At 72.9% G+C, this 57,213-nt stretch carries 47 protein-coding genes and 2 pseudogenes (1 of these 49 only partly in view); 34 read left to right on the top strand and 15 right to left on the bottom strand.

Going from position 1 to position 57,213, the window contains the following annotated elements:
* The 8 genes from ACWC5O_RS25125 to ACWC5O_RS25090 form a co-directional block, all read left to right on the top strand.
* Positions 1–1,509, top strand: partial view of a hypothetical protein gene (locus tag ACWC5O_RS25125; protein ID WP_450582917.1) — the 3' portion only. Its footprint begins 273 nt before the window's first position; the window shows 1,509 of its 1,782 coding nt (coding positions 274–1,782); its start codon lies beyond the left edge, outside the window; the stop codon is at positions 1,507–1,509.
* Between the two features lie 157 nt (positions 1,510–1,666).
* Positions 1,667–2,509 (top strand): nitrilase-related carbon-nitrogen hydrolase, encoded by an 843-nt coding sequence (locus ACWC5O_RS25120; protein ID WP_450582919.1) that lies wholly within the window; start codon positions 1,667–1,669, stop codon positions 2,507–2,509.
* On the top strand, positions 2,506–3,789 hold the full coding sequence (locus ACWC5O_RS25115) for an aspartate aminotransferase family protein (protein WP_450582921.1): 1,284 nt from the start codon (positions 2,506–2,508) through the stop codon (positions 3,787–3,789). Before ACWC5O_RS25120 ends, ACWC5O_RS25115 begins: the two co-directional genes overlap by 4 nt.
* 17 nt (positions 3,790–3,806) lie before the next feature.
* Positions 3,807–5,384, top strand: coding sequence for a PucR family transcriptional regulator (locus ACWC5O_RS25110; RefSeq protein WP_450582922.1), 1,578 nt, complete (start codon positions 3,807–3,809; stop codon positions 5,382–5,384).
* Positions 5,385–5,538: 154 nt separating this feature from the next.
* On the top strand, positions 5,539–6,381 hold the full coding sequence (locus ACWC5O_RS25105; protein ID WP_450582923.1) for a nitrilase-related carbon-nitrogen hydrolase: 843 nt from the start codon (positions 5,539–5,541) through the stop codon (positions 6,379–6,381).
* A 40-nt stretch (positions 6,382–6,421) separates the two neighbouring features.
* Positions 6,422–7,825: a dihydropyrimidinase gene (hydA, locus tag ACWC5O_RS25100; RefSeq protein WP_450582925.1), complete on the top strand. Its 1,404-nt coding sequence runs from the start codon at positions 6,422–6,424 to the stop codon at positions 7,823–7,825.
* Between the two features lie 12 nt (positions 7,826–7,837).
* Positions 7,838–8,857: a TIGR03842 family LLM class F420-dependent oxidoreductase gene (locus ACWC5O_RS25095; RefSeq protein WP_450582927.1), complete on the top strand. Its 1,020-nt coding sequence runs from the start codon at positions 7,838–7,840 to the stop codon at positions 8,855–8,857.
* 205 nt (positions 8,858–9,062) lie between these two features.
* Positions 9,063–10,598, top strand: coding sequence for an NCS1 family nucleobase:cation symporter-1 (locus ACWC5O_RS25090; protein WP_450582928.1), 1,536 nt, complete (start codon positions 9,063–9,065; stop codon positions 10,596–10,598).
* Positions 10,599–10,955: 357 nt separating this feature from the next.
* Here ACWC5O_RS25090 and ACWC5O_RS25085 read toward each other — a convergent pair whose 3' ends face one another.
* Positions 10,956–11,612 carry a hypothetical protein gene (locus tag ACWC5O_RS25085; RefSeq protein WP_450582929.1) on the bottom strand — a complete coding sequence of 219 codons (657 nt, stop codon included), beginning with the start codon at positions 11,610–11,612 and terminating at the stop codon, positions 10,956–10,958.
* On the bottom strand, positions 11,609–11,926 hold the full coding sequence (locus tag ACWC5O_RS25080) for a hypothetical protein (RefSeq protein WP_450582930.1): 318 nt from the start codon (positions 11,924–11,926) through the stop codon (positions 11,609–11,611). The genes ACWC5O_RS25085 and ACWC5O_RS25080 overlap by 4 nt, the downstream gene beginning before the upstream one ends.
* Before the next feature lie 291 nt (positions 11,927–12,217).
* On the opposite strand from ACWC5O_RS25080, the gene ACWC5O_RS25075 reads away from it, so the two are divergent.
* Genes ACWC5O_RS25075 through ACWC5O_RS25065 form a run of 3 tightly spaced genes read left to right on the top strand, consistent with a single transcriptional unit; the run spans position 12,218 to position 17,249 of the window.
* Positions 12,218–15,934 carry a CHAT domain-containing protein gene (locus ACWC5O_RS25075; protein ID WP_450582931.1) on the top strand — a complete coding sequence of 1,239 codons (3,717 nt, stop codon included), beginning with the start codon at positions 12,218–12,220 and terminating at the stop codon, positions 15,932–15,934.
* Positions 15,931–16,596, top strand: a complete 666-nt coding sequence (locus ACWC5O_RS25070; protein ID WP_450582932.1) for a hypothetical protein — start codon at positions 15,931–15,933, stop codon at positions 16,594–16,596. The genes ACWC5O_RS25075 and ACWC5O_RS25070 overlap by 4 nt, the downstream gene beginning before the upstream one ends.
* On the top strand, positions 16,596–17,249 hold the full coding sequence (locus ACWC5O_RS25065; RefSeq protein WP_450582934.1) for an RES family NAD+ phosphorylase: 654 nt from the start codon (positions 16,596–16,598) through the stop codon (positions 17,247–17,249). Before ACWC5O_RS25070 ends, ACWC5O_RS25065 begins: the two co-directional genes overlap by 1 nt.
* A gap of 105 nt (positions 17,250–17,354) precedes the next feature.
* Here the strand turns inward: ACWC5O_RS25065 and ACWC5O_RS25060 are convergent, their stop codons facing one another.
* The 3 genes from ACWC5O_RS25060 to ACWC5O_RS25050 are packed head-to-tail and all read right to left on the bottom strand — an operon-like array spanning position 17,355 to position 20,465.
* Positions 17,355–18,983 (bottom strand): hypothetical protein, encoded by a 1,629-nt coding sequence (locus tag ACWC5O_RS25060; protein WP_450582936.1) that lies wholly within the window; start codon positions 18,981–18,983, stop codon positions 17,355–17,357.
* Positions 18,958–19,722, bottom strand: coding sequence for a hypothetical protein (locus ACWC5O_RS25055; protein WP_450582937.1), 765 nt, complete (start codon positions 19,720–19,722; stop codon positions 18,958–18,960). Before ACWC5O_RS25055 ends, ACWC5O_RS25060 begins: the two co-directional genes overlap by 26 nt.
* Before the next feature lie 41 nt (positions 19,723–19,763).
* Entirely contained in the window at positions 19,764–20,465 is a 702-nt protein-coding gene (locus tag ACWC5O_RS25050) for a hypothetical protein (protein ID WP_450582939.1), read from the bottom strand.
* A 245-nt stretch (positions 20,466–20,710) separates the two neighbouring features.
* Here ACWC5O_RS25050 and ACWC5O_RS25045 point away from each other — a divergent pair, with 245 nt between their 5' ends.
* Entirely contained in the window at positions 20,711–21,382 is a 672-nt protein-coding gene (locus ACWC5O_RS25045) for a 4Fe-4S single cluster domain-containing protein (protein WP_450582940.1), read from the top strand.
* Here the strand turns inward: ACWC5O_RS25045 and ACWC5O_RS25040 are convergent.
* On the bottom strand, positions 21,357–22,556 hold the full coding sequence (locus tag ACWC5O_RS25040; protein ID WP_450582942.1) for a macro domain-containing protein: 1,200 nt from the start codon (positions 22,554–22,556) through the stop codon (positions 21,357–21,359). The two genes, ACWC5O_RS25045 and ACWC5O_RS25040, sit on opposite strands and share 26 nt — an antisense overlap.
* Positions 22,557–22,726: 170 nt before the next feature.
* On the opposite strand from ACWC5O_RS25040, the gene ACWC5O_RS25035 reads away from it, so the two are divergent.
* Genes ACWC5O_RS25035 through ACWC5O_RS25020 form a run of 4 tightly spaced genes read left to right on the top strand, consistent with a single transcriptional unit; the run spans position 22,727 to position 29,503 of the window.
* Positions 22,727–25,291, top strand: coding sequence for a protein kinase domain-containing protein (locus ACWC5O_RS25035; RefSeq protein ID WP_450582944.1), 2,565 nt, complete (start codon positions 22,727–22,729; stop codon positions 25,289–25,291).
* The gene (locus tag ACWC5O_RS25030; RefSeq protein WP_450582945.1) at positions 25,288–26,898 is read left to right on the top strand and encodes a hypothetical protein; all 1,611 of its coding nucleotides are present in this window, start codon (positions 25,288–25,290) and stop codon (positions 26,896–26,898) included. Before ACWC5O_RS25035 ends, ACWC5O_RS25030 begins: the two co-directional genes overlap by 4 nt.
* A gap of 60 nt (positions 26,899–26,958) precedes the next feature.
* The gene (locus ACWC5O_RS25025) at positions 26,959–28,959 is read left to right on the top strand and encodes an AAA family ATPase (RefSeq protein ID WP_450582947.1); all 2,001 of its coding nucleotides are present in this window, start codon (positions 26,959–26,961) and stop codon (positions 28,957–28,959) included.
* Positions 28,943–29,503, top strand: coding sequence for an FHA domain-containing protein (locus tag ACWC5O_RS25020; protein ID WP_450582949.1), 561 nt, complete (start codon positions 28,943–28,945; stop codon positions 29,501–29,503). The genes ACWC5O_RS25025 and ACWC5O_RS25020 overlap by 17 nt, the downstream gene beginning before the upstream one ends.
* Before the next feature lie 99 nt (positions 29,504–29,602).
* Here ACWC5O_RS25020 and ACWC5O_RS25015 read toward each other — a convergent pair whose 3' ends face one another.
* A complete protein-coding gene (locus tag ACWC5O_RS25015) occupies positions 29,603–30,088 on the bottom strand; it encodes a DUF3515 family protein (protein ID WP_450582951.1) in 486 nt (161 codons plus the stop codon).
* A 115-nt stretch (positions 30,089–30,203) separates the two neighbouring features.
* Between ACWC5O_RS25015 and ACWC5O_RS25010 the strand changes: the two genes are divergently transcribed.
* Positions 30,204–30,746 (top strand): TlpA family protein disulfide reductase, encoded by a 543-nt coding sequence (locus ACWC5O_RS25010; protein WP_450582952.1) that lies wholly within the window; start codon positions 30,204–30,206, stop codon positions 30,744–30,746.
* A gap of 21 nt (positions 30,747–30,767) precedes the next feature.
* Here the strand turns inward: ACWC5O_RS25010 and ACWC5O_RS25005 are convergent, their stop codons facing one another.
* From ACWC5O_RS25005 to ACWC5O_RS24990, 4 genes and pseudogenes are all read right to left on the bottom strand, one after another.
* Positions 30,768–31,433, bottom strand: a complete 666-nt coding sequence (locus tag ACWC5O_RS25005; protein WP_450582953.1) for a hypothetical protein — start codon at positions 31,431–31,433, stop codon at positions 30,768–30,770.
* A gap of 198 nt (positions 31,434–31,631) precedes the next feature.
* Positions 31,632–31,757 (bottom strand): annotated as a pseudogene (locus ACWC5O_RS25000) (lipoate--protein ligase family protein); the annotation flags it as partial.
* 106 nt (positions 31,758–31,863) lie between these two features.
* A complete protein-coding gene (locus tag ACWC5O_RS24995; protein ID WP_450582955.1) occupies positions 31,864–32,523 on the bottom strand; it encodes a response regulator in 660 nt (219 codons plus the stop codon).
* On the bottom strand, positions 32,520–34,862 hold the full coding sequence (locus ACWC5O_RS24990; RefSeq protein WP_450582957.1) for a histidine kinase: 2,343 nt from the start codon (positions 34,860–34,862) through the stop codon (positions 32,520–32,522). Before ACWC5O_RS24990 ends, ACWC5O_RS24995 begins: the two co-directional genes overlap by 4 nt.
* Before the next feature lie 138 nt (positions 34,863–35,000).
* On the opposite strand from ACWC5O_RS24990, the gene ACWC5O_RS24985 reads away from it, so the two are divergent.
* From ACWC5O_RS24985 to ACWC5O_RS24965, 5 genes are all read left to right on the top strand, one after another.
* Complete coding sequence (locus ACWC5O_RS24985) at positions 35,001–36,077, top strand: CPBP family intramembrane glutamic endopeptidase (RefSeq protein WP_450582958.1); 1,077 nt, start codon at positions 35,001–35,003, stop codon at positions 36,075–36,077.
* An 82-nt stretch (positions 36,078–36,159) separates the two neighbouring features.
* Positions 36,160–37,926 carry a gamma-glutamyltransferase family protein gene (locus tag ACWC5O_RS24980; RefSeq protein WP_450583200.1) on the top strand — a complete coding sequence of 589 codons (1,767 nt, stop codon included), beginning with the start codon at positions 36,160–36,162 and terminating at the stop codon, positions 37,924–37,926.
* Positions 37,927–38,016: 90 nt separating this feature from the next.
* A complete protein-coding gene (locus ACWC5O_RS24975) occupies positions 38,017–38,862 on the top strand; it encodes an inositol monophosphatase family protein (protein WP_450582960.1) in 846 nt (281 codons plus the stop codon).
* 87 nt (positions 38,863–38,949) lie between these two features.
* Positions 38,950–40,359, top strand: a complete 1,410-nt coding sequence (locus ACWC5O_RS24970; protein WP_450582961.1) for a phytoene desaturase family protein — start codon at positions 38,950–38,952, stop codon at positions 40,357–40,359.
* Positions 40,356–40,865: an O-acetyl-ADP-ribose deacetylase gene (locus ACWC5O_RS24965; RefSeq protein WP_450582963.1), complete on the top strand. Its 510-nt coding sequence runs from the start codon at positions 40,356–40,358 to the stop codon at positions 40,863–40,865. Before ACWC5O_RS24970 ends, ACWC5O_RS24965 begins: the two co-directional genes overlap by 4 nt.
* A gap of 177 nt (positions 40,866–41,042) precedes the next feature.
* On the opposite strand, the gene ACWC5O_RS24960 is transcribed toward ACWC5O_RS24965, so the two are convergent.
* On the bottom strand, positions 41,043–41,519 hold the full coding sequence (locus ACWC5O_RS24960) for an SRPBCC family protein (RefSeq protein WP_450582964.1): 477 nt from the start codon (positions 41,517–41,519) through the stop codon (positions 41,043–41,045).
* Positions 41,520–41,781: 262 nt separating this feature from the next.
* Here ACWC5O_RS24960 and ACWC5O_RS24955 point away from each other — a divergent pair, with 262 nt between their 5' ends.
* Entirely contained in the window at positions 41,782–42,195 is a 414-nt protein-coding gene (locus ACWC5O_RS24955) for a CBS domain-containing protein (protein WP_450582965.1), read from the top strand.
* A 12-nt stretch (positions 42,196–42,207) separates the two neighbouring features.
* Here the strand turns inward: ACWC5O_RS24955 and ACWC5O_RS24950 are convergent, their stop codons facing one another.
* Positions 42,208–42,528, bottom strand: a complete 321-nt coding sequence (locus tag ACWC5O_RS24950; RefSeq protein ID WP_450582966.1) for an SHOCT domain-containing protein — start codon at positions 42,526–42,528, stop codon at positions 42,208–42,210.
* A gap of 87 nt (positions 42,529–42,615) precedes the next feature.
* Complete coding sequence (locus ACWC5O_RS24945; RefSeq protein WP_450582967.1) at positions 42,616–43,074, bottom strand: DUF6325 family protein; 459 nt, start codon at positions 43,072–43,074, stop codon at positions 42,616–42,618.
* Between the two features lie 378 nt (positions 43,075–43,452).
* On the opposite strand from ACWC5O_RS24945, the gene ACWC5O_RS24940 reads away from it, so the two are divergent.
* From ACWC5O_RS24940 to ACWC5O_RS24915, 6 genes are all read left to right on the top strand, one after another.
* Positions 43,453–44,292 (top strand): YhjD/YihY/BrkB family envelope integrity protein, encoded by an 840-nt coding sequence (locus ACWC5O_RS24940; RefSeq protein ID WP_450582968.1) that lies wholly within the window; start codon positions 43,453–43,455, stop codon positions 44,290–44,292.
* Between the two features lie 90 nt (positions 44,293–44,382).
* Positions 44,383–45,723: a hypothetical protein gene (locus ACWC5O_RS24935; protein ID WP_450582970.1), complete on the top strand. Its 1,341-nt coding sequence runs from the start codon at positions 44,383–44,385 to the stop codon at positions 45,721–45,723.
* A gap of 112 nt (positions 45,724–45,835) precedes the next feature.
* A complete protein-coding gene (locus ACWC5O_RS24930; protein ID WP_450582972.1) occupies positions 45,836–48,493 on the top strand; it encodes a LuxR C-terminal-related transcriptional regulator in 2,658 nt (885 codons plus the stop codon).
* A 35-nt stretch (positions 48,494–48,528) separates the two neighbouring features.
* A complete protein-coding gene (locus ACWC5O_RS24925; RefSeq protein WP_450583202.1) occupies positions 48,529–50,136 on the top strand; it encodes an MFS transporter in 1,608 nt (535 codons plus the stop codon).
* An 18-nt stretch (positions 50,137–50,154) separates the two neighbouring features.
* Positions 50,155–50,673 (top strand): hypothetical protein, encoded by a 519-nt coding sequence (locus ACWC5O_RS24920; RefSeq protein WP_450582974.1) that lies wholly within the window; start codon positions 50,155–50,157, stop codon positions 50,671–50,673.
* A gap of 99 nt (positions 50,674–50,772) precedes the next feature.
* The gene (locus tag ACWC5O_RS24915; RefSeq protein ID WP_386576123.1) at positions 50,773–50,970 is read left to right on the top strand and encodes a hypothetical protein; all 198 of its coding nucleotides are present in this window, start codon (positions 50,773–50,775) and stop codon (positions 50,968–50,970) included.
* A gap of 9 nt (positions 50,971–50,979) precedes the next feature.
* On the opposite strand, the gene ACWC5O_RS24910 is transcribed toward ACWC5O_RS24915, so the two are convergent.
* Positions 50,980–52,389: a DUF2252 domain-containing protein gene (locus ACWC5O_RS24910; protein ID WP_450582976.1), complete on the bottom strand. Its 1,410-nt coding sequence runs from the start codon at positions 52,387–52,389 to the stop codon at positions 50,980–50,982.
* Positions 52,390–52,635: 246 nt separating this feature from the next.
* Here ACWC5O_RS24910 and ACWC5O_RS24905 point away from each other — a divergent pair, with 246 nt between their 5' ends.
* The 5 genes and pseudogenes from ACWC5O_RS24905 to ACWC5O_RS24885 all read left to right on the top strand — a co-directional run.
* Positions 52,636–53,280 carry an HdeD family acid-resistance protein gene (locus ACWC5O_RS24905; protein WP_450582978.1) on the top strand — a complete coding sequence of 215 codons (645 nt, stop codon included), beginning with the start codon at positions 52,636–52,638 and terminating at the stop codon, positions 53,278–53,280.
* A gap of 159 nt (positions 53,281–53,439) precedes the next feature.
* A complete protein-coding gene (locus ACWC5O_RS24900; protein WP_450582980.1) occupies positions 53,440–53,910 on the top strand; it encodes an SHOCT domain-containing protein in 471 nt (156 codons plus the stop codon).
* Between the two features lie 33 nt (positions 53,911–53,943).
* Positions 53,944–54,396: a DUF7144 family membrane protein gene (locus ACWC5O_RS24895; RefSeq protein ID WP_450582982.1), complete on the top strand. Its 453-nt coding sequence runs from the start codon at positions 53,944–53,946 to the stop codon at positions 54,394–54,396.
* A gap of 611 nt (positions 54,397–55,007) precedes the next feature.
* Positions 55,008–55,883: a methylenetetrahydrofolate reductase gene (locus tag ACWC5O_RS24890; protein WP_450582984.1), complete on the top strand. Its 876-nt coding sequence runs from the start codon at positions 55,008–55,010 to the stop codon at positions 55,881–55,883.
* A gap of 273 nt (positions 55,884–56,156) precedes the next feature.
* Positions 56,157–57,213: pseudogene (locus ACWC5O_RS24885) on the top strand (hypothetical protein); the annotation flags it as partial.

The following is a 57,213-nucleotide window of genomic DNA, read 5'->3' as shown; positions in this document are numbered from 1 at the left end:
GACGCCCGGCCCGGCGCCCGGAACGCCCTCGGCGACCGACTCGACGTGATGCTCCGCGAACAGAGGTACGCCGCGGAACGCCAGGCCGAACTGAGCCGCCTGCTCACCGAGGCGCCCTCCAGCGAGGAGGCGGACGCCCTCCGCCTGGACCTTGCCTGGGCCCAGGACGACCACGAACGAGCCGCCGCCCGCTGCGCCGAACTCCGGGCCCGGCTGGCGAAGCTGGACCGCAGGGCGGTGGAAGTGCCGCTCCGGGGCGCGTCGGAAGCCCGGGGTGAAGGCGCAGGGGGAGTGCCGGGTCCAGAAGGCGTACCGGCGACCACGGAGGGCCATGGGGCTGCCGCCGGGGCCTTCGACGGCGCCACGGGGACGGATGACGGCGGTCGGTCGCGGGGGCCGCGTGCGGAGGACTTGCGTGGTGGCGGGGCCGTGGGTGGCGCCGGTGGATCGCGGGCGTCGGGCGGGGAGGGCTTCGGCGGTGCCGTACGGGCGGTGGGCGATGGTGGGCCGGGCGTGTCCGGTGCGGAGGGCTTCGGCGGTGCCGCGGTAGTCGGGGGCGGCGGGGTTGCCGCGCCCGGCGAAGCCGGGGCTCCGGGCGCCGCCTGGCATGGTGCCGGGTCAGCCCCGTTCCGCCCGCACGATGCCCGGGTCGCCGACCACGACGGGCGGCTCGCCGCGTTTGCCGGCGACGGCCGGGACCCCTGGGCATCCCGCACCCACGAGGTCGCACCTGGGCCCGCCCCTGCGGCACCCACCCCTGAGGCGCCCACCCCCGCCAAGCCCCGCAAGCGGCGCCGCGGCAGTGCCCGGTTCGCCGGGATGGTCGAGGACGCGGGCGCCCCGGTTGTCGTACCGCAGGCCCCCGTTGCGGCCGTGCCGGAGGTGGCCGGCGGGCGGCGTAGCCCGCGTGGGGCGCGGTTTGCCGGGGCCGCCGAGGGGGGTGAGGTGGTCGAGGGGCCCGTGGAAGCGGTGGTGGATGCCGAGGCGGGGGCTGTCGTCGTGGGGGTCGTGGAACAGCTGGTGCGGCTACGGGCCGAGGGGCGTACCGGTGAGGCGCATGTGCTGTTGGTCGACATCGCGCGGTGGCCCGCCGCTCGGTTCCCGCTGCTCGCGGACCGGCTGCAGCGTGCCGGGCTCGCTGCCGACTGGGCCACGCTGCTGTGGGAGGCCGCCTCGCTGCCCGCCGAGCGGCTGGTCGCCGCCGCCGACGCGCTGGAGGCGGCCGGGCGGCCCGCGGACGGGCAGCAGATGCTGCGGCAGGGCGTGGCCAGGCCGGCCGAGGAGATAGGTGCCGCCGTGCTGGGGCTGGACACGGAGGGGCGCGGGCGCGAGGTGCGGGCCCTGCTGGACGCCTACGTGCGCGTCCGGACGCCGGAGGAGGCGGCCCGCAGCGCCGGAGCCGACCCGCGCCGCCTCGTCCCGCTGCTGCTGGAGGCCGCCCGGGGTGTCTCGGAGGAGCGCCACTGGGACCTGGTGCATGCCCTGCGGGTCGCCGGATTCACCGCCTGAGCATCCTTCCGCTCACCCTATGGAGTGTGAAACGTGATCGACTCAGCGGGTTAACGACGATGGTCTTGGCAAGGACTTCCCCGAGGCTTACTTTCGTCCCTCTACGGCCCGTTTCTACGGGCGTAGAGGCTCGGACGTCGCGTCGAAGGAGCAGCTCATGGCCAACGTCGTACGTGCCGCACTGGTCCAGGCCACCTGGACCGGCGACACCGAGTCCATGGTGGCGAAACACGAGGAGCACGCCCGCGAGGCGGCCCGTCTGGGCGCGAAGATCATCGGGTTCCAGGAAGTCTTCAACGCCCCCTACTTCTGCCAGGTCCAGGAGCCGGAGCACTACCGCTGGGCCGAGCCGGTCCCCGACGGGCCCACCGTGCGGCGCATGCGGGAGCTGGCCCGCGAGACCGGCATGGTGATCGTCGTCCCCGTCTTCGAGGTCGAGCAGTCCGGCTTCTACTACAACACCGCCGCCGTGATCGACGCCGACGGCACCTGCCTCGGCAAGTACCGCAAGCACCACATCCCCCAGGTCAAGGGCTTCTGGGAGAAGTACTACTTCAAACCCGGCAACCTCGGATGGCCGGTCTTCGAGACGGCCGTCGGCAAGGTGGGTGTCTATATCTGCTACGACCGCCACTTCCCGGAGGGCTGGCGGCAACTGGGACTGAACGGCGCACAGTTGGTCTACAACCCGTCCGCAACGCATCGAGGTCTGTCCTCGTACCTGTGGCAGCTGGAACAGCCCGCCGCGGCCGTCGCCAACGAGTACTTCGTCGCCGCCATCAACCGGGTGGGGCAGGAGGAGTACGGGGACAACGACTTCTACGGGACGTCGTACTTCGTCGACCCGCGCGGCCAGTTCGTCGGCGACGTCGCCAGCGACAAGGACGAGGAACTCCTCGTCCGGGACCTGGACTTCGACCTCATCGACGAAGTACGGCAGCAGTGGGCCTTCTACCGCGACCGCCGTCCCGACGCCTACGAAGGGCTGGTGCAGCCGTGAACGACCTCTACTCCCGCCACCGGGGTGTCCTGCCCGACTGGCTGGCCCTCTACTACGACGAGCCGCTGGAACTCACGCACGGCGAGGGCCGCCATGTCTGGGACTCCGCCGGCAACAAGTACCTGGACTTCTTCGGCGGCATCCTCACCACCATGACCGCGCACGCGCTGCCCGAGGTGACCAAGGCGGTCAGCGAGCAGGCCGGCCGGATCATCCACTCCTCGACCCTCTACCTCAACCGGCCGATGGTCGAACTGGCCGAACGCATCGCCCAGTTGAGCGGCATCCCGGACGCCCGCGTCTTCTTCACCACCTCCGGGACCGAGGCCAACGACACCGCCCTGCTGCTCGCCACGACCTACCGGCGCAGCAACACCGTCCTGGCCATGCGCAACAGCTACCACGGCCGCTCCTTCAGCGCGGTCGGCATCACCGGCAACCGCGGCTGGTCCCCGACCTCGCTGTCCCCGCTGCAGACCCTGTACGTCCACGGCGGCGTCCGCACCCGGGGCCCGTTCGCCGAGCTGGACGACCGCGGGTTCATCGACGCGTGCGTGGAGGACCTGAAGGACATCCTCGGGCACACCCGCCCGCCGGCCGCGCTGATCGCCGAGCCCATCCAGGGCGTCGGCGGCTTCACCTCCCCGCCGGACGGGCTGTACGCGGCCTTCCGCGAGGTGCTGAACGCACAGGGGATCCTGTGGATCGCCGACGAGGTGCAGACCGGCTGGGGCCGCACCGGCGACCACTTCTGGGGCTGGCAGGCGCACGCCCGCAGCGGCCCGCCGGACATGGTCACCTTCGCCAAGGGCATCGGCAACGGCGCGTCCATCGGCGGGGTGATCGCCCGCGCCGAGATCATGAACTGCCTGGACGCCAACAGCATCTCGACGTTCGGCGGCACCCAGATCACCATGGCGGCCGGCCTCGCCAACCTCACCTACCTCGTCGAACACGACCTGCAGGGCAACGCCCGGCGCGTCGGCGGACTGCTCATCGAGCGGCTGCGGGCCGTCGCCGCCCAGCTGCCGGGCGTGCGGGAGGTACGCGGGCGCGGGCTGATGATCGGCGTCGAACTGGTCAAGCCGGGGACGGACGAGGCCGATCCGCAGGCGGCCTCCGCCGTCCTGGAGGCGGCCCGCGAGGGCGGCCTGCTGATCGGCAAGGGCGGCGGCCACAACACCAGCGCCCTGCGCATCGCCCCGCCGCTGTCGCTGACCGTCGCGGAGGCCGAGGAGGGCGCGGCGATCCTCGAACGCGCGCTGAGGAGCACGTACTAGGGAACGGGTGTACCGCCATGACCACCACCTCGGTGACCTCGCACACCGGCTTCGAACCCGCGCTCTCCGTCCGCCAGGTGCTCACCCTGGAGCGGGTGCAGGCCGGGGAGCCCGAGGTGGTGGCCGGGGCCGGCCAGCTCGACCGGCCCGTGCGCTGGGTGCACGTCGCCGAGGCCGCCGACGTCGGCGTGATGCTCAGTGGCGGCGAGATGGTCCTCACCACCGGTGTGCTGCTCGCCGGTGACGAGGCCAAGCAGGTCGAATACATCCAGTCCCTGCACCGGGCGGAGGCCGCGGCCGTCGTGCTCGGGCTCGGCCGGGCCTTTCCCACGCCGCCCGAGGTGATGCGCCGGGCCGCCGAGCGGTGCGGGCTGCCCATGGTCGTCCTGCACCGGCCGTTCCCCTTCGCCGAGTTGACGGAGGAGGTCCAGTCCCGGCTGGTACGGCGGAAGTTCGCCGCCGTGAGCCTGTCGGAGACCGTACGGACCGCCCTCACCGGGCTGATCACCGCGGGCGCTCCGCTGCAGCGGCTGCTCGACGAGGTCGCCCAGCACAGCGGCTGCCCGGTCGTCGTCACCAACCTCGCCCACCGCGTCCTCGCCACGGCGGGGGAGCGGCCCGCCGTGGACGACGTGCTGCGCGACTGGGAGCGCATCGCCCGGCAGGCGGGCGGCAGCGTGGGCGACGGCTGGATCCGCGCCGAACTCGGCGGACGCGGGGAGCGTTGGGGCCGGCTGCTGCTGTGCGGGTACCGGGGCGAGGCGGCCGCCGGGCGGCTGCTGGCCGACCGGGCCGCCGAGGCCCTGGTCCTGCACCGCATGCTCGGCGGCGGCTCCGCCCACACCTGGGAGGAGCAGTCCGCGCAGAGCCTGGTGACCGACCTCGTCTCCGGAGTCGTACCGGCCAGGCACCTGCTGCCCCGGGCGCGGGCGGCCGGGCTGCAGGTGAACCGGCGGACCTTCGTGCCCCTCGTCGTCCCGGCCGGGGAGCCGGCCCAACTGGAGCGGATGTTGCGGGTGTTGGGCCTGTCCGGGCTGGTCGCGGAGCTGGCCGACGGCGCCACCGCCGTACTGCTCAGCCTCGCCCGCGACCAGCAGGCCGAGGCGCTGACCGCGCACTTCGCGACCCGGTTGCGGACCGAGACCGGCCTGCCGAACGCGGTGGTCGCCGCCGCCGATCCACGCACCGACTGGGACGACGTGCCGGCCGGGCTGCGCGAGGCCCGGCATGTCGCCGACGCCGTGGCCGACTCGGCGGCCGCCCTCGACCTGCCGGCCGTCGTACGCCTGCGGGACGTCCATCTGCGCGGCCTGATCCGGCTGCTCAGGGACGACCCGCAGGTGCAGTCCTTCGCCGAGCGCGAGCTGGACGGACTGCTGTGCGAAGCCGACCAGGAGCTGCTCAACGTGCTGCGCACCTACCTGGCGACGGGGCGCAACAAGTCCCGTACCGCCCAGCTCCAGCATGTCTCCCGGCCCGCCCTCTACCGGCGGCTGGAGGCGATACAGGCCCGGCTGGGCGTCGACCTCGACGACTTCGAGCAGGCGGCCTCCGTGCACATCGCGCTCCTCGCGCACGACGCGCAACAGGGGTGAAACATGCCACGACCTGGGAAAAGGCGGTGAAACATGGGCTCGCAGACGCGTGACACGGTGACACGCCGACCGCCCGCAGACGTGACACGCTGCCAATCGAACGGCCCGTTCGGACTTTCTAGGCTCACCGCACACCGAGCTACCGGAGGTCCCGATGAGCCGAGTGATCCGTGCCGCCCTGTTCCAGACGGCCTGGACCGGCGACAAGGAATCCATGATCCAGGTCCACGAGCAGGCGGCCCGCGACGCGGCCGCGCAGGGCGCCCAGGTGCTGTGCTTCCAGGAGCTGTTCTACGGCCCCTACTTCTGCCAGGTCCAGGACAAGGCGTTCTACGAGTACGCCGAGCAGATCCCGAACGGGCCCACCGTCAAGCGCTTCCAGGCGCTCGCGAAGGAGCTGGGCATCGTCCTCGTCCTGCCGATGTACGAGGAGGAGCAGCCGGGGGTCCTGTACAACACCGCGGCCGTGATCGACGCGGACGGCTCCTACCTGGGCAAGTACCGCAAGACCCACATCCCCCAGGTGCAGGGATTCTGGGAGAAGTTCTACTTCCGCCCCGGCAACAGCGGCTGGCCCGTCTTCGACACGGCCGTCGGCAGGATCGGCGTGTACATCTGCTACGACCGCCACTTCCCGGAGGGCTGGCGGGCGCTCGGTCTCGGCGGCGCCGAGATCGTCTTCAACCCGTCGGCCACCTCACGCGGACTGTCCCGCTACCTGTGGCAGCTGGAGCAGCCGGCGGCGGCCGTCGCCAACGAGTACTTCGTGGGCGCGATCAACCGGGTCGGCGTGGAGGACCTGGGCGACAACGACTTCTACGGCACGACCTACTTCGTGGACCCGGAGGCCCAGTTCGTCGGCGAGGTGGCCGGCGACAAGGAGACCGAACTCGTCGTCCGCGACCTGGACCTGGCCAAACTCCGCGAGGTCCGCGACCGCTGGCAGTTCTACCGCGACCGCGCCCCGGGGGCGTACACGCCGCTGACAGCACCCTGATCGCACCGACCGCCCCGTCCACCCTGGGAGGAGAGGGACCATGAGCAGCCGTACCGTCATCCGCGGTGGTCTCGTCATCACCGCGTCCGACGAGATCCACGCCGACGTGCTGATCGAGGACGGCCGCATCGCCGCCCTCGCGGCCTCCGGCACCCCCGCCGCCGAGACGTTCACCGCCGAGAGGACCATCGACGCCACCGGGAAGTACGTCATCCCGGGCGGCGTCGACGCCCACACCCACATGGAGCTGCCGTTCGGCGGCACCTTCGCCTCCGACACCTTCGAGACCGGCACCCGGGCCGCAGCCTGGGGCGGGACGACGACGATCGTCGACTTCGCGGTGCAGAGCGTCGGCCACACCCTGCGTGAGGGCCTGGACGCCTGGCACGCCAAGGCCGAGGGCAACTGCGCGATCGACTACGGCTTCCACATGATCGTCTCCGATGTGAACGACGAGACGCTCAAGGAGATGGACCTGCTGGTCGAGGAAGGAGTGACCAGCTTCAAGCAGTTCATGGCTTACCCGGGCGTCTTCTACTCCGACGACGGCCAGATCCTGCGCGCCATGCAGCGCTCCGCCGACAACGGCGGCCTGATCATGATGCACGCCGAGAACGGCATCGCGATCGACGTGCTGGTCGAACAGGCGCTGGCCCGGGGCGAGACGGACCCCAGGTACCACGGAGAGGTCCGCAAGGCCCTCCTGGAGGCCGAGGCCACCCACCGCGCGATCAGGCTCGCCCAGGTCGCCGGCGCACCCCTGTACGTCGTCCACGTCTCGGCGATGGAAGCGGTCGCCGAACTCGCGCGGGCCCGGGACGACGGGCTGAACGTCTTCGGTGAGACCTGCCCGCAGTACCTGTTCCTGTCCACCGACAACCTCGCCGAGCCCGACTTCGAGGGCGCCAAGTACGTCTGCAGCACGCCCCTGCGGCCCAGGGAGCACCAGGCCAAGCTCTGGCAGGGCCTGCGCACCAACGACCTCCAGGTGGTCTCCACCGACCACTGCCCCTTCTGCTTCGTGGGCCAGAAGGAGCTGGGCCGCGGCGACTTCTCCAAGATCCCCAACGGCCTGCCCGGCGTCGAGAACCGCATGGACCTGCTGCACCAGGCCGTCGTCGACGGGCACATCTCCCGCCGCCGCTGGATCGAGATCGCCTGTGCCACCCCGGCCCGCATGTTCGGTATGTACCCGAAGAAGGGCACCATCGCCCCGGGCGCCGACGCCGACGTCGTCATCTACGACCCGCACGCCGAGCAGGTCATGTCCGCGCGGACGCACCACATGAACGTCGACTACTCGGCGTACGAGGGCAGGCGGACGACCGGCCGGGTCGAGACCGTGCTCTCGCGTGGCGAACCCGTCATCACCGAGCGGGAGTACACCGGACACGCCGGACACGGCGTCTACACCCCGCGCTCCACCTGTCAGTACCTCAACTAGGAGTGGCGCACCATGGACTTCGGACTCGTCCTGCAGACCGACCCGCCGGCCTCCCGCGTCATCAGCCTGATGAAGCGTGCCGAGCGCAACGGCTTCACGTACGGCTGGACCTTCGACTCCGCCGTGCTGTGGCAGGAGCCGTTCGTGATCTACAGTCAGATCCTGGCGAACACCTCCAGGCTGACGGTCGGCCCGATGGTCACCAACCCGGGCACCCGCACCTGGGAGGTCACCGCCTCCACCTTCGCCACCCTCAACGACATGTTCGGCAACCGCACCGTCTGCGGCATCGGCCGCGGCGACTCCGCGATGCGCGTCGCCGGCCGCAAGCCCAACACCCTGGCCCGGATCAGCGAGGCCATGAAGGTCATCCGCGCCCTCGGCCGCGGGGAAGAGGCCGACCTCGGCGGTACGGTCGTCAAGTTCCCGTGGATCAAGCCGGGCGCCGAACTCCCCGTGTGGATGGCCGCGTACGGCCCCAAGGCGCTGCAGATGACCGGCGAGGAGGCCGACGGTTTCATTCTCCAGCTGTCCGACCTGTACCTGACCGAGTACATGGTGAAGGCCGTGAAGGACGCGGCCGTCGCCGCCGGCCGTGATCCGTCCGAGGTGACGATCTGCGTCGCCGCCCCGGCCTACGTCACCGCGGACGACTCGCCCGAGGCACTCGCCCACGCGCGCGCCCAGTGCCGGTGGTTCGGCGGCATGGTCGGCAACCACGTGGCCGACCTGGTCTCCAAGTACGGCGAGCACTCCGGCCAGGTCCCCGACGAGCTCACCGACTACATCAAGGCCCGCGAGGGGTACGACTACTCCCACCACGGGCGCAGCGACAACCCCGACACCGAGTTCGTGCCCGACGAGATCGTCGACCGGTTCTGCGTGATCGGGCCGGCCGAGAAGCACATCGAGAAACTCACCGCACTGCGCGAACTGGGCGTCGACCAGTTCGCGGTGTACGACATGCACGACGCCCAGGAAGCCACCATCGACGCCTACGGCACGACGGTGATCCCGGCCGTCAACGCCTGACCGCAGCACACCGGTTGATCTCCCCCTTCCCGCCGGCCCGGGAAGGGGGCCAGGGCGCTTTCCCCTCACCTGAGGTCGGGGCGCACCCCCCTTAGGGGCGCCGGCCGTCACATTCCCGTCTGCCGCGCGGCAATGTGACGGCAGGCCCCAGGAGCCACCCGCACGGCCTTTCCCCGTCCCACCCCTCTGTTCGATTGGCCTGCTCATGACCGACACCGCTCCCACGGCCATACCGCCGACCGCTCAAGTCACCCGCGCCGACGGCCGGGTGGAGATCGCCCCTGGTTCGCCGCAGCCCAGCGGCCCCTACGCCAACGAGGACCTGCTCCCCGTCCCCGTGGCCAAGCGCACCTGGACGACGTACAACTTCTCCGCGCTGTGGGTCGGCATGGCCCACAACACGGCCTCCTGGACCCTCGCGTCCGGGCTGATCGCGGTGGGCATGGACTGGAAGCAGGCCGTCTTCACCATCGCCCTCGCCAACCTGATCGTCCTCGTCCCGATGCTGCTCACCGGGCACGCGGGACCCAAGTACGGCATCCCCTTCCCGGTCTTCGCCCGTGCCTCCTTCGGGGTGCGCGGCGCCAACCTGCCTGCCGTGGTGCGGGCGTTGGTGGCGTGCGGCTGGTTCGGCATCCAGACCTGGATCGGCGGCGAGGCCATCTACTTCCTGGCCGGCAAGCTGATCGGCGACAGCTGGGCGAACGCCTCGCACATCGGCGGCTACGCCTGGACCATGTGGCTGTCGTTCGCGATCTTCTGGGTGATCCAGGTCGCCATCATCTACCGGGGCATGGAGACCATCCGCCGCTTCGAGAACTGGGCCGCGCCCTTCGTGCTCGTCGGCGCGTTCGTGATGCTGTGGTGGATGAGCAGCAAGGCGGGCGGCGTCGGCCCGCTGTTCGACCAGCCCTCCAAGCTGGGCTGGGGCGGCGACTTCTGGAAGCTGTTCTGGCCGTCGTTGATGGGGATGATCGGCTTCTGGTCCACGCTGAGCCTGAACATCCCTGACTTCACCCGCTACGGCAAGAGCCAGAAGGCCCAGACCTGGGGCCAGGCCCTCGGTCTGCCGACCACGATGACCCTCTTCGCCTTCCTCTCCGTGCTCGTCACGTCCGGATCGCAGGCGGTCTACGGCAAGCCGGTCTGGGACCCGGTCCAGCTCGCTGCCAAGACGGACAACGTGGTCGGCCTCCTCTATGCCCTGGTCACCGTGCTGGTCGCGACCCTCTCCGTGAACATCGCGGCCAACCTGGTCTCCCCGGCCTTCGACTTCTCCAACGTCGCGCCCCGCAGGATCAGTTTCCGCACCGGCGCCCTGATCACCTCGGTGCTCGCCGTGCTGATCTTCCCGTGGAAGCTGTACTCCGACCCGCAGGGCTACATCTTCACCTGGCTCGGCCTGGTCGGCGGCCTGCTCGGCACGGTCGCGGGCATCCTCGTCGCCGACTACTGGATCCTGCGCCGCACCCGCCTCGCCCTCGCCGACCTGTACCGCGAGGGCGGCCGCTACTGGTACGCGGGCGGCTGGAACTGGCGGGCGGTGGTGGCCTTCGTGGCCGGCGGCGTCCTCGCGATCGGCGGCGCGGACTTCCACCCCCTGATCGACGGCCGTCCCGTCCCGGCGCTCAAGTCCCTCGCCGACTACGGCTGGGCGGTGGGCCTCGGCACCTCACTGGTCCTGTACGTGGCGCTGACGCTGCTGACCGGGCGGAGGGAGGAGACGGCGGAGGCGGTCTGAGCGAGGGCTTGCTCCGGCGCCTGGTCAGATCGGCGCCCGGTCTGACCGGCGCCGCGTTCGACCGGCATCCGGTCTGACCGAGGCCCGGTATGACCGAGGCCCCGTTCGATCGATGGCCGGTTCGACCGGTGGCCGGTCTGCCGGGCCGGGTGCCGTTGGCGGTGGGGCGTATCACCGGGAAGCGGTTCGCCCTGCCGCGGCCCGTTCGACCCCGTGGCCGCCTGTTCCGCCCTGGCCCTCTGGCCGGCTAGACCAGTGGCCGGTCTGCCGGGTGCCGTTGGCGGTGGGGCGTACCCCCGGAAGGGCGGCCGTCCCCGCCGCGGGCCGTCCCGCCGCGGCCCGTCCCAGCGGCCGCGGTCACTCGGAGGACGAGCCCCCTGGGCAGGCGTCGACCGCGGCAAGGGCCTCGGCCTGGGCGAGTCGTACCGTGACCTCGCCGGTGTCCGTCTTCACGAGCAGGCGTCCGGCGCCCGTGCGCACCGGCTCGCCGCACACGTCCCCGGACGGGGTGCGCACCAGGATCCGGGGTCCGTCCTTCTCGGGGCCGTACCAGGTCAGCGCCACCCCGGCAACGAGCATCGCCCCGCAGGCGATCGTGAGCGCCACCCCACGCGTGAGGGCCCGTACCGTGCGACGGGTCTCCATGTGGTCGCCCAGGTGCAGGGCGGTGGCCGGGGCGGGTACGCCGGCGGGCAGCCGTACGCCGGTGGGTGCCCCGTGCGCCGCGCGGAGCAGCAGCAGTGCGCCGAGCGTGCCGAACACCAGGCACAGCAGCAGCGCGCCACCCACCAGGGCGTCGTACGGAGAGGCCAGTTTCCCCACGTCGGTGCGGCCCTTGACCAGGCCGAAGCTGAGCAGTCCGACGAAGAGGGCCGCGAGCCCGTTGCGCCAGGCGAGCGCCGCCTCCCGGGCACGGGCCAGCTCACCGGCGAGCAACTCCCTGGTCAGCCGCCCCGCCTGACGGTCGGCAGGGGTCGCGGGAGGGCCCGGCCGCACATGCCACCCCGGTGTCATGTGCGCTCCATGAGGACGTTCCAGTAGGCGCCGCACCCCTTCTCCTCGGACGGACGCCCAGGGTGTTCGGCCTCGCACTCGCAGAGCACCGGGACATGCGTCGGCCGGGGCGTCCGGCGCGGGGAGCGGAAGACCCGGTCGGTGTGCGTGTAGGTGAACGCGCAGCCGCAACGGGGACATTGGCCGTGCAGCACGGCCACCCCGTCGTCCGCGGCCTCGACCCGCAGGCCGGCTGTGTAGCGCGCGGCGTAGTCGGCCCGCGTCGTCTCCACGTACGGTTCCAGGGTGCCGGGCGCCGGCGCGGAGTTCGTCACCGCATCCCCTCCTTCCGGGACGTACGCGACCGGCCGGTCCGGACCGTCTGCGGACGACCGCTCACGATGCCCCACCTCAACGGGCCACCCAGCATGCCGACTTCGTCCCGTCGGCGCCATGGACAGCGGCCACCACGCCCCGAACACGCCCACCCGGACCACCGGCGCCCCATGGATCGGGCGGAATCCGTCCGGAAGCCGGGCGTTGTCCGGCAGGATGCCGATCAGGCGTGGGAGACCGGGCTGCCGGATCCGGGGGAACGGGCACCATGGCGGGGGAGGGGATGACGCATGAGTGAAGCCGGGGCCCTGCCGGCGGCCGACCGGGCCGCCACCGCGCTCGCGCGCACGGCCGGGTTGGCCGTACCGCTCGACGCGGACGAGTACCAGGGGACACGAGGGCCGGAACTCGACTCGCTGACCGGCGAACTGGAGCTGGTCCTGGCCGAGCTGGCACAGTCGCAGGGCGCTGACGCGACGGCCGCGGTGGTGGAGGCACGTCTCGGGAGATGCCTCGCCCTGAGGTTCGTCCTGGAGGGCGCCCCTGCCGACCGGGAGCGAGCGCTGCCCCTGCTGGACGGGGCCCGTACGTCGGCACTGCTCGGCGACGAGGACCGGGAGGCCGCGCGCCAGGACCTCGTGACCTTGCTCGGCTCGCGACTGGTGAGGCTGAACCGTGAGGCCTCGCCGGAATCCGAGAGTCAGTGGACCATCGACCAGCTGATGTCCATGCTCATGGTGGGAACCCCGCTCGCACAAGGCGGTTCGGGCACGGTGGAGGACACCGGCCTGCTCGTGCGGCTGCTGCTCGAACGTGAGCAGGGGCGCATGACACCCGAACTGCGGGTCGGCCTGCGGGGTTTGGACACGCTGATCGACGCGCTGCTGAAGGGCGAGACGGGTGCGGTCGTCAGCGGGGCCCGGCACCTCCTCGACACCATGCCGGGCATGCGGCTGCCGCCGCCGCTGGGCGTCCTGATGCCGTCGCTGTTCGCGATGCTGGAGGACGGACTCGCCACGCTCCCACCCGAGACGGCGGGGACGGCGTACGTGTCGGCCGCCGACCCCGGCGACGCGGGGGAATACCAGCACGTGCGCACCCAACTCCTCGCCCTGACCGAGGTGATGTCCCCCGGGACCATCGCGACACAGGAGCTGCCCAAGCTCGTCGCCGCCCTGTCGGGAGCGCAGGACGGTGCCACGGGGGAGGCCGGCAGCGCACCTCTGGCGTCCAGGATGGTCGCCGCCCTCTTCCACACCGCCCTCGCCGCCCGCACAGGGGACATGGAGGGGTTCCGGGAGGCGCTCCGGCTGATGCACGAGGCGCATGCCAAGGGGGAACTCGACAGCCGCGTACACCGTGAATGGCTCCGTACCATCGTGCCCGGACTGCTGGTCGCGGCCTCCCTGACCGGTGGCAGCCTGCAGGACGAGGACATGGCCCGGGCCCTGCTCGAAGCGCAGCAGTGGGACGACGACCCCTCGAGCGGCCTGGCCGCCACCCTGCGCCTGTGCGGGGAGGCCGCACGGCTCCACGGGCGGGTGGTGGCCGCCCTGGAGAACGGCGACGACGAGGCGGTCGAGGACGTCATCGACGCACTGTGCGAACTGGAACTGGACGAGGCCTACGACGGCGCCGAGGAATGGACCGGCGCGCTGAACGGCTACGTGCTCGGCTTCGCCTATCTGGGCCGCGTGGTGCACGCCACCTCGCCGGACGACAGGACGGCCCACCTGCGTGCCGCCGCCCATCACATCCAGCGAGCCGTGGAGACGTCGGTGGACATGCCCGCCCTGCGTGGCCTCCTCGACGCCACCTGGGCCCCGCTGATCGCCCTCACGGCGATCGCCGAGTCGGACCCCAGCCGAATCGCCGAGGGCGTGCGGCGCACCAGGGAAGCCCTGGAGAGCCCCGGATTCACCGCCGACTTCCGGCCCAGGGCGCGCGGCGGCATCGCCATCGCCCTGGACACCCTGTATCTGCTCACCGGGGATCCCGAAGCGCTGGACGAGGCGATCGCGGAGCTGGAACAGGCCCTGACGGAACTGCCCGACGGCACGCCCAGCGGCGCCCGCCTCACCTGGGACCAGGCCACGCTCCGCGCCAAGCGCGCCACCCTCCGGGCGGGCACGCCCGGCTCCGACGACGACCTGCGTGCCGCCGTCGACCTGGCCCGCACCTCCCTGCGGCTCGCCGCCGACGACGTACTGCTCCAGCAGGGCGTCGGCCGCGGCCTGCGCATGGCGCGCGTGGCGGCCGACCGGGGTCGCAGCGCGGCCTTCTGGGCGCTGCGGGCCGGGCTCGCGGAGGAGGCGATCGCGTGTCTGGAGGCGGGCCGCTCGTTGGTGCTCGGCGCGGCGGCCGTCTCGGCAGGCGTCGCCGACCGCCTGGCGGCCCTCGGCGAGACCGAACTGGCCGAGCGTTGGCGCGGCGCGGCCTCCGACCGCTCCTGGGACCAGGCCGACGACCGCTCCCTCCTGGAGCTGTCGGCCGAGGCGGGCGCGGGGACCACCGGTCGCCCTGGTGACCTGCGGGGTCGCTCGCCGCTGGATGTGCTGGCGGAAGCGGGCGCGGGCGCTGCCGCTCTGCCCGGTGACGTGCGGCGCCGCTCCCTGGACGTGCTGCGCGGGCAGGGCGGCGCCGACGTGCAGCCGGTGTTCGTCTCCGCGGGCGACCTGCGCGCCGGGCTGGGGGAGGCGGGAGCGGACGCGCTGCTGTACCTGGTCCCCGGTGTCGACGGCCCGGACGGGGCCGTCCTGGTCGTCACCCGCGACGGCTGCGTCGAGGCGCTGCCGCTGTCCGGCCTCGCCTCCGCCGGCCGCGGGCCCGTGGCGGAGTACCTGGAGGCCGGCGCGCACCGGCAGCGCCTGGAGGCCGCCCTCGACGGCCCCGACCGGGACACCGTCAACCCGCGGGACGTGCAGCGCGCCGAGCGGCGCTGGGCCCGCGCCCTGGACGGCATGTGCGAGTGGGCCGGCGACGTGCTCGGCCCCGCACTGGACCAACTCGGTGTCTGGGACCGCGCCCTCACCGAGGGCGGTTTCCTGGACACCTCGGCCGATGCCGTCGCCCCCGACGCCGTACGGCTGGTCCTCGTGCCCTGCGGCGAACTCGGCGTCGTGCCCTGGCAGGCGGCCGTCCTGCGCCCGCCCGCCCCCTACGACGCGACGCGCGCCGTGCGGGCCTGCGAGGTCGCCGTCCTCACACACGCCGCATCCGGCAGGGAGTTCCTGCGTGCCGTGGCCCGCCGACGCATGAACCCCGCAGACCGGCCGGCCCTGGTGTTCCACGCGGCGGACGACCTGGAGTGGGCCGAGGACGAGATCGAGACCCTGGCCGAGGTCCACTACCCGCAGGCAGTGATCCACCGCCCCGACGACAACCCCGCCACCCCGGCGAAGGTCCTGGCCCTGCTCGGCGGCACGGCCACCGCACCCGCTTCCCTGGTGCATCTCGCCTGTCACGGGCTCGCGGGCCCGGACCCCACGACATCGGCCCTCCGGCTGGCCGCGCCGGCCGGCGTCGGCGATCCGTCCCTTCCCGTTGCGGACCTCACGCTGAGCACCCTGCTGGAGACGCCCGCCGAGGGCGACGCCTTCCGGTCGGCCGGGCCGCTGGTCGTGTGCGGCGGCTGCGAGACGGACCTCACCACCCGCGATCACGACGAGGCCCTGACCGTCACCTCGGTCATGGTGCACCGGCTCGCCGCCGACGCCATCGGCACCCGGTGGAAGGTCGACGACGACCAGTCCGAGATCCTCATGCTCGTCCTGCACGACGCGCTCGCCCGGGGACTCGCCCCGCCGGACGCGCTGCGCGCCGCCCAGCGCTGGATGCTCACCCCGCCCGCCGAGCGGCCGCCCGTCCGCGGCCTGAAGCGCGTCTCCGCCCGCCGCCTCGCCGCGGCCTTCGGGGACCGGCCCGACACCTGGGCGGCCTTCGTCCACCACGGCAACCCCGCACCGGCGGCACGTTCCGCCCGGCCCCAGGAAGGAGAGCGCGTATGACGTCGGAGGAGCTGCTCCGGCTCCTGGAGAGTCACTGGACCACCGTCATCACCGGGCTCGACGACGACGACCTGGAACTGCTCTCCCGCACCTTGCGGGAGATGAGGGAGGAGGCCGCCGCCGAGAACCCGCCGGGGGTCGCACGCGCCGTACGCCGACTGCGGCGGACGCTGTCCGCGCTGCCGCCCGACCACCCGGTGTCCGAGGCGCTCGGCGGCCACCGCTACGCCTCCGGCACCCACGAACTGCCCAGCCTCACCACGATCGACGCGGTGATCGACGTGCTCGGCACCCCACCGCCCGACCCTGGTGAACTGCTGCGGGCAGCCCGCCTGCGGCTCCTCGCCGCACCCGCGCTGACCGAGGACGAACACGCCGCGCTGCACGGCGGTCCTAAGACACCCACCGGTCTGATCGGGCTCCGCGACCCGGACCGCGGAATCCGCTATCCCCGCTTCCAGTTCAGGGCCGGCACGGCCGAACCGCTGCCCGTCGTCCGCCGGATCAACGAGCTCCTCCGGGCGGACCGGGACCCCTGGGGTGCCGCCGACTGGTGGCTGGGCGGCAACCGGTGGCTGGGCGGTGTCCCCGCGGACCTGCTCGGCGTGCTGCCCGACGAGGAGCTGGAACGCGCCGCCGCCGAACTCGTGGGGGCGTACTGATGGTGGGTCAACTTCCGCCCAAGGGCGTCGTGATGAAGCCGTTGGTCACCGTGGTGCCGGCGGGAACCCTGGTGTGGCGGTGCCATGAGGAGCAGTACGCGGCCGGTGAGTTCAACCCGAGCGTCGCGCACGAGTTCTTCAAGGGCAGCCGATTCGACCCCACCGAGAAGGATCCCTACCCCTACCTCTACGCGGCCCTCGACCCGGTCACCGCGCTGTCCGAAGTGCTGTTGAGGTCGGTCGAGTTCAGCGACGGCAGCGGGGTTCGGCAGATTCCGTGGGCGCAGGCGTCCCAGTACCTCCTCTCGGCGGTCCGCACCACGGCCGACCTCACCCTGGTGGACCTCACGACCGCCGAGGGGCTGGCCGCCGTCTGGCAGGACGGCTGGCTGATCGACACCGACGAGTACGCGGGTACCCGCTACTGGGTACAGGTGATCCGCGAACGCAGCAGCGACGTGCAGGGCCTGTGGTGGACGTCCAAGCGCTGCAGGCCGCGCCCGGCGCTCCAGCTGTTCCAGGACCGCTGCCCGGCCACCCCGCTCGACCCCCGCCCGCAGGAGTGCCTCCGGCTGGCGTCGACGGACGACGTGCGCAAGGTCAACAGGCTGCTGGCACCGCTGAACGCGGTCATCTCCGCCCCGGAGCAGTGAGCGGACACCGCGACGGCAGGTGACGGTTACGCACTGGCCCCGACCCACTGATGCGGGTCGGGGCCAGTGCGTAACCGGCGCACCGGGACGGCGTCCACCGGCCGTTCAGCGGTCCCGGGCCGGTTCGCGGCGGGCCGATGACGGCAGCAGCGGCCAGTTCCGGGACAGGCGCATCGCCGACTCGGTCACGGCGGGATCCTTCGACGCTGTCATGACCTCGCCCAGATACCTGGCGGCGGCGGCCTCGTACAACTTGCGGGCCGAGGCGATCCGCCCGTTCGCGGCCTCCCTGCGGGCCTGCTGCCGGTCCTCGGCCGTCTCCTGGGCGGCCCGGGCCCGCTCGGTGGCGGCGACACTCTCCTCGTGCCGCCGCAGCAGCCCCGTACGCCGCTCCACCGCGGTGCGGAAGGCGTCGAGGAAGGGGTGTTCCCGGAACAGGCCGAGCATGAATCCGACACCGCCCGAGAGCAGGAGCAGCGCGCAGAACAGCCAGGACACCGTCTGGGTCGACAGGTGCAGTCGGTCCACCAGGGTCGTGGTGTCGCCGGCCGCGCCGCCGATGCCGCGGAAGCCGCCGGACCCTGTGGCGGGGGCCGGACCGTCGTGCTGGGTCACGAACTTGGCGCGGAGCAGGCCCAGTGCCCCGGTCAGGCCGCCCCACACGCCGAGCAGTGACAAGGCCGGTATCCACCCACTGCGCGGCGATCCCGTCGCCGCGCGCCACCGCAGCATGAGCCCCGACAGGTGCGGCAGGATCAGCATGATGACGGCGGACGAGATCGCCAGCCCGCCGGACATGAAGTCCCCGCCCGTGCTGCCGACCCCGTGGAAGGGCTGGTACGCGACCCAGTAGATCGGCACCTCGACGGCCATGATCACGACGAGCAGGGCCCAGGTCATCCACCGGGGCAGGCCGGGGCGGGTCTGCAGCCCCTCCCAGCCGTGGCTCGACGCGGTGTCGCGGGTCTCGGCGCGCGCGGCACGGTACACGTCCCGCATCGCCGCGGACGCGGTGCCGTCCGGAGCGGCACCCGTCGTGGACACCGACTGCCAGTCGTCGCCGCCCGGATCCGCCGCCGTGTCCTTGCCGGCCGCCGTCCGCTCCGGTTCGTCCTCCCGGATGCCGGGTTCCGCCGCGCTCCGGGAGCCGGGAGCGCGCGGCTCGGCCGCCTCCGGGAAGCGGGCCTGGAGCCAGCGTTCCTCCACCCGCTCGCGCAGACTGTCCCGGAAGCGGAGCCAGCGGGCCGAACGGACCGCGAGCAGATCGAGCTGGCGGCGGGCCGTCTCGATCTCCTGCTGGGTCTCGCGCAGGCGCTCGACCAGAATCCTGGTCTCGGCCTCTCCGGCGGTCACGTCGGAGGTCGCCTGGGCGTCCTGGAGGCGTGCCCTCTCCTCCTGGAGGTGCAGCTCCTCCTCGATCCGGTGGACGACGGCGTCCCGCACGGACGCCAGCTCCGCGAAGTACGGCACCCGGTCCCCGCTGTTCAGCACCCACGGGTCCAGCGTCCTGCGCCGGGCGTCCCGCCAGCCCCTTCTCTTGGCGTCCCGCAGGAGTCCGCGTTCGCCCCGGTCGTCGATGACCAGGGGCAGCCGGCTGGTGCGCGCGCCGGTGGCGGCGGGCCCGGGCCGGGTCCCGGTGCCCGGCTGTGCGGTCCGGCCCGTGAACGGCAGATAGCGGGCGATCCGCCGCCGGCGCGGTTGCGGCTCGTCAGCGCTTGTACTTGTTGTCGACATGTGCCTTGGCCCTCCCCTCGAGCGCCTCGGTCCAGAAGGACTCGAAGTCGTCGGCCTCGCTGGGCTTCGCCTTGAACTGCATGCCGAGCCCGACGGGGAAGACGTCCATCCCCTTGATGCCGGGCAGGCCACGCTTGTTCACGAGCGAGTCGATGACCTTGTCGCGCGCGGCCTTGGTGGAGATGTCCTGCCGCGACAGGTGGAACTCCGGGTCGGCCTGGTCGAAGTCGCTCACGACGAGCAGCTTCGGCGCCGGGCCGTCGGTGGGGACGGACTCCCCGATGCGGGTCAGTGCCCCCCACACGTCCGAACCATTCTGCGTGCGTGCGCACTTGAGCTCGGCGAGGGCCGCGACGGCGGCGTTCCGCTGGGCGTTGGCACGCTGGACCTTCTGGTCGGTGGTCGCGTCGTGCGGCGGGTCGAGGTCCACCTCGTCCTGCCGGCAGGACGAGCTGCGTGAGGAACGGGTGACGGGGGCGAAGTCGAGGGTTCCGCATTTCTGGTCGGTGAGGAAACCGATGAGGCTGTCCTTCAGTTTGGCCTCCGAGTCGAATCCCTCCTTCGCCGCGGCGGCCGACCCCGAACCGTCGACGACCAGCCCGCAGGGCGTGGTGAGGGCTTCCTCCTGCTTGCTGCAGGACACGAGAGCGCCGAGCGCACACACCAGCGGGACGAGGACGGCGAGCCGGCGGGCGGCGCGGACGGTGGACCGGCGACCGGTCCGGGCCGAGTGCTGCACGATGATGTTCCTTGGCCTTCCTGGAAGACGATGAGCGGTGATCACCTGCGGACGCCCTTCGAGGCATCGCCGTGCCGCGCCGGACCCGAACGGCCGCGCGCGGACTGGTGGTCGAGAATGTGCAACGCCTGTGCGACCGCCGACGGGTCGACGTCGCGCCCCGGCGTCCCCGGGACGTACCAGCGGTCGCTCAGCAGTCCGTCGTCGAGGTGGGCCCAGGTGCCGTCCAGCGTGATCTCCCCAGGCAGCCAGCCCGTGGGCCGCCGCCCGCCGACGTGGTCGTCCTTCCGGGCGCGGGCCCAGGCGGCGTCCCAGTAGCAGGCGAGCAACTGGTTCGCCTCGTCGGCGAGTTGCTGGGCCTGCTGACGGCTGACGGAGGCGGCCGAGCGCCACTCCCCGACCCACTCTCCGAACCGGGCGAGCGCGGCCGGAGTCGGCTCCGCGCGCACGGTGTACTGGTTCACCACCCGCACCGACTCGCTCTGGATGCGGACGTGCAGCCCGCGGTGCGACTTCAGTGTGCGGGACCGCAGCCGTGCGGTGCTGTGCCGCACCTGTGCGCGAAGCCCCAGGACGTAGGGCGGCAGGCTGTCGTCGGAAGGTGCGCTTCCGGCGAAGGCGTCCGCCAGTATTTCCCGCAGACCGTCCGCGTCCCGACGGCCATGGAACCGGGCGCGTACCGAAGAGAGGTACCCGGCTCTCAGCCGTCGGACCCGGACACCTATTCGACCTTTGCTGATCATTTCGAAGATCCCCCATTCCTCGCGCGCGGTCCGGGTTGGGAAGGCGCCGCGATGGGGGAGAGAGTAGCGGAGCAAAACCCCCAGAGGGATGGGGATTTCAAGGAAATCGATCACTCTCTTCGGGAGTTCCGGAAAACAACCGGATCCCGCCCGGCGGACAGCCGGATGGGCGCCTTCCGGCAATTGCGGGCGCACATCGGTGCGCTGGATACTCCAAGCCGGTGCGAGGAGGAGATGCCGTGGAAATGCGCCTCGACGGGACCCACTACCCGTTGGAAACGCTGGGCCCGGGAAGGCGACTCGGCATCTGGTTCCAGGGCTGCTCGCTGGCCTGCGCCGGATGTATGTCCCGGCACACCTGGGACCCGGAGGCCGGGACGGTCACCGCCGTCTCCGAGGTGCTCGCACTGTGGCAACAGGCCCTCGCGGACGGGGCGGACGGCCTCACGGTCAGCGGCGGCGAGCCCCTGCAGCAGGCGGCGGCGCTCGCGGAACTCCTGGCCGGAGCGGCACGCCTGAGGGACGAGGCCCGGCGGCACGAGGGGAGCGCCGGGCCCCGTTCCCCCGACCTGCTGGTGTACACGGGGTACGAGCACGAGGAGTTGACGCCGGAACGGCGCCTGGCCCTCGCCGGGGCGGACGCCGTGATCACCGGCCGGTTCCGGGTCGCGGAGCCCACCCGGCTGGTCTGGCGCGGCTCGGCCAACCAGCGGATCGTCGCCCTGACACCCCGCGGAGCCGCCCGCTACGCCCCGTACCTGGCTCAGGAGTCGGTCGGACCGCGCCTGCAGATCGACGCCGGCGAGGACCGGGAGCTGCGGCTCTACGGAGTGCCGCTGCGCGGGGAACTCACCGAGATGGAGCGCCTGCTCAGGCAGGCCGGGGTGGCCTTCACCGAGCGGAGCTGGCGGCCATGAGCATACGGGCGTGGCTCTCCTCGGGCGTGACCATCAGCACCGACCAGGACGGGTCCCGGCGCAGCTCCTGTCTGATCGCGCCGAGCAGTCCGCGTGCCGCGGTCTCGACGGACAGGCCGCCCCGGCCGGTGCCCATCAGCGGAAAGCAGATCGAGGACATCGGCAGCGACAGGAAGTCGGCCTCGCGGCGGGCCAGTTCGAAGGACGTTCGCACGGCTTCCGCCAGTACTGCGGGTGTCACGTGGTAGCGCTCACCGTCCCCGACCGGAGCCGCGATCGCCGCGTGATGGATACGCCGTACCCCCTGCGCGGCCAGCGCGCCGGACGACGTGGCCACGACGGTGCCCGGCCGCACGGGCACGCCCGACCTGCCGTGCGTCCGCAGCCACACACCCAGTTCGCGGGCCAGGACATCGTCCACGATCTCGCCCGAGGCGTCCCGCAGCGCGGCGGCCCGCCGCAGGGCCCCGGACACCGTGGAGCGGAAGGTCTTGGACATCTCCAGGTACGTGTTCTCCGAGGAGACGAGGATGTCCACGTCCCGCGCCAGCTCGATCGGGCACACCCGCACGGTGATCCGGCCCGCCGGTGCGGCGGCTCCCGGCCGGGCGCCCGGGTGAGTGGGGCGCTGGGACGGGACACCGGCGGCGACAGGAGTCGCGTGCACCGGGGGCGTCGTCGGCGGCAGGGCCACCAGCTCCTGCGGTCCGCCCTCCCAGGGGGCACCGGACCGCGAGCCGGCCGTCTCCCGTACGCGCGCCTCCCGGGCCACGGCCAGGACGGCCGCCGCGACTTCGGCGATGACGTCGCGCTCCTGGCTCTTGCGGAAGCGTTCGGTGGTCACCCCGTAGACGCTCGCCGCGGCCTTCCTCCGGTCGGTGCCGGGGACTCCGCGGCGGGCCGGAAAGATCCCGAAGGTGTGGGCGGCCGCGCGGGCCAGCGGATCGCAGGAGTCGTCGTCCCGCACGGGGTGCCCGCCGGCCAGCCGTCGCACGGCCGCGCCCAGCAGATCCTCGATGCCGCTCTGTTCGTCCTGTTCCCCGGTGCACATACCGGCCGCGACGGCCGCCTCGCGCAGCGAGTCCCTTGGGCAGTGGCGCAGCCCGGGCAGACCGCGAGGCCTCAGTTCCCGAAGTTCGTCTACGAGACTTTCGTGCGAGGGCAACGGGTGCATGGTGCGCATCGTAGTCCCGGCGGGTTAATCGCTGAAGATCCGGGAAACTTCCCGTCGCACGAAGGGATTTCGGTTATCTTCATCGTCCCGCGACTTGCGCTTCGGGCCGATTCGTTCCGCGCCATGCCCTTGTGGCGCATCCAGCGCGTTTCCCGGAAGGTCGAAAGTCGATGAGCACGCCGCCCACCCGAGTCGTTCCCATCGAGGACGGCGGGTTCGCCAACGCCCGGGCCGTGGAGACACGTCCGGTCCTCTCCGACGTGCCCCCTGAGCTGGCGGAGCGGTTCCCGCTCGTCGCCGTGCTGTCCGGGGCGCGGCGGCCCGCCGAGGCCGTGGTGCTGAGGGTGCGCGACCTGACGGCCCGTCATGGGGCCGCCGAGATACCCCTGGTCCTCAAGTGGTACCACCGGCTGCACGCCCCGGGGCCGGACGTCGAGCAGGAGTTGAGGGAACTCGGTGAGCAGTCCGCTCGCCACCTGGAACGGCTCCTGGAGACCGGCGAGGCGCACGGACACCCCTGGCACCTGTACTGGTCGCACGGCGAGGAGACCCTCGAGAGGTACCACGCAGACCACCCCGACGGGTTACGCCCCGAGGTCGTGAAGAGCGTGGTGAGCCAGCTGTTCGACGCCGTCACCGCCCTGCATGAACGGGGCGTCGTGCACCGGGACATCACCCCTGACAACATCATGGTGCAGACCCGCCGCGCCGACACGGCCGACCTCGTCCTCATCGACTTCGGCGCCGCCGTCCACCGGCCCGACGAGGCCGAGGAGCCCCGCACCGACTGGCGCGGCAAGCCCCTCTACCTCGCGCCGGAGGCGGGGCTGCTGCGGCAGACCGTCTCCGAGGCCGGTGACTGGTGGTCGCTCGGCATGGTGATCGCCCAACTGGCCCTCGGCAGGCACCCCATCGACTTCCGCCGTGACGAGGAGGTGCTGGCGGAGATCGCCACGCACGACCCCGACCTCGGCGGCATCGGGCACCGCAGGACCCGCCTGCTCTGCGAGGGCCTGCTCACCCGGGCGCCCGAGAAACGCTGGCACGCCCGGCAGGTGCGGGACTGGCTGCGCGACAAGGACCCCGATGTCGCCCCGCGCACCGACGAGCGGATCTTCGACGACGACGCGAAGCGCCCCGTGATCCGGCCCTTCCCCTTCATGGGCCAGGAGTTCACCGGGGCCGACGGGCTCGCCCTCCATCTGGACCAGAACCACTTCTCCGCGGCGCGCATGCTGGCCGCCGACGACGACCGGGCCCGACTCGTCGACTGGCTGGGCCAGTTCGAGACCATCGGCGACCGCAGCCCCGAGGAGCTGCGCCGGCTCGCCGCCCTGCGGGCCGAACTGGCGCAACCGCCGTCCGTCGCCGGTCTGGTACGGCTCCTGAACTGGCTCGGTCCCGGCCTCGACGTCTCCTGGCACGGAGCGGACCTGGACGTGCGGAGCATGCGCCTGCTGTGCCAGGGGGCCAGGGACGGGAACGCCGACGCCGTCGCGCTGATCCGGCACCTGGCGGACCACCCCGCCGTCCTGACCGGACTCGCCGAGCGGCCGGGCGGCCGCGGACTGGACGAGACCGACCGTGCGTGGCGCACTCTGCGCGCCCGGTGGGAGCCCACGGTCCGGGAGATGCTGCGGGGACCCGGGACCGGCAGGGTCCGCGGAGCCCGGGCGGCCCTGCGGCAGACCGTGGCGGTGGACGCCTGGCTCCTGCAGCTTGCGCGCGAACCCGAACGCACCAGGAGCCGGCTCACCGACGCGGTGCTGCGCGGGCGCGCACAGTTCCTGGAACGCGTTCCCTGGTTCGACGCGCTGCTCGACGCACAGGGGGACGACCTGCGCCTGCTCGCCGCCCACCTTCTCTCCGGCCACGCGGAGACCGCGGCGCAAGAGCTCAGGCAGCGGCGCGTCGTCGAGGAGACCGCGCGGGTTTTCGCGGCGGACCAGGACGGGCTCCGCGACGTACTGCGGCGGATGGACCGCCTGCCCACCCTGGGCTGGGCCCTGCTCGGCGCGACGGTCGTCACGGCCCCGTGGACCTTCGTCATCGGCCTCGCCGACGTGCTGGGCCGCGCCTCCCAGGACGCGGTCGTGACGGCCTGGCTGGAGGCGCTGCCCGCGGCCGCGTTCGTCTTCGCGGTGGAGCTGTGGACCGCCGTGTACATCGGGCCGCCCTTCTACCACCCGGAAAGATCGCTGGCGGGCCTCCTGATCCGCAACGCGGAGCGCCCCGGCCGGCTGGCGCGCACCCGGGCCGGTCGCTTCATCACGGCGGCGCTGCTCATGCTCGCCGTCTTCCTGGGCTTCTACGCGATCGCCCTCGCGCCCTGGGTGTGGCCGCTCGCCTCGGCCGTCGCCGTCGCCGTGTGGAGCGTGCGCCGCTGCCTGGCCTGGCGGCGTCTGCAGCGGCCGCGCGACCCCCAGTCCGAGTGGAGCCTGCGCCGTCTCCTGGCCTGGTGGCGCGGACGTCACGAGCGTCGGAGGCGGCGGGCGGCCGAGCTGCCGCACGATCCCCAGCCCCAGTGGAGCCTGCGCCGTCTTCTGGTCTGGTGGTGGCGCGGGCGCCATGTGCGCCGGAGCCAGCGGGCGGACCACCGGCGGTCCCGCTGGAGCCCGCGCCGCTTCCTGGACCGGTGGCGCAGAGTCCGTGAGTACCGGACACGGCGGGCGGCCGGCCGACAGTCCGCGACGACAGCCGAGACGAAGTCCGAAAGGACAGGAGGACAGGCATGAGTTCGGGTCTCGCCTTCCCGACGGTGGATGCGGTGGCACCTGCCGTGACCTTCCCGCCGCCCCCGCCGCCCGTCGACCCCCAGGCGCTGCCGCACACCGGCATGCTCCACCTGCACGACGCGGCCGGCCAAGCCTCCTCCCACCTCGCCGACGCGGCCGGGCACGCCGTGCATCAGGCCGCCGACGCGGCGCTGCAGGTCCTCGGCTCGCTCAGCGGCGTCCTGCTCGCCGGCCGGGCCGCCCTGCTCACCACCCGTGTCCTCGCCGCGGCGGCGGTGCGGGCTGCGGAGGAACAGCGCTGCCTGGAGCGGCAGCAGGAGCTGGCCGCGACGGCCGCCGAGCAGTGGAAGGCCGCCGCGTTCGCCGCCGTCCGGATCAACGCCCGCAGGCGCGCCCTGCTGGCGCGGGTGGCCCGGGCCACGGCTGCGGGCGGCCCGGCCGGAGCCCCGCCGCGCCCCGACCTCCCGCCGCCGCTGGAGCCCGTCGGCGAACAGCTGTGCAACCTGCGGCAGGAACTGGCCCGCAGCGAGGAGGCCGTGCGCCGGGCGGAGGAACGGCACGCGGCGTGGGAGCAGCAGCGCCTCGGCGCGGAACTGCGCCTGGACGAGGAGGACGACGACTGGCAGCGCGCCCTGCGCGAGAGCCGGCAGCGGGCGCTGCGGCGGTTCTCCGCGGAGCGAACCGCCGAGGCCGAGGGACGACAGGTACCCCGGCAGGCCACCGAACGGCGCCCGCAGCCCGGCCCGGACGCGGAGGAGGTCCGCCGGACCGGGGCGGAGATCCTCGGCGAGCTGGACCCGTACGCCGTCTCCGAGGCCGCCGAACTCGCCGCCGGGGCTGTCCGGCACGCCGTGCGCCGCGCCGCCGACGACCCCCGCCGGGCGCGCATCCACCTCAACGAGGCGCGCAAGTACGTCCGCGACGCCAACAAGGAAGCGCGCACGACCCGCGAGGCCCAGGAACGCGCGGCGCTGCACTACGACTTCCTCGTCTACGAGACCCCGGAGGGCGCCGAGGACCTCGCCCCGGCACCCAAGGCCGTGGAGCTGCTCCGGCGGACCCTGGAGGAGGGCGTCCCGCTGAGCCGGGACGAACTGGACCGGGTCGAACGCGCTGTGGACGAGCGCCGCTGCGCTCTGGAGGCCATCTACGTCCGCGAGCAGTGCGCCGGTGCCATCGAGGAACTGGCCAGGAGGTTCGGCGGGCGCACCGAGGCCGGCCGGCCCGAGGGGCAGGAGATACGCCTCGACTGGACGCCGGACGGCTGGGAGCCCGATCACTGGCTCAGGGCGACCCTGGTCGACGGCGCCCTGAGCGTGGCGACCATGTACCGCGGCGGCCCGGGGGAGCGGACACCCGAGCAGCGCGCCCTCGACGACGCCCGCTGCGCGGAGACCCACGAGCGGCTCGCCGAGTTCCAGCAGATCACCCAGGGGCTGGGACTGGGCCTCGAGTTCGAGGTACGGACCGACGGAGCGCTGCCGGGCGTGATGGGGGAGGGCGCCGTGCTGCTCGACGAGCTGCGCGAACAGGACACCGGCCGGCCGACGGACGCGCCCCGGGAAGCTCCACGACACCGGACCGTCGACGGCGACGGACGCCGCTGAGACCACCACTGAGCACCGTGCCGGCACGCGGCCCGCAGCCGCGTGCAACGGGGAGGAACGATGGACCTGTCCAAGGAAGACCGGCTCCCGCCCTTCGTGGAGGAGCTGATCGGAACGCTCGGCGTGCACGCGCAGTACGTCCTGCACGGCAACATCCGTGACCTGCACCTGGTGAGCCGGCGCGGCCGGGACCGGTTTCACCCGCTGCTCGACGTGCTGTGGAACCCGCTGCGGGAGACCGGCTACCAGGCGCTGGTGCTCTGCGACCAGGTGGGCGGCTTCCGCGTGGCGGCCGGTGACGGCGAGACACAGACCGCCCTGGAGGAACTGCTCCAGGGGCCGCGCGAGTTTCCCGGCCAGACCGCGGCGCAACGCCAGGCGGTGCTCGACCAGCTGCGGAACATCACCACCGGGTGGGCGGAGCAGCGCGAGGAGATGATGCGTGACGGACGTCGGCTGCGGCCGCTGCGGGTCGCGCTGGTGATCGACCACGCCTCCCGCCTCCTCACCGACCCGTCCCGGCTGACCCCCGACGAACGGGACTTCTTTCTCGCCTGCCTCAAACTCGCCCACGAGGCCCAGCCCCTGGAACCCTGGACCGGTACCCCCGTCGTCCCGAGCGGGCCGGGACTGTTCAACCCGGTGATCTGGCTCGCCGAGGGAGAGCGGGACGTACCCGGATGGCTGATCTCCGGCAGTGAGCGGATCCGGGCCGTCGCCGTGCCGGAGCCGGACGCGGACGAGCGCACGACGATGGCCCGTCTCCTGCGTGAGCGCTACGAGCGGTACGCCGGAAAGGGATCAGGCGGCGGTTCGACCCCGCCCGCCGGCGTGGACGCGGAGGAGGCGGCTCGGTCCGTCGGCGCCTTCGCCCGGGCGGCCACCGGCATGAGCCTGCGGGCCATGGAGGAGAGCGTGAAGCTCGCCCGCTCCCGTGGCATGCCGTTCGCCGCCATGCCCGACGCCGTACGGATCTACCGGCTCGGCGTGGAGAAGAACCCCTGGAGCCGGGGCGAGATCCGGCAGCGCATCCTGCGTGGGGAGGACCCCGGCAACGAACGGTCCATCCCCCGGCGGGTGCTGGGGCAGGAGGCGGCCGTGGCGATGACCCTGGACATCCTCAAGCGTGCCGCGCTGGGGCTCTCCGGGGCGCAGGCGACCAGTCCGGGACACCGGCCGCGCGGTGTGCTGTTCTTCGCCGGCCCGACCGGAACGGGCAAGACGGAACTGGCGAAGGCCGTGGCCTCCGTCCTCTTCGACAGCGACCAGGCGTATCTCCGCTTCGACATGAGCGAGTTCTCGGCCGCCCACTCCGCCGACCGGCTCGTCGGCGCGCCCCCCGGATACGTCGGCTACGAGGCGGGCGGCGAACTGACCTCCGCCGTACGGGAGAACCCCTTCCGCGTCATCCTCTTCGACGAGATCGAGAAGGCCGACAAGGGCATCCTCGACAAGTTCCTGCAGGTACTGGAGGACGGCCGGCTCACCGACGGACAGGGTGTCACCACCTACTTCAGCGAGTGCGTGCTCATCTTCACCTCCAACCTCGGCGTCCAGCGCACGGACCCGGACACCCAGGAACGCGAGTGGATCGTCGAACCGGGCACGCCCTACAAGGAGTTGGAGACCACGGTCAAGGACAACGTCAAGAAGCACTTCGAGCAGGTCATCGGCCGGCCGGAACTGATGAACCGGATCGGTGGCAACGTCGTCGTCTTCGACTTCATCTCCGACACGACCGCCGAGCGGATCTTCGATCTGCAGGTCGGCAACATCCAGCGCCAGCTGGCCCAGGGACACCGACTCGCCCTGGAGATCGAGGACAACGCCCGGCGCGAGCTCCTGGACCACTGCACGCGGGACAAGTGGAACGGCGGCCGTGGCATCGGCATGGTGCTGGAGACGCATCTCATCAACCCGCTCGCCCGGGAGCTGTTCGCGGCGCCCGACCTCGGGCCGGGCACCACGGTCGTGGTGACGGACGTGCGGGAGACCGAGAGCGGACGGGTGGACACGACGGTCGTGCTCAAGAAGGGGGACAGCGATGGCGGAGGCGCATGACCTGGATGACGACGAGGACCCGTGGGAGACCGTCACCACTTCCACCCCCACACCTCCGCGCACGTCCCGGCCGCCCGTCGGCACCCAGTGCGAGCGGTGCGACGCGATCGTCCCCGCCGGCATGGCCAGGTGCCCCGGATGCCTGTACCCGGTCGGCGCGCGCGAGCGGGACGCCGGCACGCGCCGGCTCGCGGGGGGCGTGGTACGGCTGGTCTTCCGCGGCGGGGGCCGGCACCTCGACGTGCCGCGAGGCTCGGAGATCCGGCTGGGGCGCAGCGGCAGCTGGGCACCAGCGGCGTCCGGCCTCCTGGCCGACGAGGAGACGGTCTCGGCCCAGCACGCGACCCTCGTCCACACCTCGGGCGGGGCGGCCTGGCTGACCGAGGTCCCGTGGGGCGCCACCAATGGCACCCGCGTGAACGACCGCATCCTGGTGCCGGGTTCCCGGATCCGTCTGCGCAACGGTGACCGGGTCGAACTGGGCCCCCGGGCCGACTTCGTCGTCCAGGGGATCGAGGACGACCCCGGGGAAGAGGCGTCCTAGCGACCGGCGGCGGACCTCCCCCGCTTGCCGACGGCCGTCCCGTCCAGGCGGCCCGAGCGATGACGAGGCGTCCCGGCGGCCCGGGAGCCGCCGGGCGCGTCAGCGACCCTGCGAGTTCAGGCAGTGCGACCGTTGTGTGATGGGGGCGACGGCCTTGGACAGGTCGATCAGCACCGAGTCGATGGCTCGCACGCCGGGCGAGATGGTCACCTCCACGGCGGGGGTGCGGCCGTAGGAGACGAGGACCTTCCTCCCCGACTGCCGGGACCGCGCCTGTTCGAGCAGCCAGTCCACGCCGTTCACGCTCACGCACGGGTCGAGTGACGGGCCGGGCGACACCAGCCCGCACCGGGCCGTGACGGCGCCATCGCCCCAGGCCTCGGCACCGGTCACCCCCACCCCCTCGCGGTCGTGCCCGTCCAGCCGACCGGGCCAGCGCCCGGCCAGGCCCGCACACGCCGGTCCGGACGCCCGTTCGGCCGCGCGCAGCCCGTATCGCGCACCGCCGCCCTGCCCGGCCCACCATCCCCAGCCGCCCGCGGCGACCAGGACCGCCAGCGCCCCGGCGCCGACCGCGTACCGCACCCTCACTACAGCCCCCGTGTGTCGTGGTTCCGGCAGCAGCCGGTGATCGGTCCCTGCGGAACCTACCGCACCCCAAGATCCCTCACTCATGGGGCGGTTGAGATACTCCTTCCTCGTGAATAAGCGACCGTTGCTGTGGACCGCAGCCTGCCTGCTGCTGGCCTCCTGCCATGCAGGCATGGCCACCGCCGACCCCTCCGAGGAGAAGAGCGGGCCCGTTCCCGCCGGTCGGCGTGCGGCCGCGCCCGACCTCGCCGGCGACAGCCTGGACGGCAAGCCCCTGCGGCTGGCCGACTACCGAGGCAAGGTCGTGGTGCTCAACGCCTGGGCCTCCTGGTGCGGCCCCTGCCGGGCCGAGGCGCCCGAACTCGACGCGGCGCAGAAACACCTCGCCGCCGAGGGCGTTCAGGTGCTCGGGCTCAACACCGACACGGACGCCGTCAACGGCCGGTCCTTCCAGCAGGACCACCACCTGACCTACCCCAGCTTCAGCGACCCCTCCGGCCGCAAGGTGCTGATGTTCCCCAGGGGTTCGGTGCCGCAGGGGGTGCCCTTCACGGTCGTCATCGACACCCGCGGCAGGATGGCGAACGTCCACGCCGGGCCCGTCACCGAACGGGAAGTGCGCGACCTGGTACGGCCGCTCGTCCGGTCCTGAAAGGCCGTCAGCCCGGCTCCGTCAGCCGGATCCGCCGCCCTGCAGGGCGGCCACGGCGCTCTTCGCGGCCTTGATGGCACCCTTGTTGATCTCGTCCGTGCTCGGGGCCTTCTTCGTCTCGAAGTCGCTGCCGTTGTAGGTGACGATCACCAGGGCGTTGGAGACACGCGCCAGCACGACGCCCTCGCGGGTCTCCTGCTTGTCCTCGGTGGTGAGGTTCACGATGGAGTACGCGGTGTCCCCGAGCCCCGGAACGGCTCCTCCGCCGCTCTTCTCGGCGACGCGCTGCTCGTACTCCTTCTTCGCCTCCTGGTCCGACCCGGCGACCTCGAAGGAGACGTCGAGCCAGCGGTAGTCGTAGCCCTGCAGGGCGTTCCAGGAGCAGGTGCGGCGCAGCGAGGTGTCGGTCGAGGGGATCTCCTTGCCCGCCGTCCTGGCCCCGGGCACCAGCGACTTGATGGTCGCCACGGGCACGCTGGTACAGGGGGCGGGCGCGGTGTCGTACGACTTCGAGACCGCGGTGGAGGACGGGGCGGAGGCCGAGTGGGTGGGCGTCTCCTGGGCCGACCGATGACCGTCGGCGGACGGCGTGGCCGGGCCCGACGACATCGCCCAGCCGGCGCAGGCCAGGACGGCGACCGGCGTCAGACGCGCGGTGAGGGCGAGCGGCAGAGGAAGAGAACGCACGGCTCACTTCTCGTGGGGGAGGGGGTGCGGAAGGGGGGTCCGCACGGTGGACTGCGACGACAGTGTCACACGACTCCCTGTGGGGCGGAAGTGCCAACTCGCTGTGTGCCTGCGTGGTGACGGAGCCCAACGATTTGTGTCCCGTATGCCCCTTTTTGTCCGCGAGCTGTGCGTGGGTCCGCGCGAGTCGGGCACGGGCTACGGCACCCGGGCCGTCCACTCTGGGGACGTGAACTTCGTGCGGGCCGGCTCCTCCGCCCGCGCCAGTTCCTCGTCGGTCACCCTGCCGTCCACGAGCCCGTACCGCCCCCGGAACGACTCGATCTGCAGTGGGGGAGGCCGCCGGCCCGCGGCGACCTCGGCGGTCAGGACCTCGTCCAGGGCCATGTGCAGCGCCCGTCCGAACGATCACCAGGAGGCGGAGCCCGGGTCAGATCTCCCGGCTCGCGCGGGGACGGATCAGTCCGCTCTCGTAGGCGAGGATGGTCGCCTGGACCCGGTCGCGCAGGCCCAGCTTGGACAGCAGGCCGTTCACGTGGGTCTTCACGGTGCCGGTGGTCACGCCGAGTTCGGCTCCGATCTCGGCGTTGGTGAGGCCGCAGGCGATCTTCAGCAGTACTTCCCGTTCCCTCGGGGTGAGTTGGCCGAGGGCGTCGGTCGCCGCGGGGACCCGCGGGGCGCCCTGGGCGAAGGTGTGGATGAGACGGCCGGTCACGGCGGGCGCCAGGATGCCGTCGCCCGCGGCGACGACGCGGATCGCGGTCAGCAGGTCCTCGGGCCGGGCGTCCTTCAGCAGGAACCCGGACGCTCCGGCGCGCAGGGCCTCGTACACGTACTCGTCCAGGTCAAAGGTGGTGAGCACCAGCACCCGGGGCCCGTTCTCCGGCGCGGTGATCAGGCGGGTCGCGGTGAGTCCGTCCATGCCCGGCATCCGGATGTCCATCAGGACGAGGTCGGGGGCCTCGGCGGCGGCCAGCGACACCGCGGCCGCCCCCTCTCCCGCCTCGCCGACGACGGTGAGGTCGGGTTCGGCGTCCACGATGGCGGCGAAACCCGCCCTGACCACGGCCTGGTCGTCGACGACGATCACGCGTACGGCGACGGGGACACCTCCTGGACGGGGACCGGAGCGGGTCCGGTCGGCAACAACACCCGTACATTACCGGTCGGTTCGAGCAGGATGCGACCCTCACCCGCGGCTGCCTGCACCCGCAGGCGTTCGGCCACCGGGCCGGCGGCGGCGAGCGGTACGCCGGTCACGGTGATGGACACGGTGCCGCGGCGCCGCCTGAGGGTCACCCGGGCCGGCCCGCGGTCGCCCGCGCCGAGCGCCGCCTCGACGATCCGGTACGTCGACACGTGCACGGACGGCGGAAGGTCCCGCGCGGCCTCGGGCAGGCCCCGCAACCGCACGTCGCGGCCGGCGGCGCGCAGGGTCCGGCACAGCGTGTCCAGGTCGGCGGCGGTCGGGGACGGAGCGAGGCGGTCGGCGGGGTCTTGGGCGTCGCCGAGGCTGTGCAGCATGTCCCGCATGGCGGCGAGGGCGGCCCGGGCCGTGGCGGCCACGTCGTCGAGCCGTCCCTGCCGCGCCAGGGCGACCAGCGACGCCGTGTGGTGCAGTACGGCCTCGCGCAACGTGAGGGCCAGCCGGTGCCGTTCGGCCTCGGCGACCTGCTGCGCATGCCACATCGAACTGGCGAGCGCGAAGTCGTCGTGCGCCAGAACGCGCAGGCGCCGGCGCCGCAGGACGAGGCCCGCACCGCACACGGAGGCGAAGAGGGGAGCCAGCAGGACGCACAGGACGATCACCATCACCCCGATGAACCCGTCGACCGGGTCGCCCTCGAACGAGCCGTCGGCAGCGGCCGTGGCCGTGAGGACCGAGGCCGTGCCGAAGGTCGTCGCGATCACCGCCGGCCAGGCGGTGGAGGGCCCCCGCCCGTAGACGGCGAGCGCGTACACCGCGAGCGGCTCCACGAGCGTGCCCCCGGCGAGGAACTGCGACACCCGTGACGGCAGGGGCACCACCGCGACGGCCACGGGCCACAGCCAGGCCGTGGCCAGCACGGCGACGAGGGAGGCCACAGGGGCACGTCTGCGCCACAACAGCGGCAGCGCGTGCAGCACCAGCAGCACCGTCACGACGATCAGCTCCGGTACCGAGGCGCGCCTGGTCCGCTCCGGCCAGTCCTCCGTGGCCCCGAGGGAGATGACGACCGGCAGGATCATCGCGGTGAGGGCGAGAGCGGGATCGGCGAGCCGCTGCTCCCGCAGGACCTGCCGCCGCCAAGCGGGCCCGGGCGGCTGCTGCGGCCCGGGGGCGTCCGGCAAGGTCGCGCGGACCAGCCATCCGCCGTCGGGGCCGGGACCGGCGGTCAGCTCGCCTCCGGCCGCTGCGGCCCGCTCCCGCATGCCGGCCACGCCGCGTCCCGCGCCGAGGCCGCCGGTGTCGTGCGGCGGCGAGGTGCGCGGCGGCGCGTTCTCCACCGTCAGTTCCAGCAGGCCGTCCGCCCGGCGGACGTGGACGCGGGCGGCGGCGCCGGGGGCGTGCCGCACGGCGTTGGTGAGGGCCTCGCGGACGATTCCGTGGATGGCCTCGGCCGCGGGGCCGGTCAGGTCGTCGGGGATGTGGGCGGCGACGGGCCGGCCCAAACGGCCGAATCCCGCGACCAGTTCCTCGATCTCGGTACTCGTGACCCCCGGGCCCGGACAGTCGGTGTCGCGCAGGAGACCGACGAGCCGCTGCAGCGATGCCATGGTCTCGGTGCCGGTGCGTTCCGCGAACGACAGTGCCTCGGCGGCCAGTTCCGGCCTGCTGTCCTCGAGCCTGCGCGCGGCGTCGACAGTGACGACGACCGAAGTGAGGTGATGGGCACTCACATCGTGCAGTTCGCGGGCGAGCCGCCGGCGCTCGTGGTCGCCCGCCGTCCGACGGGCATGCTCCGCCCCGGCCAGCCGGCGGGCCGCGGTGAGCCGTCCGCCGAGCCACTGGCGCCGCGCTTCGCCGAGTCCCGCGCACAAGGTGTACACGGACAGGGCAACCGCCAGGACGAGGAGCGAGACGCGGAAGCCGTCCTGTACGGCGGACATCACCCACTCGACGCCCACGAGCCCGGTGACGGCCCGGACCGTCACCGGCATGGGACAGCGGACGGCGACGGAGTACAGGGCGACCGGCGTGCCGAGGCCGACGTAGCCGTCCGGCCAGGCGACCATGCCCAGGACGTAGCCACCCAGCGCCCCCGCCAGAGCCCGCACGGGTGCCCGCCGGCGCCGGCCCAGCGCGGCCGTCTCCACGAACAGGGCGCAGCCGACGGCGATCAGGCCCGGCACGCCGGGCGTCTCGTCCGGGCCCAACCCGGGCCACATCAGGGCACCCTGTACGGCTGCCAGCACCAGGGGCAGAAGCCAGTTGCGTATGGTCTCCATCTCGCCGACGAGCGTAGGGCGCGGCCCGGGCGGCGGGCACCGGCCCTGAGATCGAGACCGGTCCCCACCCAGCGATAGAGGCTCCGTTCGTGCCGCAGGCCGATGTCCGGGCCGGGCGCCGCCGGAGAGAGTGGGGCCATGACGATGCCACCGCTGCCCGAACCCCTGCCCTACCACCGACTAGCCCGGCTCTCGGTGCGCCACCGCTGGTGGCGCCCGCTCGTGGGGACCCTGGTCGTGGCCGTGGTCTACGTGATCGTCGCGGCCGTCCTCTACGGCGTCGCCGACGAGTGGGGCTCCCGGCGGGGATACCCCGAGGACCCCGACGGATTCGTGGAGTTCGGCGCCGTCCCGGGCACCGCCCTCGACCTGCTGGCCCTCGCCGCGGGAATACCCGTCGTGCTGCTGGCGGTGCGCTGGATCGGGCAGCGCCCCGCGGGCACGCTCTCCTCCGTGACCGGCCGACTCAGATGGCGCTGGCTGGCCCTGTGCGCGTTGACGGCCCTGCCGATCGTCGCCCTGGCGACGGGCGGCATGCTCCTGCTGCCCGACGGCGGCGGTGAGGAGTTCCGGTGGGCGGGTTGGACGGTCTTCGGGCCCGCGCTGGCCATGCTCGTCGTCCTCGTCCCCCTGCAGGCGGCCGCCGAGGAGTACGTCTTCCGGGGCTGGCTGACGCAGGCCGTCGGCGGCTTCGTGCGCTCGCCCTGGTTCGCGCTCCTGCCCCAGGCCGTCCTGTTCGCCGCCGCCCACGGCTGGGGCACGCCCTGGGGGTTCGCCGACCTCGTGGTGTTCGGGGCGGCGGCGGGCTGGCTGACCTGGCGGACGGGCGGTCTGGAGGCGTCCGTCGTGCTGCACACGGTCAACAACCTCTTCGCCTTCGCCGGCATGGCGGCCACCGTCGACGGGCTCAAGAGCGACGAGACCGCTGCGGACGCGACCTGGCCGGTGGTCGCCCTCGACGTCGCGGGCATCGCGCTGTACACGGCAGCGGTGGTGTGGCTGCTGCGCCGCCGCCCCCAGGTCCGCACCGCTCCCGCGCCGCTCCCGCCCGGCCCCCCACCAGCCTTCGCCACCGCGTACCCACCCGTCGCGGGCTTTCCCGCGCCGCCCTCGTGGGCAGGCCGTCCGGCACCGGGCACACCGGAACCTCCGGCCCACCAGGGTCCGGGCCAAGGGGAGATCCCTCCGTGGAGCGGAACCGGGTCCGCTCGATAGCCTGCTGGCCGACCGAGGTGCTCAAACAGCGAGGTGACCCGTGCAGTTCACCACCCGGCCCACCCTCCAGGGCACCTTCGGCATGGTGTCCTCCACCCACTGGCTGGCCTCCCAGTCGGCGATGGCGGTCCTGGAGGACGGCGGCAACGCCTTCGACGCGGCCGTGGCCGGCGCGTTCGTGCTGCACGTGGTGGAGCCGCACCTGAACGGGCCCGCCGGCGAGGTCCCGATCCTGCTCGCCCCGGCGGGCGGCGAGGTGCGCGTGCTGTGCGGGCAGGGCGTGGCCCCGGCCGGTGCGACGGTCGCGCACTACAAGGGGCTCGGTCTGGATCTCGTACCCGGTACCGGACCGCTCGCGGCCGCCGTGCCCGGCGCCTTCGACGCCTGGCTGCTGCTCCTGCGCGACCACGGCACCAGGTCCCTCGACGACGTCCTGAAGTACGCCATCGGGTACGCCGAGCACGGGCACCCGCCCGTGGCGAACGTCGGCGCGACCGTGGAGAGCGTCCGGGAGCTGTTCGAGACCGAGTGGACCTCCTCGGCCGACGTGTACCTGCCGGGCGGCAGGGCACCCCGGCCCGGAGAGCTGCTGCGCAATCCCGCCCTCGCCGCCACCTGGAAGCGGCTGCTCGCCGAGACCGCCGGGGCCGGCGACCGGGAGGCGCGGATCGACGCCGCGCGCGAGGTGTGGCGCTCCGGCTTCATCGCCGAGGTGCTGGTACGGCAGTCCCGGCGACCCACCCTGGACACCAGCGGCGAACGCCGCACCGGCACCCTCACCGAGGCCGACCTCGCCGGCTGGTCCGCGAGCTACGAGGCGCCGGTGACGTACGACTGGAACGGCTGGACCGTGTGCAAGGCCGGCCCCTGGAGCCAGGGCCCCGCCCTTCTCCAGCAGCTCGCCCTGCTCCCGCCCGAGCTGCCCGCCCACGGCTCGGCCGACTACGTCCACCTGCTGATCGAGGGCTGCAAGCTCGCCATGGCCGACCGCGAGGCCTGGTACGGGGACGCGGCCGAGGTGCCGACCGCCGAGTTGCTGTCGGACGGCTACAACGCCGGGCGGCGGGCCCTGGTCGGCGCCGAGGCGTCGTACGAGCTGCGCCCCGGCAGCCCCGGCGGACGCGCTCCGCGCCTTCCCGCACAGGCACGCGCGCGCGTGGAGGCCGGTCAGGACACCGGCTTCAACCCGATGGGCGTGGGCGAGCCGACGGTCGCCGAGCCCCGGGTCGCCGCCGACGGCAGCACCCGGGGCGACACCTGCGCCCTGGACGTCGTCGACCGCTGGGGCAACATGATCGCGGCCACGCCCAGCGGCGGCTGGCTGCAGTCCAACCCGGTCGTGCCGGAGCTGGGCTTCCCGCTCGGTACCCGGCTGCAGATGACCTGGCTGGAGGAGGGGCTGCCGAACTCCCTCACCCCCGGCCGCCGCCCCCGCACCACCCTCACCCCGTCCCTGGCCCTGCGCGACGGCGTCCCGGTAATGGCGTTCGGCACGCCCGGCGGCGACCAGCAGGACCAGTGGCAGCTGCACTTCCTCCTCGCCGCCGTCCTGCGCGCCCCGGTCCGCGGCGGCCTCGACCTGCAGGGCGCCATCGACGCCCCGAACTGGCACAACGACAGCTTCCCCAGCTCCTTCTACCCGCGCGGCCGCCGCCCCGGCAGCGTGACCGTGGAGTCCCGCATGGACCCGGACGTGATCGAGGACCTGCGGCGGCGCGGCCACGACGTCACCGTCGGCCCCGGCTGGTCGGAGGGCCGCCTGTGCGCGGTGGCCCGGGACCCGGAGACCGGCGTGCTCTCGGCAGCGGCGAACCCGCGCGGGATGCAGGGGTACGCGGTGGGCCGCTGACGGGGGTACGGCACCCGTTCTTCATCCCGATTCCACCTGGCATCCACCGGACGGGCGGGGATTGTCAGTGGCCCGTGTTCTCATGGAGGCATGATCCAAGACACGGAAACCATCGACGAGTTTCTCACCCGCTGCTCGGCCGACGTCGAGGAAGCGGTCCGCAAGGCGGCCGCCACCGAGATCCTGCCCCGCTTCCGCCGCCTCGCCGAGCACGAGGTGGACCGGAAGAGCGGACCGCACGACCTGGTGACCGACGCCGACCGGCTCGCCGAGCAGCAGCTCACCGAAGCCCTCGGGGCACTGCTGCCCGGCTCGGTGGTGGTCGGCGAGGAGGCGGTGCACGCCAACCCGGAGACGTACGACGCGATCCAGGGCGAGGCGCCCGTCTGGATCATCGACCCGGTCGACGGCACCCGGCAGTTCGTGCACGGCGACGACGGCTTCTGCACCCTGGTCGCCCTCGCCCACCGGGGCACCGTCCTGGCCTCCTGGACCTACGCCGCCGCGCGCGACCAGCTCGCCACGGCCGTCCGCGGCCGGGGCGCCTACCTCGACGGCGAGCGGCTGTTCGCGGGCGCGTCCGCGCCCGGCCTCGACCTCACCGTGGCCACATCCCACCCCGACTTCACCACCGACGAGCAGAAGCACGCGCTGCGCGCCCTGTGGACCGACGGCCTCGCCCCGCGCCCCTGCGGCTCGGCGGGCCTGGAGTATCTCGCCATAGCCCGGGGCGAGTTGGACGCCGTCGCATTTTCCTGGGAGGCCGCCTGGGACCACGCGGCGGGCCTGCTGCTGGTCGAGGAGGCGGGCGGCACCCACCTCACCCGCACCGGCGAGCCGTTCCGCGTGACCGGCGCCAACGTGCTGCCGTTCACCGCCGCCCGGGACGCCGACACGGCCCGCCGGATCGCGGACCTGCTGCGCACCGGCGCCTGAGCCACCCGGCCCGGGGAGTGTCAGTCCCCCGGCATATCCTGAACCTGAGTGGCCATCGGCTGACGAAGGGGTCCGAAGGTGCCGTCGATGCTCGATGCTGTCGTGGTGGGTGCGGGACCGAACGGACTGACCGCTGCCGTGGAGCTGGCCCGCCGGGGCTTCTCCGTCGCCCTGTTCGAGGCACGGTCCACCGTCGGCGGCGGCGCCCGCACCGAGGAGCTGACCCTGCCCGGCTTCCGGCACGACCCGTGCTCGGCCGCCCACCCCCTCGGCATCAACTCGCCCGCGTTCCGCGCGCTGCCCCTGGAGCGCTACGGCCTGCAGTGGCTGCACGCCGACCTGCCCATGGCGCACCCGTTCCCGGACGGCACCGCGGCCGTGCTGGCCCGTTCCGTCGCCGAGACGGCCGCCTCCTTCGGCCCGCGCGACGCGGGCGCGTACCGCAGGCTGGTCAGGCCGTTCCTGCCCAGGTGGGACACGCTCGCCCGGGACTTCATGTCCCTGCCGCTGACCGCGCTGCCGCGCGACCCGGTCACCCTCGCCCGCTTCGGCCTGGCCGGGCTGCCGCCCTCCACCGTGCTGATGCGCCGCTTCCACGACGAGCGGTTCAAGGCCCTCTTCTCCGGCCTCGTCGCCCACGTCATGGCCCCGCTGAACGGCCTCGCCACCAGCGCCATCGGCCTGGTCTTCGCGCTGGCCGCGCACGCGCGCGGCTGGCCCGTGGCCCGCGGCGGCTCCCAGGCGATCTCCGACGCCCTCGCCGCCTACCTCCAGGACCTCGGTGGCGCCGTGTACACCGACTACGAGGTCAAGCGCCTGGACGACCTGCCGCCCGCGCGCGCGTACGTCTTCGACACCTCACCCGCCGCGCTCGCCCGTATCGCCGGCTTCGGCGGCTACTACGACCACTACCGCTACGGCCCCAGCGTCTTCAAGATCGACTACGCGCTGGACGGACCGGTCCCGTGGACCGCCCCCGAGGCCCGGGTCGCAGGCACCGTGCAGATCGGCGCGAGCAGGGCCGAGATCGGCAGCGCCCTGCGGGCCGCGTCCCGCGACGGCCGCGCCCCCGACAAGCCGTTCATGATCACCGTGCAGCCCAGCGTGGCCGACCCCAGCCGCGCCCCCGAGGGCAAGCACGTCTTCTGGGCGTACGGCCACGTCCCCAACGGCTGGACCGGCGACCTCACGGACGCCATAGAGCGCCAGCTGGAGCGGTTCGCCCCCGGCTTCCGCGACCGGATCCTCGCCCGCGCCACCGCGGGCCCGGCCGAGATGGCCGCGCGCAACGCCAACTACGTCGGCGGCGACATCGCCTGCGGCGCGGCCTCCGGACTCCAGCTCCTGCTGCGTCCCAGGCTGTCCCTGTTCCCGTACCACACCCCCCATCCGGCCGTCTTCATCTGCTCCTCGGCCACCCCGCCGGGACCCGGCGTGCACGGTATGTCGGGGCACAACGCGGCGAAGGCCGTGTGGAGAAGACTGAGGCAGACATGACCACCATCACCCTGGTCCAGGGCGACATCACCCAGCAGAGCGCCGACGCGATCGTGAACGCGGCCAACTCCTCACTGCTCGGCGGCGGTGGCGTGGACGGCGCGATCCACCGCCGCGGCGGCCCCGCGATCCTGGAGGAGTGCCGGGGGCTCCGCGCCTCCCACTACGGCAAGGGCCTGTCCACGGGCCAGGCGGTCGCCACCACGGCGGGCAACCTGGACGCCCGCTGGGTCATCCACACGGTGGGCCCCGTCTGGTCCGCCTCCGAGGACCGCTCCGACCTGCTCGCCTCCTGCTACCGGGAGTCCCTCCGCGTGGCCGACGAGCTGGGAGCCCGGACGGTCGCGTTCCCGGCGATCTCCACCGGCGTGTACCGATGGCCGATGGAGGACGCGGCACGGATCGCGCTCGGCACGGTGCGGGCCGCGCGTACAGCCGTGGAAGAGGTGCGGTTCGTCCTCTTCGACGAGCGGGCGTACGAGGTGTTCACCCGACGGCTCGGCTGAGGGACGCGCAGGCTCGGCGCACGGGGCAGGCAGGCGTAGGGGGAGTGCGCCTGCCTGCCCCGGCGTGCGATACCCCGCCGGGAGGTCAGGGGCGGAAGAGGTACCGCGGGCCCCCATGGAGGGGCCATCCCCTACAGCGCGGCGGGCGCGCAGGGTGTCACCCGTGCCGGGCCGGCGTCATCCGGTGCCCGTGTGCAGCAGGTCCCCGTCAGCGCGTTCGCCGTGTTCACGCAACGCGATCCGGGCCAGCTTCGTCAGCATCATGCCGTTGCGGATCCTGACGACGTAGTCCACGGGGAGCCCGTGCATCCGGGTTCCGGGTCCGCGGAGCGGGTGCCAGTCGAGGACGAAGAGCGTGTGCTCGCCCCAGGGGATCAGGTTCATGGCGATGCGGGCCGCACCGAAGGGATCCGCCTTCGCCTCGAGTTCCAGACGGTGCCGCGGCTCGCAGATGCGGACGACGCAGGTGTCGTCGAGGGTCAACGGGCCTGCGCCGACCCGGACTTGCAGGCGTGCGCCCACGGCGGGCCAGTGCGGGTCCGCGGCGAGGATCTGCTGGGTTCCGGTCACCCACTCCCCGTAGCGATGGCCGTCGGCGAGCAGGCTCCAGACCTCGGACGGCGAGCTCAGGATCAGACGGCGGTTCCGGGCCACGCCGACCACACTCCTTCGGAGGGATGCCTTCTGGAGGATGGGGGGGGACAGAGGAGGCGCGCCTTTTCGACACTAACCGCGCGGTACACCTCGGGCATCCGGAGGCACTGTGGCGGCCGCCTCCACGGCCTGCAGCACCTGGCGCACCGGCAGGGCTGCGCGGCTGGTCCGGGACACCGCGCGGGGATGCGGACATGCTCGTACGGTGAAAGAAGGACGCCCTTGTCACCCGAACGGGCGTGTGTCTCAGGAGGTTGAACCGATGACCACCGCCGCAGAGATCATGCATCCCGGAGCCCAGTGGATCCCGGCGACCGAGACCCTCGACCGGGCCGCGCAGCTGATGGCACGTCTGAACGTGGGTGCGCTGCCCGTCAGCGACGCCAACGAGCGACTGTGCGGCATCGTCACGGACCGTGACATCGTCGTGAAGTGCGTGGCCAAGGGCCACGATCCGTCGAAGGTGACGTGCGGAGACCTGGCCCAGGGCACGCCGCGCTGGATCGACGCGGACGCGACCGTGGAGCAGGTGCTGGACACGATGTCGACGAACCAGATACGCCGGCTGCCGGTGATCCAGGAGAAGAGGCTCGTCGGCATCATCAGCGAGGCCGACCTGGCCAAGCACCTGACGGACCGCCAGATCCACGACTTCGTCGAGAAGGTCTACGCCTGACGCCGACCGAGGTCAGCCACCCAGGAGCCGGCGCTTCTGGCTCTCGAACTCCTCGTCCGTCAGGGCCCCTTGTGCCTTCAGGTCGGCCAGCTGCTTGAGCTGATCGATCCTCTGGGTCATCTCGTCGGGAGCGGCGGTCTGCGGTGCGGGAGGAGCGGGCGGCGCCGGCTCCTGCTGCTGCGCGTAAGCCTGCTGTTGCGCGGGGGCCTGCTGCTGTTCGATGTCCTGCTGCGCCCATCGCCCCGCCTGCCGTCGCGAGACGCGGTTGGACACGGCGGTGGCGGTTCCGGCGACGACGGCGGTGCGTGCGACGCCCCGAAGCAGTCCGGGCATGTTCGGTCATCTCCCAAGGTTCGGTCCGGCCGTTCAGGCGACCGGTGTTGGTCCCGTCGTTCGGGCCGCTGGTGTCGGCTCGGCCGTTCAGGCGACTGCGGAGCCGCCGGGGGGAGTCGTCTCCTCCGTGGCGTCCAGGGACGCCAGCAGGGCCTGCACCGGGATACGGCCGCTCGCGACGAGCTGGGCCCCGCTGCGCCTGAGCGCGCGGGCCAGGGGAGCGGCCCACACGTTCTCGTACACCAGCACCGCGGCCGAGTTCCCTGGCTCCAGCGCGTTGCCGGCCTCGTCCAGGTCGCTCTGATCCAGCACGCCCGCCGAGGCGCCCTCGAAGACGGTCAGATCGACCTCGTCACCGAGGTCCCGCAACTCCAGCGCGACGACCGAGCCGTCGGTCTCCTTGCGGAGGAAGGCGAGGTCGATGATCCGGACGAGGCCGCGCTCGACCAGATCCACCACCAGGGGGAACGCCTCACCCGTCATCCGGTTCCCGGGGAACTCGATGACCAGGTAGTCGACGGGGCCCATTTCTTCGATGCCGTTCATGGCCACTCCTCGGGAACAGGGGAGCGGGGGCCGTCCGCGGCTTCGTGGCAGCGCCCCCGCGTCGGCGGTCGTCAGCCCTCCTGGCCATTCCAGCACGCGCCCCAGAGCCTCGCACATCCGCGCACGACGCCCGCCCCGCCCCGGCCTCCGGGTGCCGCCGGGTGCCCCGGCCCCCACTCTGGTCGAAGGGAAAGGCGTGTCGAAGGGAAAGGTGTGTCGCAGGGACATGAGCAACGCCATGCCGACCACCGCGTGGGCGCCGTCCGCCGGGCGCCTGGCGCACCGCCGAAGCGCGCTCGCGGGACCCTGATGGGAGGGGACGGGCAGGGGAAGCCGCGTCCCGGGCCGGGGTGGTGGAAGCGGCGCACCACCGCGCTCGTGGCTCGGGCCGAGTCGCTGCACAAAGAGGCGGAGACCCGCTTCCCGGTCGTCACCCATCTCGCGGATCGCATGGTGGCCGTGAACATCCTGGACTCCGCCACCCGGCTGGCCGCGCAGTGCTTCCTGACCGCCATCCCGCTGCTGTTCGTGATCGCGGCCTACGCTCCGCAGCTGCTGAAGCAGCAGTTGCTCAGGTCCGTGCACGCGGTGCTGGGCCTGACGGGCCCCGCCCAGGACCAGCTGGAGCAGGCGCTCCGGCCGACCACGGAGGATCTCCGGCAGGCCACCGGCGTCGTCGGCGGACTGATGGTGCTGATCTCGGCCACCGCCGTCAGCCGGGCCCTGCAACGGTTGTGCAAGCGCGCCTGGGAGATCCCCAGAGCGGGCACCCGCGTCGCCCCGTGGCGCTGGGTGGCCTGGCTCCTCCTGTGGCTCGGGGCGATGCTCCTGCAGGGCCCGATGCGCGACGGGTTCGGTCTGGGCGCCTGGCTGGGCATCCCCCTCAGCCTGGTGACCCAGGTGGGCCTGTGGTGGTGGACGCAGCATCTGCTGCTCGGCGGCCGGATCACCTGGAAACCCCTGCTGCCGGGCGCCGTCATCACGGGGGTCGCCCTGACCGTCCTCACGAGCACCGCGCCGCTGTACATGCCCGGGGCCATCAACCGGGCCCTGGCCGACTACGGCTCCCTCGGCCTGGTGTTCCTGCTGCTGTCCTGGATGATCGTGGTAGCCGTCGCGGTCGCCGTCAGCATCAGCGCGGGCGCCGTCGTCGCACAGGAACCCCCGCTGGCGAGCCGCCTTGGCAGCCCGCCCCCGAGGTGGAGCCGGGAGACCTAGGGCGTCCTCCATTCGGGCCCGCCCAGCGCGCGCGGTGCCCGTGCGGCTGACGCAATGGGGGTTCAGGCACCCCACCGCGCCGGAGGCACCGTGACCGAGCCGCCAGCCCCGCACCCTCCGAGCCCGGACGACGAACCCACGGCCCGCGGCGACGCAGGGGCGCGCCGGAGCGGGGGCGGGGCGGCCGCACGGGTCGCGCGCCGCACCGCCTCGGCCGTGCTGATCGTGCTGACCTGCATCCTCGTCCCCGTCGCCCTGCTCGCGGTCTGGGTGAAGGACTTCGCACTCGACACCGACCGGTACGTGTCCACGGTCGCGCCGCTGGCCACGGAACCCGCCATCCAGGACGCGGCGGTCCACCGGATCACCGAGGCCGTGGGCGCTCGGGTGGACGGCCCGCAGGTCGCCGCCGACATCGCCACCTGGCTCCAGTCCCAGGGGCTGCCACCCCGCGCCGCCGACGCGCTCAAGGGCCTGGGGCCGCAGATCGACTCCGCCGTGAACCAGGCGGTGACCAAGATCGCCACGCGTGTGGTCGACAGCGACGTCTTCGCGACGACCTGGCGCACCGCCAACCGCGCCGCCCACCAGGCCGTCGTGCACGCCCTGACCGGCGAGGGCCGCGGTGCCGTCGGGGTCAGCGACGGCACGGTCACCCTGAACGTCGGTACGGCCGTCGACGAGGTGAAGAAGGAGTTGGTCGACGCGGGCCTGAAACCCGCCGAGAAGATCCCGGACGTGGACAAGCAGATGGTGCTCTTCCACTCCGACGAGCTCGCCAAGGCCCGTAAGGGCGCGCACCTGCTCAACGTCGTCGGGAACTGGTTCCCCGTCCTCGTCGTCGTCCTCGGCGCCCTGGGCGTCTTCCTGGCCCGTCACCGCCGCCGCGCCCTGGCACGCACCGCACTGGGCGCCGCCTTCGCCTGCCTGGTGGTGGCCGTCGCCCTGGTCGTCGCCCGCCGCTACTACCTGGACCACCTGCCGCCCCAGGTGCAGTCGAAGGCCGCCGCCGCGGCCGTCTTCGACACCGTGCTCCGCTTTCTGAAGGTCAGCCTGCGGACGGCCGTCGTCCTGGGCGTGGTCATCGCCCTGGGCGCCTACCTCGTCGGGCCGGGCCGCCTGCCCGTGGCCATCCGGGGCGCCTCCGACAACACCGCGGACTCCGCCGCCCGGTGGGCGGCCGCCCACCACCTCCACGCCGGGCGCGCCGGCACCTGGACGCTGGCCTACCGCAAGGGCCTCACCCTCGCCGCGCTGCTGGTCATCGCGCTCGTCTTCGCGCTCTGGAACCATCCGACCGTGCTCACCATCCTGCTCCTGGTCGTCGTCCTGCTCGCCGTCCTGGCGGTGCTCGCGCTGCTCGCGGCCGGTGGCCGCACCGAGCAGGACGCGGCTCGAGCGGCGCCACAACCGCCCGCCGACCAGCCCTGACAGCAGGCACGGGGGGCTACCGGACCCGCGTGAACTGCGCCGGAGCGCGAAGGCTGCGATTCTGATCGAGTGGAGCGCCGTCCACTGCCTCACGGACCGTGGTGGTGACCTGATGGCCACGAGGAAAGAGAACACCGGGGGACCGGCCGACGGCTGTGCCGATCCCCTGGGCGAGCCGTTCCTGCAGACGCGGTTCGCCCCGCCGGCCAGGCCGGCCACCTTCCTGCGCCGCCCACGGCTGGTCGAGCACCTGGACAAGGCCCTCGACACGCCGCTGACGATGGTCAACGGCTCGGCCGGGGCGGGCAAGACCCTGCTGGTCGCGGACTGGGCCGCCGGACTCGGGCGGCCGGTCGCCTGGTTCACCAACGAGGCCGGGGACCAGGGCGCCGGCATGTTCTGGGCCTACGTGCTGCACGCCCTGCGCGCCGCCGGCGTACCGCTCCCCGGAGACATCGGCTGCCCCGCGGACGCGAGCCGTGTGGACCACAAGCTGCTGGCACGCCTGGCCGACGAACTCAGTGGCCATGACCGGCCCGCGATCCTCGTGCTCGACGAGTTCGACCGCCAGACCGCCCCCCAGACCGCGGAGCAGCTGGACTTCGTCCTGCACCACGCCGGGCCCGGACTGCGGCTGATCCTGGTCACCCGCACCGAACCGCTGCTGCCGCTGCACCGCTACCGGGCGGCCGCGGCCATGACCGAGATCCGGGACGCCGAGCTGGCCTTCACTCCCGACGAGGCGGCCGACCTCCTGGAACTGCACGGCCTGCGGCTCCCCGCCGAGGCCACCCGGGCCCTGGTCGAGCGCACCCGGGGCTGGGCCGCCGGACTGCGCCTGTGCGCCATGGCCGCCCAGGAGAGCGAGGATCCCGAGGCGTACCTCAGGGAGTTCGAGGCAGGCCGGAGCGCGGTCGCCGACTTCCTCCTCGCCGAGGTGCTGAAACGGCAGACGGCCCGCACTCAGGACCTCCTGCTGCGCGTCAGCGTCGTGGACCGTTTCTGCCCCGCGCTGGCGGAGGCGCTCACGGGCCGCAGCGGTCTCGAACCGGTCCTGGCCGGGCTGCACCGGCAGAACGCGTTCGTCGAGGACCTCGGGCACGCCTGGTACCGGCTGCATCCGCTGTTCGGCGAGATCCTCCGGGCCCATCTGCGGGCACGCCATCCGGGCCTCGAGCCGGAACTCCACCGGCGGGCCGGTCAGTGGCTGCGGGCCACCGGGGCCCTGCCGGAGGCGCTGGCGCACGGCGCCGCCGCGGGCGACTGGGAGTTCACCGCCGGTGCCCTCGTCGACGACCTCGCGATCGGCCAGCTCTTCACCGGCCTGCGCGCGGACGACCTCGGCGAACTGTTCGCACGGATGGGACCCGAGGCCGCGGGCGCGGCCCCGGACGTGGTGCGGGCCGCCCGCGATCTGGCCGAGCACGATCTCGAACGCGGCCTGAACCATCTGCGCCACGCCGAGGAACACCTGGCCGAGAAGGAGCCCGATCCCGCGCTCCGGCTGAGCTGCGTACTGCTGGAATCCCTGGCGGCCCGGCTGACCGGCTCTCCCTCCCGGGCCGAGAAGGCCGTGGCCACGGCCGAGGAACTGCGCCACGAGGTCCCGGCCCACCTCCTGGAGAAGCACCCCGAACTCACCGCCCTCCTGCTCACCCACCTGGGTTCGGCCCGGCTGTGGGCCGGCAGCTTCGACGACGCCCGGGCCGCCCTGTCCGAGGTGGTCGGCTGCCCCAGCGGCGTCGCGACCGCCCTGCCCCGCCAGGACTCCCTCGGACACCTGGCGCTGATCGACTACCTGAACGGCTGGCTGGGCAGGGCCGAACGCAAGGCGCTGGCGGCGCTCAGCGAAACCGAACAGTTCGGTCTGCACCGGCCCTCCGGCGCGGATCTCGGGCGGCTGGTGCTGGCCGCGGTGGCCATCGACCGCGACGACCTCGCGCAGGCCCAGGCCCTCCTGGAGGAGGCGGCCGACTCCGGCCCCGCCGCGCTCGACCCGGTGACGGCGGCGGGCAGATCCCTCGTGACGGCCCGGCTGCTGCTGGCGGGGGGCGACCCACGGGCCGCCGCGGAGGCCGCCGACCCCGCCGTCCCGGCCGACGTGACCTCCCCGTGGGCCGAGGTCCACACGGCGCTGGTCACCTCCGCCGCCCATCTGGCCGAGGGCCGGACGGACACCGCCGCGAAGGTGCTGGACGACGTGCCCTACGGCAGCGAGCCGGCGTACGCGGCGGAGCTGGCGTGGGCCCAGCTCGCCGCGGGCAACCGGGACGCGGCCCTCGACCTGGTGGACCACCTGCGCACCCGGAGCCGTACCGGCCCGGGGGTGAGCGTCTGTGCCGCGCTGGTGCGCGCCCGTGCCGCGCAGGACGCCGGGGACGTCGCCACCGCCCGCAAGCTGCTCGCCCGGGCCCTGCTGGAGGCCCGGCGGGAGCGGCTGCGGCGCCCGTTCCTGGAAGCCGGACCGCGCATCCGGCACCTGCTGGACACCCCGCCGCTGCAGAGCCTCGCCGCGGGCTGGCTCACCTCTGGCGACCCCGTTGCCCGCGTGGCCGAGGAGCGTGCGCCGCTGGTCGTCGAGGAACTGAGTGGACGCGAGCTCGAAGTGCTGCGGCGGCTGGGCCAGATGATGTCCACGCAAGAGATCGCCGCCGACCTGTTCGTCTCCGTGAACACGGTCAAGACCCACCTCAAGAGCGTCTACCGGAAGCTCGGCGTGAACCGGCGCGGCGAGGCGGTGCGGCGGGCCCGTGAGCGCGGACTGATGTGAGCCGAGGAGGCGGCGTGGGACATTGGCGAGCCCTGATGGTGCTCGGGACGGCCCAGTTCCTGATGGTCCTGGACACGTCCGTCATGAACGTCTCGATCAGCCAACTGGTCGAGGACTTCCACACCGAGGTCACCGCGATCCAGGCCGTCATCACGCTGTACGCGCTGGTGATGGCGGCATTCATGATCATCGGGGGCAGGCTCGGCGACATCCACGGCCGCCGTCGCCTGTTCCTGTTCGGCCTGGTCGTCTACGGCATCGGGTCCGCCCTGACCGCCCTGGCGCCCACCCTGTGGGTCCTCACGCTGGGCTGGTCCGTCATCGAGGGCCTCGGCGCCGCCATGGTGCTGCCCGCCATGGCGGCCCTGGTCGCCGAGTCCTACCAGGGCGGGGACCGGGCGGTGGCCTACGGCGTGATCGGCGGGCTGGCCGGTGCCGGCATCGCCGTGGGCCCGCTCCTGGGCGGCTGGGTGACGACGTATCTGACCTGGCGGCTGGTCTTCGCCGGCGAGGTCGTCATCGTCGTCGCCGTCCTGTTCTGCCACCGGGTGATCGGCGAGTCCGCGCGGACCGGACCGCCGCCCCGGCTGGACGGGGTCGGTGCGGTGCTCTCGGCGGCCGGGCTGGGGCTGGGCGTGCTCGGAGTGCTGCAGAGCAGCACCTGGGGCTGGGTGGAGCCGCGCAACCCGCCCTTCACCGTCTTCGGCTTCGCACCCACCCTGTTCGTCGTCGCCGCCGGAGTGGCCTTGCTGGCCCTCTTCGTGCACCGGGACCGCCGACGCGAGGCCACGGGCGCCGACCCCCTGGTGCACCTGTCGCTGTTCGGCGTACCGCCCCTGCGATCAGGTCTGCTGACCCTGGTGAGCCAGAACCTGATCCTGCTGGGCCTGTTCTTCGTCATCCCGCTGTACCTGCAGGTGGTGCAGGGCTTCGACGCCTTCCGGACGGGGCTGCGGCTGCTGCCGGTCTCCGTCACCATGCTCGTCACCTCCCTGACCGGCGCCCGGCTCGGCCGTACCGTGGGGCCGCGCCGGGTCGTACGGCTGGCCCTGCTGATGCTGGCGGCGGCCATCGTGTGGCTGCTGGCCACCATCGACCCGGTCATCGACGACGCGCAGTTCGCCGGGGCCATGGCGGTGCTCGGCATCGGTCTGGGGCTGCTCGCCTCGCAGCTGGGCAACGTCGTCCAGTCCAGCGTGGGCGAGGCGGAACGCAGCGAGGTGGGCGGCCTGCAGTTCACGGCGCAGAACCTCGGCTCGGCGCTGGGCACCGCACTCATCGGGTCGATCCTCATCGGCGCGCTGGTGCAGGCGTTCACCACTCAGGTGCGGGACAACCCCCAGCTGTCGGACGAGGCACGCCGGCAGACCGGTGTTGCCCTGGAAGCGGGCGTCACGTTCGTGCCCACCGACCAGGTGCGCTCGGCGGCCCAGCAAGCCGGACTGCCGCCGTCCGAGGTCGACGCCGTCACGGAGTCGTACGCCGAGGCACAACTCGACGGCCTGAAGGCGGCGATCCTGGCCACTGGTGGGATCACCCTCGCGAGTCTCCTCGTCACCCCCCACCTGCCGACCGCGCCGGCCCGGCGGCCGGGGCCGTCGAAGGGGGGCGCCCCGGCCGGCGTCGCCGACGCCACCGAGTGAGTGCGAAAGGCCACGGCGATGTCCTCGACCGACGACACCACAGCGCGGGCAGGCCGTGCCGAGCGCCGCGCCCACGCCGATTACACGGGCGCGGTCTACGGGTCGATGCTCGCCGCGTCGGTGGTGATCGGCGCCGGCAGCCTCGGTCAGTTCCCCCGGCTGCGACTGGTGATACTGCTGGTGCTCACCGGCGTCGTCTTCTGGGTCGGGCACGTCCACGCGCAGCTGTTCGGCGCCCGCCTGGCGCAACGACCCCTGGACCGCCCGACGATCCTGCGGGTGTGCCGTGAGGAGTGGCCGATCGTCAAGGCGGCCGTCCCGCCCGCCCTCGCCGTCGCCGTGAGCCCGCTGCTGGGCCTGGGCGTGGAGGGTGCCGCCTGGCTGGCGGTCGCGGTGGCCGTCGCCGGACAGGTGGGCTGGTCCGCGGCCGGTGCGCGGCAGGCCGGAGCCTCCTGGCGGCTGGTGTCGGTCACCGCCACGATCAATCTGCTGCTCGGCCTGGTGATCATCTCGTTCAAGATCGCCCTGACGCACTGAACCCGGACCCGGATCACCTGTGCCGGGTGAGGCCCGGCGCCGCCGTGCGGAGCAGCATCGCAAGAAGACCGCAGCAGGCCCGCGGCGGGAGAACGGCACATGCGCTACGAGATCCGTGTCGATGGACTCATGTCCGAGACGCTGACCAAGGCCTTCCCTGAGCTGGACCACGTGAAGATGTCCGGTCAGACGGTGCTGTTCGGTCGCATCATCGACGAGGCGCACCTCTACGGGCTGCTGACCCGCTTCCAGTCGCTGGGGCTGCGGGTCGTCGAGATGCGGCAACTGCCGGAGTGACCGCGGCACTCACAGAACCGCCGCCTCGATCCGGCCCGAGCGCGCCGCCTCGCCCAGGGCCGCGAAGTCCCGCTCGTTCTGATCCGCGTACGCCTGCGCGAAACCGGTCAGCGCATGGTCGAAGCGGTCGCTGCCGCCCAGGTACGCGGCGATGGCGACGGGATCTCCGGAGCGGGCGTGGGCCCGGGCCAGGGAGGCCCCGCACACCTGGCCGAACAGGTTCAGCAGAGGCGGGTCCATGGTGTCCGGCCGGGCGATGCCCTTCCAGTCGCGCAGCTGACGTACGTAGAAGTCCCGGCCGCGCCCGTCGAAGCCGAGCACATGCGTCCAGCCCAGGAAGATGTCGCTGGTGGTCTGGATGAGCCGCTGCCCGGTCACCACTCTGCGGCCCTGGTTGTCGTACCGCTCGCCGCCCGTGTGCGCCGCGAGCACCGACTCCTGCGCCTCCTTGGCCTGGAGCAGCAGCGGATCGTCGTCGTCCCGGCCGAGCAGCAGCAGAATCCAGCACCGGGTGCCGACGCTGCCGACGCCCACCACCTTCCGGGCCAGGTCCACCAGCCGGTAGTGACGCAGCAGGTGCCGCCGGTCCGAGGACAGGGTGCGCGCGTACCCCTCCAGCAGCGTCTGCAGCTCCTTGTCCTCGTTCTGCCGGGCGGCCGGGTTCTGCAGATCCCGCAGCGGGATGATCAGCGGCGGGTCCGGGGTGATCCGCCGGCCCTCGGGCGTGCGCCGGGTGAGCTTGGCGAAGGCCTTCAGCGAGGTGCGGGTACGGGCGCGCGCGGTCGCCTCGGCCGTACGGCGCCTGCCCTCCTTGTCCATCGCGGAGGCCAGCAGCGCGCGCAACTGGTCGGCGTCGTCCTGGGCGTACCAGATGTCCAGCGTGCGCATGCCGGCGAACTCCCGCATCCGCTCCCGGTAGGCCCCCACGCACGCGCGCACCGCGTCCTCCTGCTGCCTGGCCGGGAAGCCGTTGGCGCGGGCCGCGATGACGAAGCTGGCCGCCAGCCGCTTGACGTCCCACTCGAACGGCCCCGGAAAGGTCTCGTCGAAGTCGTTGATGTCGAAGACCAGATGGCGCTCCGGCGAGGCCAGCATCCGGAAGTTCAGCAGATGGGCGTCTCCGCACAGCTGCACCCGGAGCCCGGTGCCGGGCAGCGGGCCGAGGTCCGTCGCCATCACGGCTGCCGCGCCCCGGTAGAAGCGGAACGGGGATTCGAGCATGCGGCCGTAGCGGATCGGCACCAACTCCGGTATCCGGGTGGCCGACTGACGCTCCAGCACATCGATGACGTCGGGCCGGTCCGGCGCGGGCTCGAACTCGCTGTGGCCCGAACGTGGGGCGCGTGTACGGGCATCGCGGCCGTAGGCCGCTCGGTCGGCCAGTGACGAGGAGCCGGTGAAGGCGCTCGGTGCGGTCATGATCCACTCTCCAGTTCCGGCGGCCGGCCGTCCGCTCCCGGATCCGGCTGCCGCGGGGGCGGCAGGACCGTGGGCGGCCCGCCCGCCCGTGCACCCACCCCACCGCCGCGGCCGGGCGGAGGGATCACCCGTGGTGGGTGACCCGGCGCACCGGCCCCGCGCGGCACGCTGTCCCGGTGAGGGGTTGCGCACGCCGCCCCCGCCGGCGGTCCGGAGGCGACCCGTTCGATCGCGCGAGGAGGAGCCATGACCGAGTCGCGTGGTCCGGCACCGACCGGACCGCCGCACCCGTCCGACGGGAAGACCGCCGGCCCCGGAGACGCCATGACGGCGCTCGCCGGGTCGTGGACCTGGATTCTGGGGTCGGCCGTCGTGACGTTCGTACCGGGCGTGCTGATCCTCGTCTGGCCGGACGAGACGCTGCACGTCCTGGCCGTTCTCATCGGCCTCTACCTGTTGCTCGCCGGCGCGTTCCGGTTCGTCCTGGCCTTCGCCCGCGAGGCACACGGCGAACGGCTCGCCGGCCTGCTGATCGCGGTGCTCTTCGTCCTGGCCGGCGTGCTCTGCCTGCGCAACCCGCTGCAGACCATCACCGCCCTGTCGCTGATCGTCGGGCTCGCCTGGCTGGCATCCGGCATCGTGACGCTCTACACGGCCATCGCGGCCGAGGACCTCCCGCACCGCGGTGTCGTCCTGGCCGCGGCGGTGCTCGGCATCGTCGCCGGGATCGTCGTGCTGGCCCTGCCCACCGAGTCGGCGCGGGTGCTGACCCGGCTGCTCGGCCTGTGGCTCGTGCTGCTGGGCCTGGCCGAGGTGTGGGTCGCCTTCTCGTGGCGGTCCGCGCTGCGCAGGAGCGGCGTGCTGCCCGGCAGCTCCGACCCGGCGGAGTGAGCCGGCGGGCCGTCCCGCCCGCCGTCCTCACCCGCCACGATCACCCTCCTCGGGTGAGGACGCTCCCGCCTCGCCGTGTGCACGCTGAAAACGGCAGAGACCGGCCTGAGAGCTTGCAGGAGCTCTTCCGGGCCGGGTGCCCCGGACGGAGGAGAGAGTATGAGCGCGACGAACTACCTCGCGTACGACTATCCGCTGCTGAGCGCCTTCTGGACGATGCTGTGGTTCTTCCTGTGGATCATGTGGTTCGTCCTGCTGTTCCGGGTCATCGTCGACATCTTCCGTGACGACGACCTGAGCGGCTGGGCCAAGGCCGGCTGGACGCTCTTCGTGATCTGCCTGCCCTTCCTGGGCGTCCTCGTCTACGTGATCGCCCGCGGCAAGGGCATGGGCAAGCGGGAGCTCGCGCAGGCGCGCGCACAGCAGGAGGCCTTCGACTCCTACGTCCGGGAGACCGCGAAGGGCGGCGCCGCTCCGACCAGCAGCGCCGACGAACTGGCCAAGCTCTCCGAGATCCGGGCCCGCGGCGACATCACCGACGACGAGTACCGCAGGGCCAAGGAGCTGGTCCTCAGCGGCGCCGGACCGGCGCAGCGCCCCGGCTCCACCCCCACCACGTCCGGACACTGAGCACCACCCACGAGAACGAATCGAGGTAGCCGCATGGCCGCGACACACCCCACACGTCCCACACGCACCCCAGGTGCGGCAGGCGCGCACACCGCCAAACAGCAGTGGGCGTTCGGCCTGACGGCCTTCGCGGGCGTCATGCTCCTGCTCGCCGGACTGCTCGGTGTGTTCCGGGGCATCATGGCGATCGCCCACGACGCCGTCTTCGTCACGACGCCCAACTACGTCTTCAAGTTCGACCTCACCAGCTGGGGCTGGATCCATCTGGTCCTCGGCGTGATCGCCTGCGCCGTCAGCTTCGGCCTGGTCCGGCCGGCGCCCTGGGCGCGCTTCGCCGGCGTGGGCATCGCCGGGTTGGTCATCATCGCCAACTTCCTGTCCCTGCCCTACTACCCGGTCTGGTCGGTCGTGATGATCGCGCTGTCCGGCTTCATCATCTGGGCCCTGTGCGTGGTCCAGGGGGAAGAGTCCACGATGAGCCCGTAGAGAACCGACCCGGCCGCAGGAGAACACCCGCAGCAGCACCTGGCCGTAGGCGAACTCCCTGGTGTCGCCCGGCGGAAACGTCGGCTGGTGGTGCACTCCCCGCTTCGGCTCGCCCAACGTGTCCGCCGCGCTCCTCGACAGTGAGCGCGGCGGACACTGCCGACTGGCGGCGGAGCTCCCGGACGGGAACGGCGACGGCATGTCCGTCCGGCAGCCGTATCTGTCCGACGCGGCCATCCTGATCACCCGGGCACGTCCTTCACGGTCGCCGCCTACCGCCAGGTCGTCCGCGGCTACGACGCCATCCAGACCGGAGTCCTGGTCGGCCTGGGCGGCCTCGCCGCGGCGGCACTCCTTCCCCGGGGACCGGGCGGCCGGACGACCCACGACACACGACACACCCGCCACGGCGCCGGGAACCCACGCCCAGGGAGCTCCACGCCCAGGAGGACGCCCCACGTCGCCGACGTGAGCCAGAAGACACCCCTCAGTACCTCTCCTGGGTGCCCTGCCCGCGGGTGCGCGTGGCATCATCGGCCGGTGTAAGGACCGAAGTCGTACGTAGCCGATGACGGGCGTGCGCGGTCGCAGGCAGGCGTACGAGGAGCACGATGAATCCCACCGCCACCGTCCCGCCCGCGGTGGGCGCCTCGCTGCTGGACGACTTCTCCCTGGAGATGACCGGCAAGGACGTGCCGAAGCTGGAGGAGGCGCGCGACAGCATCCCCCGGGGCACGCGGATCAACGTCACCTTCCTCGCCGGCGAGGACCCGGGCACGCGGCTCGCGGCCGCCCGCGCGGTCAAACGGCTCGGCTTCGTCCCCGTCCCGCACATCTCCGCCCGCCGGCTGCCCTCCCAGCGGCACCTGGAGGAGTTCCTGGCCGGCCTGGCGGCGGACGGCACCGCCGAGAACGTCTTCGTCGTCGGCGGCGACCCCGCCCGCCCCGAGGGCCCGTACGAGGACGCCCTCGCCGTCATCCGCACCGGGCTGCTCGAGCGCCACGGTGTACGGCACGTCGGCATCAGCGGCTACCCGGAGGGTCACCCGGCGATCACCGAGCACACCCTGTGGTCGGCGCTCGGCGACAAGAGCGCGGTGCTCGGGGCGCAGCGGATCGCGGGCGACGTCATCACCCAGTTCGGCTTCGACGCCGACCGGGTGCTCGGCTGGGTGGCGGACGTCCGCGCCCGAGGCGTCGCCGTGCCCGTCCGCATCGGTGTCCCCGGCCCGGCCGGCGTGCGCCGGCTGGTGACCTACGCCACCCGCTTCGGTGTCGGCACCAGCGCCTCCATAGCCCGCAAGTACGGCTTCTCGCTGACCAACCTCATGGGCACGGCCGGCCCCGACCGCTTCCTGTACACGCTCGCCCAGGGGTACGACCCCGCGCGGCACGGCGAGGTCAAGGTGCACTTCTACACCTTCGGCGGCCTGCGGAGCACCGCGGAGTGGATCGCCCGCTTCCGGCGGGGAGAACGGTCGGGCTGACCGGGAGCGGACTTCCGCTTCCTGTTCGATATTTCGATGGCGTGCCGATGGGTCGGTGGCCATTTCTGATCGGTGGGCACGTGGCCCGGCCGGGAGCCCGGGACCCGCCTGCCGCCCTGCTCGTTGCTCTTGCGCTGGTCATGCCAGAGCTCTATAACGTCTCCTGCAGGTATCGGCGGGGATGGCCGGAAATGGCAGTTGCCGCCGACCAGGGGGGATCCTCGGCTCCGCCGCGATCGGCATCAGTGCCCGCAGACCGACGGAGACCGAACCATGACCGACGACGCCTATCGTGCTGCTCTGACCCGCCTGGCCGTGGACCCGGCGTTCCGCGCCGCACTCGACGGCGACACCGACGAGGTGGCGCGAAGACTGGGCCTGTCGCCCGCGCAGCTCGCCGAACTCCGCTCCCTCCGCGTCGAGTCCGGCACCGGCGGGGGACCGGCCGCACTCGACCCCCGGCTGTCCAAGTCGTCCCTGTTCTTCGGCAGCGCGGCGCATGCGCTGGCGCACCACGACGTCCCGGCCGATCACGCCCTTCCGGCGGACCACGTCTCCGCGGCTTCGCACGACGTCTCCACGACCCATGCAGTCCCGGCGGACCAGGTCTCCGGCGACCACGACGCCGGTGCCCCGGCCTCCGCCGGCCACTCGTCGGACCTGCCGGACCCCGCCGCGGGTCAGGAGGGCGTCGGCGGCGTCGACATGGCGTCGACCGGCTCCCACAGCCTGCTCGGCGGCCCACTGCTGGACCGGTCGCCCGCCGAAGTGCCCGGTGGGCCGGGCGGTTTCGGCGATTTCGGTGACTTCGGCGGCTTCGGCGAGCACGGGAACGAGGGCGTCGGCGCGGACCTCGGCGGGCTCGGTGGGCAGGTCGGCGGGGGTGCCGAAGGGGGCTTCGGTGACTTCGGCGCCGGGGGCGACGGCGGGTTCGGCGGAGCCGAGGGCGGCTTCGGCGGGTTCGGCGGTGGTGCCGACGGTGGGTTCGGCGAAGGGGGTCTGGGCGCCGGTGGCTTCGGTGGTGCCGACGGTGGGTTCGGCGACGGAGGTCTGGGTTCCGGTGGGTTCGGCGACGGTGCTCTCGGCCATGGCGGCTTCGGCGAAGGCGGCTTCGGGCACGGCGGCCTCGGTGGTGGGGATGTCGGCTCCGGCGGGCTCGGTGACCTGGGCGGGCATGGCGGCTTCGGCGGTGCCGGTGGGGACGGCGGCGGGGACGCCGGCCACTTCGGTCACGGAGGCATCTACGACCGCGACGGCGGCGACGGCGGTGGTGGCGGCGGTGAGGGTGGTGGCGATCCGGAGAACACCGATCGTCCCAGTGGTGGCGGTG

The organism is Streptomyces sp. NPDC001450 (assembly GCF_053597295.1).
The sequence above is the reverse complement of the archived record's forward strand: the minus strand, read 5'-3'. Positions and strand labels throughout refer to the sequence as shown.

Coding starts and splice junctions, on each gene's coding strand:
- ACWC5O_RS24945 (WP_450582967.1), bottom strand. CDS start 43,074: ATGAACGGCATCGAAGAAATGGGCCCCGTCGACTACCTGGTCATCGAG.
- ACWC5O_RS25045 (WP_450582940.1), top strand. CDS start 20,711: ATGCGCCTCGACGGGACCCACTACCCGTTGGAAACGCTGGGCCCGGGA.
- ACWC5O_RS24910 (WP_450582976.1), bottom strand. CDS start 52,389: ATGACCGCACCGAGCGCCTTCACCGGCTCCTCGTCACTGGCCGACCGA.
- ACWC5O_RS25070 (WP_450582932.1), top strand. CDS start 15,931: ATGACGTCGGAGGAGCTGCTCCGGCTCCTGGAGAGTCACTGGACCACC.
- ACWC5O_RS24900 (WP_450582980.1), top strand. CDS start 53,440: ATGAGCGCGACGAACTACCTCGCGTACGACTATCCGCTGCTGAGCGCC.
- ACWC5O_RS24905 (WP_450582978.1), top strand. CDS start 52,636: ATGACCGAGTCGCGTGGTCCGGCACCGACCGGACCGCCGCACCCGTCC.
- ACWC5O_RS25120 (WP_450582919.1), top strand. CDS start 1,667: ATGGCCAACGTCGTACGTGCCGCACTGGTCCAGGCCACCTGGACCGGC.
- ACWC5O_RS25050 (WP_450582939.1), bottom strand. CDS start 20,465: ATGATCAGCAAAGGTCGAATAGGTGTCCGGGTCCGACGGCTGAGAGCC.
- ACWC5O_RS24980 (WP_450583200.1), top strand. CDS start 36,160: ATGGTGTCCTCCACCCACTGGCTGGCCTCCCAGTCGGCGATGGCGGTC.
- ACWC5O_RS24975 (WP_450582960.1), top strand. CDS start 38,017: ATGATCCAAGACACGGAAACCATCGACGAGTTTCTCACCCGCTGCTCG.
- ACWC5O_RS24955 (WP_450582965.1), top strand. CDS start 41,782: ATGACCACCGCCGCAGAGATCATGCATCCCGGAGCCCAGTGGATCCCG.
- ACWC5O_RS25110 (WP_450582922.1), top strand. CDS start 3,807: ATGACCACCACCTCGGTGACCTCGCACACCGGCTTCGAACCCGCGCTC.
- ACWC5O_RS24890 (WP_450582984.1), top strand. CDS start 55,008: ATGAATCCCACCGCCACCGTCCCGCCCGCGGTGGGCGCCTCGCTGCTG.
- ACWC5O_RS24965 (WP_450582963.1), top strand. CDS start 40,356: ATGACCACCATCACCCTGGTCCAGGGCGACATCACCCAGCAGAGCGCC.
- ACWC5O_RS24925 (WP_450583202.1), top strand. CDS start 48,529: ATGGTGCTCGGGACGGCCCAGTTCCTGATGGTCCTGGACACGTCCGTC.
- hydA (WP_450582925.1), top strand. CDS start 6,422: ATGAGCAGCCGTACCGTCATCCGCGGTGGTCTCGTCATCACCGCGTCC.
- ACWC5O_RS25020 (WP_450582949.1), top strand. CDS start 28,943: ATGGCGGAGGCGCATGACCTGGATGACGACGAGGACCCGTGGGAGACC.
- ACWC5O_RS24985 (WP_450582958.1), top strand. CDS start 35,001: ATGACGATGCCACCGCTGCCCGAACCCCTGCCCTACCACCGACTAGCC.
- ACWC5O_RS24990 (WP_450582957.1), bottom strand. CDS start 34,862: ATGGAGACCATACGCAACTGGCTTCTGCCCCTGGTGCTGGCAGCCGTA.
- ACWC5O_RS24930 (WP_450582972.1), top strand. CDS start 45,836: ATGGCCACGAGGAAAGAGAACACCGGGGGACCGGCCGACGGCTGTGCC.
- ACWC5O_RS24950 (WP_450582966.1), bottom strand. CDS start 42,528: ATGCCCGGACTGCTTCGGGGCGTCGCACGCACCGCCGTCGTCGCCGGA.
- ACWC5O_RS24920 (WP_450582974.1), top strand. CDS start 50,155: ATGTCCTCGACCGACGACACCACAGCGCGGGCAGGCCGTGCCGAGCGC.
- ACWC5O_RS25030 (WP_450582945.1), top strand. CDS start 25,288: ATGAGTTCGGGTCTCGCCTTCCCGACGGTGGATGCGGTGGCACCTGCC.
- ACWC5O_RS25060 (WP_450582936.1), bottom strand. CDS start 18,983: ATGTCGACAACAAGTACAAGCGCTGACGAGCCGCAACCGCGCCGGCGG.
- ACWC5O_RS24915 (WP_386576123.1), top strand. CDS start 50,773: ATGCGCTACGAGATCCGTGTCGATGGACTCATGTCCGAGACGCTGACC.
- ACWC5O_RS25035 (WP_450582944.1), top strand. CDS start 22,727: ATGAGCACGCCGCCCACCCGAGTCGTTCCCATCGAGGACGGCGGGTTC.
- ACWC5O_RS24970 (WP_450582961.1), top strand. CDS start 38,950: ATGCTCGATGCTGTCGTGGTGGGTGCGGGACCGAACGGACTGACCGCT.
- ACWC5O_RS25090 (WP_450582928.1), top strand. CDS start 9,063: ATGACCGACACCGCTCCCACGGCCATACCGCCGACCGCTCAAGTCACC.
- ACWC5O_RS25040 (WP_450582942.1), bottom strand. CDS start 22,556: ATGCACCCGTTGCCCTCGCACGAAAGTCTCGTAGACGAACTTCGGGAA.
- ACWC5O_RS25025 (WP_450582947.1), top strand. CDS start 26,959: ATGGACCTGTCCAAGGAAGACCGGCTCCCGCCCTTCGTGGAGGAGCTG.
- ACWC5O_RS25095 (WP_450582927.1), top strand. CDS start 7,838: ATGGACTTCGGACTCGTCCTGCAGACCGACCCGCCGGCCTCCCGCGTC.
- ACWC5O_RS25085 (WP_450582929.1), bottom strand. CDS start 11,612: ATGACACCGGGGTGGCATGTGCGGCCGGGCCCTCCCGCGACCCCTGCC.
- ACWC5O_RS25105 (WP_450582923.1), top strand. CDS start 5,539: ATGAGCCGAGTGATCCGTGCCGCCCTGTTCCAGACGGCCTGGACCGGC.
- ACWC5O_RS25075 (WP_450582931.1), top strand. CDS start 12,218: ATGAGTGAAGCCGGGGCCCTGCCGGCGGCCGACCGGGCCGCCACCGCG.
- ACWC5O_RS24895 (WP_450582982.1), top strand. CDS start 53,944: ATGGCCGCGACACACCCCACACGTCCCACACGCACCCCAGGTGCGGCA.
- ACWC5O_RS25065 (WP_450582934.1), top strand. CDS start 16,596: ATGGTGGGTCAACTTCCGCCCAAGGGCGTCGTGATGAAGCCGTTGGTC.